The following is a 55,411-nucleotide window of genomic DNA, read 5'->3' on the forward strand; positions in this document are numbered from 1 at the left end:
CGACAGCCGACCCATCGGCAGTGCCTTCCCGACCCCTCTGATCCGTCGGCCCACGGCCGTCGTCGCCGATGGCCGACAGCCCGTAGGACAGGTTGGAACAGCTGCCGGAGCCGGGCGGCCGCCGCATCACAGGCGGGCAGCCTCCGGCGACAGCCGACCCATCGGCAGTGCCTTCCCGACCCCTCTGATCCGTCGGCCCACGGCCGTCGTCGCCGATGGCCGACAGCCCGTAGGACAGGTTGGAGCAGCTGCCGGAGCCGGGCGGCCGCCGCATCAGCAGTCGTGTGCGGAAGCCCGTGAGCCGCCGGGTATGGCATGCGGAGATCGCTGTCACAGATCGGAGCGCCATCCGGTCTAGTACCCAAAAGGCGCAAATAGCTCGGATTGATGCCTGCATCCATGTCTGGGCCCAGGGACCCGAGAAAGGCGCATGTCCCGTTCGGAGGGGCGCCCCCGGTGCGCACCGAACTGCCGGGGGATCGCCCTCGACAAGAAGCAGGGGGCCGGCCTCGAACATGTCCCGCGCCCGCAGGCCACCACCACCTACCCCGACGGGGCTGCGTTCGTCCTGTACACCTACGGGCTCGTCGAGCGCCGCGGAGAGGACATCGATCACGGCCTTCAGCGCCTCGCCGACCTCCTCGCACACCACAGCAAGGACGACGCCGAAGACCTGGCCGAAACACTGATCACCCTGAGCGACGCCACCGACGACACCGCCGTTGTCGTCGTGCGCCTGTGACCCCGGCGTCCCCGGCAGCGGTTCCCCATCCACCGACATCCGAATGAAGGGTTTCACCGTGTCGAATCCACTGACAGTCGACTTCACCGGCCGAGTGGTGATCGTGACCGGCGCGAGCTCGGGCATCGGCCGTTCGGTGGCCGTGTCCTTCGCCGATGCGGGTGCCGCCGTCCTCGGGACCGGTCGCAACGAACAGGCACTCGCCGAGCTCTCGGACGGCCGCCCCCTGATCGAGACCATCCGCTGCGACGTCAGCGAAGAGGACGCACCCGAGGAGATCGTCCGGGCCGCAGTGGACCGCTGGGGCCGGCTGGACGTCCTGGTCAACAACGCCGGGGTCTTCATGTCGATGCCGCTGCGCGAGGTGGCGGCCGACCGCGTCCGGCAGATCTTCGACACCAACGTCGTCGCCCCCAGCCTGCTGGCCGGCGCGGCGCTGCCGTACCTGGCGGAGTCCCGCGGGTCGATCGTCAACATCGCGAGCACCTTCGGGCACCGTCCCCTCGCTGTGGCGAGTCACTACGGTGCCTCCAAGGCGGCGATCGAGCATCTGACCCGGAGTTGGGCGCTCGAGCTGGCATCTGAGGGCGTCCGGGTGAATGCCGTCGCCCCGGGACCCGTCGAGACGGGCGCACTGTCCTCATCCGGCCTCTCCCCCGCCGAAGTCCAGCAGATCAAGGACGCCGAAGCCGCCCGTATCCCCCTCGGTCGCCGCGGCAGGCCGGAGGAGCTCGCCGTATGGGTCCTCCGGCTCGCCGACCCCACAGTGGAATGGGTCACCGGCCAAGTCCTCACCGTCGACGGCGGTCTGGAAAACACCTGAGGCGTTCGCACCCACGGACGCGAGCGGCGCCGGAATGAGATCGCGCGCATCGTCGAAGCCATGCCGACAGGCCGGCGCCGCCACCTCGTCCCAGCGCTGTAAGCCTTCACCGAGGCAGGGAGCGTGCCGCGCCGTCGTTCAAGGGAGGCCCTTGACGTCGGCCGGTGAGCGGCGCCTACGCGAATCCGTACGGACTCGCAGGTCGCGACCAGGCTGTGCCTCCGGCCTCCGTGGTGTGCACTCGATGCTCCGGTCGAGCGGGGATACGCCCGTACAGGTGTGGTCTGTGCGGTGTTCGTGGTACCTGACGCGATCCCCCGTGGTGGTGCGGTTTCCCAGCCACCGTCCTGGTCTATCTGTAGCGAAGCGTGATCGAGGCCGCCCGCTCCCCGCCCAGGGCGCGGCCGGAGGTGGAGGAGACGGTCGATGAGCGGTGACGGACAACCCCCGGCCCCCGGTCCGGCCAGGGAACCGGAGCCTTCGAAGCGCGGCAGAACGCACCCGTGGCGGAACGTGCAGCGGGTCGCCGCCGGCGCGAGCACCCGTGCCCGGACGGTCGTGCGACAGGCACGAGAGACACCCGCGCCGCCGGGGCCTTTCCGGCCCGGGTTCTGGCGCAGCCCGATCCGCGGGCCGTGGCTGACGTCGGTGTTCGGCCTGGTGCTGCTCTTCGGTATCCCGGTGCTGTTCGTGACCGGCGCGCTGTCCTACGCCGCGTACAACCCGGACCTCGGCCCGCTCAACGACCAGACCCCCGACAAGGGCCTGCTCGGCTTCTACCTGTTCGACTGGCCCACCCGCCCGTACTGGCTCTACCGGCTGACCCAGGGCGTCCACGTGACGCTCGGCGTGGTCCTGCTGCCCGTCCTGCTGGCCAAACTGTGGTCGGTCATCCCGAAACTGTTCTCGTGGCCGCCCCTGCGGTCGCTCGCCCACGGACTCGAGCGCCTGTCCCTGCTGCTGCTGGTGGGCGGAGCCGTCTTCGAGTTCGTCACCGGGATCCTCAACATCCAGCTCTTCTACATTTTTCCCGGCTCCTTCTACACCCTGCACTTCTACGGCGCGTGGGTGTTCATCGCCGCGTTCGTCGTCCATGTGTGCCTGAAGTTCGGCCGCATGAGACATGCGCTGCGCTCACGCGGGATCCTCGCCGAACTGCGCACCGATCGCTCCCGCACACGTCCCGAGCCGCCCGACCCGGACGGTCTGGTGCCGGTCGCGCCGGCGGCCCCCACGATGTCGCGGCGCGGGGCGGTGGGGATGGTGGGGGCCGGGTCGCTGGCTCTGCTGGTGGTCACCGCCGGGCAGAGCATCGGCGGTGCGCTGCGCGGCACCGCCCTGCTCGCCCCGCACAACCGCAACCCGGGGAGCGGGCCGAACGGCTTCCAGATCAACAAGACGGCCGCGTCTGTCGGCGTCACCGCGGCTCTTACCGGCCCCGCCTGGCGGCTGGAGGTCCACGGCCGTGGGACGGCCCTGGTCTTCACCCGTGAGCAGCTCCTCGCGATGCGCCAACGCGCGGCCGCACTGCCGATCGCCTGCGTCGAGGGCTGGTCCACCGAGGACCAGCACTGGAGCGGCCTGCGGCTGACCGACCTCGCCGCCATGGCGGGCCTTCCCGACGCCGGGAGTGTGCTGGTGGAGTCGGTGCAACCGCCGGGCCCCTACAGCTCGGTGATGCTGCGCGGCAACCAGATCCACGACACACGTGCCCTGCTCGCCCTGCGCGTCAACGGGGCGGACCTCTCGCTCGACCACGGCTACCCCGCGCGCATCATCGTCCCGGCCAACCCCGGTGTGAACAACACCAAATGGGTGCACCGGCTCACCTTCAGGACGTGACCATGGGACGGGCCCTGCGCTGGTACGGCGCCAATCCTCTGCACCTGCTGGTGCTGCTGTGCTCCTTCGCGCTCACCGCCTACGCCTGCGTGCGGCTGTTCGCGGTCCGGCCCGTCGAAGTGGCGATCTGGCTGGTGGGAGCGGCCATCCTCCACGACCTGATCCTGCTGCCCCTGTACTCCCTCGCCGACCTGTCCGCCCGCGCCGTACTGCGCCACCGCGAGAACACCGTGCCGAAGGCGCCGTGGATCAACTATCTACGTGTCCCGGCGTTTCTGTCCGGCGTCCTGCTGCTGGTGTGGTTCCCCCTCGTCTTCCGTCTGGCGAGCCCCTACCCGAAGGCCACCGGACTCTCCTACGACATCTATCTCGGCCGCTGGCTCATCATCACCGCTGCGCTCTTCGCCGTTTCGGCCTTAGCCTTCGCCCTCAGGTTGCGCCGCGCACACCGGGTGGCCCGGCCCGCCGAAGTCGACCCGGAACGGCCACCGCGCGAAAACGGCACCCCGTGACGGCCGACGTGCGGTGCCCTGAGCAGCAACAACGGCGGCGGCCTGCGCCGCCCACCCGCAGCGTGCTCGGGCCACGTCGGCCTGCGCCAGGCTCGGGAAGAGCTGGTGCGCCTTCTGGTGGAGGACTCCGCCTGGGGGCAGACGGAGCCCTCCACTACCGGCCGGCCACGGCAGCCGGTACGCCCAAGCCAGGGCCCTAGGGTTTGAAGACGGCTCTGACAGCGACCGTGGTGCGGCCCTTGATCATCCCCATCTGGTTCCAGTCCATCCCGAACCGAGCACGGTCGATATGCGTCTCGACGCTCACGGTCACCGCGTCACCCGCAAGTTGGTCGACCGTTCCAGTGAGGGGGATACTTCGCGTCACGCCCTTGATCGTGAACTCGGTCCGGAACTCGACGCCGGTCCCCCGGGGAGTACCCCCGACCACCCGGATCGTGAACTCGGGGTACCTCTCGACGTCGAAGAAGTCCGCGCCCCTCAGATGCTTGTCGCGCTTCGCGTGACCCGTGCTGATGGATGCGGCATCGATGGTGAGCATGCCGGAAATGGCGCCGCCAGGCCCGACACGACCTTGGCCGGAGACCCGCTCGAACGTGCCCTTGACGTTCACCAGGCCCCACATCGTCCTGGTTGCCAGTTCGACGCTGCTCGCCTTCGGATCCAGCGTCCAGACTCCCTTGCCGGCCGCCGTATCGAGAAACTGCTGGACTGATGACTGACTCATGATTTTCCTCGACGAGAACAAATCCGAAGGATTGCTTCGGACCGCTGAATTTTGATTGGTCGACAAATGGGCGGGAGCCGGCAGACGGAATGGGCACACCGCCGCATTCGCCGCGTGGTTGGCCGTCCAGGTTCGCCGGCAGACGTGCCGACGGCCGGATCCCGGGGGCATCGAGAGCGGTATGTGAGGTGGTCCATGCCCGAGCACGGCCTGCTCAGGCGGCCGGGCGCTGCGGTACCGGTCAGTCGTCCGCTGCTCCATGCCGTCGCCGACACGTGCTGTCCCGCCTGCTGCTGTACCGGGAACCTCGCTGACGTCCTCGGTGGGCCGGGACCCACGCCGCGGGACGTCGTCAGGGCTTGAGCACCAGCTTGCCGCGAGCGTGGCCACCCTCGCTCTTCTGCTGGGCCTTCGCGGCTTCGGCCAGCGGAAGGACCGAGTCGCTCCGTACTCGCAGGGAGCCGTCGGCGATTCCGGCGAGCTGCGAACTGATCACTGCGGCCATCTCCTCGGGCGTCGTCGTGGGTGCCGAGGACATGGCCACGCCGAGCTGCGGGGCCGACATGTCGGCGATGGTGACGATGCGGTCCGTGCCACCCCGCAACTCGATCGAGTCGGGCAGCGCCCCGAAGCCCGCAGCGTCGAACACCGCGTCCACGCCCTGGGAAGCGAAGGCCCGGACACGCTCGACCAGTCCATCGCCGTACGCCAGCGGGACGGCGCCGAGTTCGCGAAGGTAGTCGTGATTGGCGGAGGAGGCGGTACCGATCACAGCCGCGCCGCGTGCCACGGCGAGCTGCACGGCGAGTGAGCCCACGACGCCGGCGGCACCGTGCACCAACACGGTCTCCCCCTTCTTCACGTCCAGTTCGCGCAGCACGCGGTCGGCGGTCTCGCCTGCCACGGGCAGCGCGACGGCCTGGTCCCAGCTGACCCCCGCGGGCTTGCGCACGACGTTGGACGCAAGGGCGTACTCGGCGTAAGCGCCGCCCGTCACCCAGCCCACCACCTCGTCGCCACGGGCGAAGCCGGTGGCCCCCTCCCCGACCTCGTCGACGACCCCGGCCGCCTCGAGACCCGGCACGGCAGGCAGCGGCGTCGGCATGAACTCTTCGAACCAGCCGCGACGCACCTTGAAGTCCATGGGATTGACGCCGATCGCCCGCACGGCGATGCGTACCTCGCCCGGACCCGCGTGGGGCTCCTCGATGTCCTTGAGCCGGAGCACCTCGGGCCCACCGAATTCCTCGAACACTATTGCCTGCATGGCTCAGCCTCCAGCATGAGAACCAGAACAACCGGCGGGCCGGACACGTGGCCGGCCGGATGCATTCATGGTGGAACGGAGGCGGAGCGATCCTGCCGGCCTTTCGGACGGTTCCGCCCCGGCCGATCGGTGGGGTGCACGCAGTAAGCCAGGTCGTACGCTGCACATCATGGAGTACGCCGGATTCGCACAGCCGTCCTCAGCTCTCGTCACGGCCGCGCACATCATGTACGCCCCGGTATCCGAGATGGCCGCTCACCTTTCCGCGGCCCTGGCCAAGGACGTGCCGCACCGCGCGATCGCCCTTCTGGCGACCCAGTGCGCGTCCTCGCCCGTCGAGGCGGTGGGCGACCAGGAACTCACCCATGCGCTCAGCGGGGCGGTACTCGGCGCGCTTGTCGCCCAGGTGACACCGGGCCATCCGTGGCAGGGAACGGCGCAGCTCGCAGGGGCCCCATGGCCCGTGCTCGCCGTCGCGAGCGATCTGACTCCCCAGGGCGCCGGCATGGTCATCATCCTCGACGAGGACACTCCCCTCCCGGCAGACATCCTCTCGACGGTGCAGGCGCTGGTGGACCTGTTCACCACCCATCTGGAGCGACTCGTCACAGATGCCACCCCGAGCACGCTGGCCCAGTCCCGCGCGGTCGCGCAGGCCAGGTCCCACGCCGTCGCCGAACTGAGCGAAGCGCATGCCACGGCGCTCTCCGGGATCCTGGGGGTCCTGCGCAGTCACCGCCTGGACGACGCCGTCGCCCGGTCAAGCGCCGTCGACCTTGCTGTCAACGCGCTCATAGAACTGCGCAACGAATCACAGTGGGGCACGACACCGGTGTGGGAGGAGCCGGCCAGGCAGGCCTTCAGCCTCCTGTCCGACTCGCTCAAGACGCTGCTCAGCCACAGCGCAGTCCAGCTGGAACTGGATCCCCCCGGGAACGACAGGTCCCTGACGTCGGCCACCGCGCACGCCGCCAGAGCGTTCGTACGGGCCGCTGTCCTGGCAGCACTCAGGCAGAGCGAGGTCCGACGGATCAGGGTCAGCTGGCAGCTCGGGCTCACCGAGCTGGTCGCGACCGTACGCGACGACGGGCCCGGCGAGCCGCGTGACGATCTCGTGGCCGGCCAGATCGCCCAGCGGGTCGAAGCCCAGGGCGGAACCTTCGAACGGGACGCAGTACCCGGCTGGGGGACGACGACCAGACTGACGCTTCCCCTGGCGATGTCCGAGGCCGCCACCGCGAAGATCTCCCGGCCCGCGTCCGTCCACTCGCAGCACGTGACACCGGGCACAGACCTGCTGTCCGCCCTCGGAAGCCGAGAACTCGACGTCCTCGAGCGCCTGGCACTCGGTCACCGCAATAGGGCCATCGCGCAGGAGCTTCACATCAGTGAGTCCACCGTCAAATTCCACGTCGCCAACATCCTGTCGAAGCTTGCGGTCGCTTCGCGGGGTGAAGCGGCAGCGTTCTTCCATTCGGTTGCGGCGGTATAGCCTCGATCGTTCATGAGTCCCCGTCGGCGTCCTGCTTCTCGAAGTGGGCGAGCACCAGCACACCGTCAATGTCCACGATGACGCTGCCATCGGCGGCCGGACTGCTCTCACCGGCCAGGTCCCAGACCCGCCCGCGCACCTGGGAACGTGGATCCCGGATCGCGGCCAGGGCCTTCGGGCCGGACGAGGCAAGAGCATCGACGAGACGGGAGACCGTCGGATCGGAAGCCACCGGGCCGAACACACCCGGCTCGGCCCGCAGCATGCCGACGTCGGCCGGGCAGTCCCCGCCCAACGCGACCGCCGGCGCAAGGTCCAGGAGGATCTTCCCGGGATCGTGGACGGCCCGTGGCTTCCGCAAGGGCGCCAATGCCGCGGATATCGCCGCTGCCGGCCGTCACCATGGACACGGACACGTGGGTAGGACGCCATAGGCTCTCGCACCTGGAAAGTGCTCTTTCCCCCGCAGCCAACAGGATCCTCAGCAAGTCCTATCGTTGCAGGTCAAGAGCACTTTCTGCGTTTCTGGTCAACTCTTGGACAGCGCACCTCGGAAAGCGCGGGGTCAGGAAACGCCCTTGCGCAACGACGCGATGAGGCGGTCAAGGTCCCCGCGTGCCGTGTACGTACGGATCGGGTCGATGTAGTCGCGTGACTCGATGATCTGACCGTCCCGCACACGCATGACGAAGACGCAGGGCACCTTGGCCACGGAGTCGTCCGGCAACGTGAACTCGTAAGCGAACTCGGCGACGATCACTTCAGGATCGGCGGTCTCGTGGACGACGACATCGACGACACGCCTCTTCGGCAAGGACTCCCGAACTTCCGGCGGCACCGTGAAGTGCTCCCGGAGCGCACGCCGACTCGTCAACGGCTCGGACTCCGGCGTCGCCATCGGATGCCGGACATCGGTGACCTCGCCATACAGGTCAGGCAACTCGCTTGAGTTCCCATCGGCGACCCCATGAACAAGCCGGAGAAACACCTCGCGCGGACTCAGACTCACAAGACCCCCCAAGTAATACGCACAGGCAGCTAACGATCATTATCGCCTGATGCGGGCCCGTACTGCCGACTGTCTCGAGCAAGTTCTCTGGCGTGCCGGCGAGTCCAAGACCGCGAGCCGCAGCGTCAGCGGGTCCCCGGTCAGGTCCCAACGGCCCAAGACCCCCGCGCCACACCCCCGGAAGAGAAGTCCGACCAGGACATTCCCGAAAACCTTCCGGTGACCGGCACAAACGCAGACCGCTGCCGCCTCCGCCCGCGGGGGCGGCAGCGCCAGCGTCGATCAGCCCGTGGGCGATGCGGCAACTTCCATTACGGGTCGGCGGCACGCGGTGACGGTCATGGCTGTCGCGGCCGCACGCACGTCGGGTCGTCAACCGCACTGACGGTGTACGGGGGGCTGCCGGGCGGCTCGTCGTTCTGGCTGTTGACCACATAGAGCCGGCAGCCGTGACGGGCCAGCGTGGTGGGCAGGTCGAAACGCTGCCCGGTGATCCGGTGGGTCACCGAACCCGTGCGCAACTGAGCGTCGAGCTCGGCGACATACACCCCGTGCGGAGCACCGTAGTTGAGGACCGCGTACAGCGTCCGTCCGCTCAGTACCATCCCGTCGGCGCCGAATGAGGCACCGCCCAGATCCACTTGGGTGATCTCCTGGCCGGCGACATCCACCCGCCAGACCGCCTCGGTGCCGTTGGAAGCCACCAGCAAAGTCGTTCCCGAGGGGTCCGCGACGATGCCGTTGAGAAGCCAGTACTGCGCCGGGAACTGCGGAAAGCCCGGACGGATGTCAAGCCACGGCTCCAAGGGCCCAAGGCTGCCATGGCGGATCAGGGCCCGGTGGACGACGGGATTCGCCCAGTCCGTCACGTAGACGGCGTCGTCGGTGATCACCAGGTCGTTGAGGACGGGTGCCGCGAGCGGGCCGCTCTGCGCGGTGCGCGTGGCGAGCAGCCGCCCATGCCGGTCGTGGACGGTCAGCTCGGCTCCTCCTACGGAGAAGACCCGCCCGTTGCTGTCAGTGTGCACGCCCAGGGTGCTGGGGCGGCCCGCCAGGCCCGCCGCGTGGAAGGGGTGCAGTCGCGGTGAACGGACCGAACCCCGGTACAGCGCGCCCGTTCCGTCCGAGGACACGTACATCGTGCCGTCGGCATCGATCGTGATCCCCTCGGGCAGGACACCGGCGGCCCTCGAGACGACGTAGCTGCGCGGCAGTTCATGGGCGGCCGCCGGGGCGGGCGGAGCGGCCAGCCCCGTCAGCAGGGCCGAGGCGCCGAGGCAGAGAAGACGGACGGTACCGGGCATCGCAGCGACCTCCGGGTAGGGGACGGTTCCCCGCGTCGCAGGGACCGCTCCAGAGCCTGCACGGGGCGAGCAGCAAACACCCGGCCTTTCAGGCCTGGGCGAAAGGCTCCGCAAGGCCGATAATCAGTCGGCGTGATCCGCTTACACTTCGACGCCGCAGACCTGCGCCGCATCGTCCTCGCCCCGGCGCCCAACCCCCTGTGGGAGGCGGTCCTCAGCGTGCGCGGAGTACGGGCCGCCACAGCCGTGCCGGGCCGTTCACGACCCGGCGTCGCGCAATGGCGTCGCCGCATGAACGGCAGCCTCGCCGAACGGGCCGGGGTCCTCCTCGACCTGGTGCCCCGCGAGGGCTCCCTCCCGGACTTCCTGCTGCAGCCGAACGCTGTGGACCTCGCCACCGCCGTCGACCTCGCCGGCCGAACCCCTGCAGCTCAACTCGCCAGGGACCTGCAACCGGACCCCTCCGGGCGCGACGCGGCGGCGCGGCCGCCCAGCCGGTGGCCGCTGGAGCTCGCAGCCGGCACGGCCGCCGCCCGGCACACTCTCGTATCCGATGTACGCAGCTACTTCGACTCCTCGATCGCCCCGCTGTGGCCGCTCGTCCGGGCCGACGGCACGGCCGATCGCGCCTTGCGCGCCGAGATGCTGCTGCGCGGGGGCGTCGACGCACTGCTGACCACCCTCAGTCCCACCTGGCTCTGGAACCCGCCGGTGCTGTGTCTGCCGTCCCGCCGGACGTACGACATCCCGCTCTGCGGCCGAGGCCTGCTGCTGATGCCGTCCTGGTTCGGGACGGGCCCCATGGTCAAGTACCAGCCCGAGGAACCGACCGTGCTCGTCTACCCCATGCTCATCCCCGACGCCGTCGGCACGCCTCCCGCGGAGCATGCTTCCGCGCTGGGGCCGCTGCTGGGCCGGACCCGGGCCGCCGTCCTCAGCGCCCTCCGCGACCCGGCCACGACCACCGCCCTCGCCGAACGGGCAGAGGTCTCCCTGGCGGCCGCCAGTCAGCACGCCACCGTCCTACGCAACGCCGGACTCGTGCACACCACCAGAACCGGGACCTCGGTCCTGCACGGCCTGACTCCGCTCGGCATGGCGCTCCTGGCAGGAGAGCCACCCGGCTCCGTCCACACCCGACACCGCTGACCCGGCGCTCGATCCACGCGACAGGCACGTCCTCGCCGTCGCCTTACCCGCGGGACCAGAAGAACTGATCAAGTGCCCTACGCGTCCCTGACCCGTGAACCTGCAGCCCAAAGACGTGCACAGCGCGGATGACGCGCCCGGCTCAGGGGTAGAGGCCGGCCCGGAAGGCGAACGAGACGAGCTGCGCCCGATCACGTGCGCCGACCTTCGTCATGGCCCGTACCGCATGCGTCTTCACCGTGAACGGCGACACGGACATCTGGGCCGCGATCTCGTCGTTGCCGAGGCCGCTCGCAATGAGAACGACCACGTCCCGTTCCCTGGGTGTCAGAGCGCCGAAGCGATGCAGCAGCTCCCGGTCGATCATCGGTGGCGGACTGTCGGTCATGTGACCGATGAGCGCGGCCGTCGCGGCGGCCGACAGCGCGCCGCCACCGCCGACGACCTCGGTGATTCCTGCGACGAGTTCAGCGGGGCTCACGGTCTTGCTCAGGAAACCGTTGGCGCCTGCGCGCAGGGCGGCGAGAACGATGTCGTCCTGGTCGAAAGTGGTCAGCACGATCACCCGCGTCTTTTCGGGCGGATGCTCTGCGCGGATCCGGCGGGTGGCTTCGACACCGTCGATGCCGGGCATCCGGATGTCCATCAGGACCAGGTCGACGGGGTGCTCCCGGAGGAAGGGAACGACCTGGAGCCCGTCGGAGAGATCACCCGCGACAACGAGACTCGGATCGAGCCGGAGCATCACCCGGATCCCGGCCCTGATGTCGTCCTGGTCGTCGACGATCAGAATCCGCGTCATCGGACGACGGCTCCCAGGGGGCTGAACTCCGCGTGGACCCGGAATCGCCCGTCGTGACTGTCGACCGTCAGCCGCCCGCTGGAGGACTCGACACGTTCGCGCATCCCCACGAGTCCGAGTCCGCTGCCCGAGTCGGAGCCGCGGGGTGAGCGACCGACGCGGTTCTCCACGGTGACGCAGATCCTGCCGTCGTGCTCGCGCACATCCACTGTCGCCGTCCCCTCTCCATGCCGATAGGCATTCGTGAGTGCTTCCTGAACGACCCGGTAGACCGTCACGCCGACGCTGGGCTCCACGAAGCCGACGGGGATGTCGATGGAGGGCCGGATGTCGAGGCCGATGCTCTCGAACGAGGCGATGAGTCCTTCCAGGCCGCTGAGCGCCGGTGTCGGCCGCAGCGCCTCGTCGTCGGAGATGTCGTCCCCGAGGCGGAGCAGCGCGAGGATGCGTTGCGTTTCGACGATGACGGTGCGGGCGCTGGACCTGGCTGAGTCGAGGGCCTGCCGGGAGGACTCGGCGTCTTCGGGCAGTCCGATCTCCGCTGCACCGAGGTGCAGGCTCAGCATCGCGACCTGGTGGCCGATGACGTCGTGGAGGTCCCGGGCGATGCGGAGTCGTTCTTCGGTCACGCGGCGGGTGGCTTCGATCTCGCGGGTGGCGATGGCGCTTTCGGCCCGTTCCTCCAGGGTCCACCAGTGGTCTCGATGGATGCGGAGCGCGGCCCCTGTCGCACCTCCTGCCACAGCAGTGAAGACGGCGGCGACTCCCACGACCGCGCCGCCACGGAATCCTCCGACCGTCATGAACGCCCCCAGGAAGAACGCCGCCACGATGCCGGTTCCGGCCAGCGGCTGCTTTCCCCTGAGGGTGACCGAGAACAGCACGAGCACCGCCATCATCCACACCGACAGGGGGTCGTTGCCCACCGCTGTGACGGCGAAGGACGCCGCGCTCGTCACGACCAGTCCCGCCCACGGCTTCCACCACGAGAGGGCGACACCGCCGCCGGCGAGGAGCACGGACAGGGCCGTCGGCCAGTCCGCACCCCTCAGGATCACCGCCACGATCTGACCGGTGAACACCAGCGCGGCCAGCGCATAGGCGACCCGGTGCAGCACCTCGGGGCGGCGGACCCACAGCGGTGCCGCGAGCCCGTCCTGACTGTTCCGCGCCTTGACCATGAGCCGATTCTCGTTCACGTGTGCGGCGGTCGTGTACTTCGAATGAAGTAGACCGCGCAGCTGCGTCGGTCCATCGGGACGGCAGAGCGCATGCCGTCGAAGCGGATGGCAGAACTACTTCGTTCGAAGTACACGGCGCCTCCCGAGGCCCCTGAGACTCGTCATCGAGGCGACCGTCTCACACCGTCACGATCACCACGGGACACCCGATGACTCAGACCACCGTAACCTCGACCACTTCCACCACGGCCGCGACGACGCCTTCCGGGCTCCGATCGCTCCACCTGATCCGAGTCGTTTTCTCCCTGATCTGGGTGGCCCTCGTCCTCACGACCTCCGCCTCGCTCGTGTCGGCGGACAGGCCCACAGTGATCGCGGCCGCGCTACTCGTCGTCTACCCCCTGTGGGACGCCATCGCCACGCTCCTCGAGCGTCGCCTGGCCGGCACCGGCTCCGCGAACCGCGTCAGTACCGTCAACATGGGTCTCGGCCTCGCCACCACCGCCGGAATGATCATCGCCGTGTTCTCCACCGTCGGGACGGCCCTGCTCGTGTTCGGCGTCTGGGCCCTCCTTTCCGGAGCCATCCAGCTCGTCGTCGCGATCCGACGCCGGCGCACCGTCGGCGCCCAGTGGCCCATGGTGATCAGTGGTGGACAGTCCGTACTCGCCGGCGCCACCATCGCTGCCACGTCCGCCTCGGCGACGAGCAGCCTGTCCACCGTCGCCGGATACTCGGCCTTCGGTGCCTTCTGGTTCCTTGTCTCCGTCATCGCCCTCAGCATCCGCAGCCGACGCGAAAAGCGCTGACCACCGCCGTAGCAGCCACCGCGTCTCCCGATTCAGCTGGCCAACGGAATCGCGTGCCCAGACCGAAGGATCGGCACAGCTGGGCCGAGCGGGGCGAGTCACCAGTGGGCGTTCACTATGCGGACCTGTCGGGTTCTCGCAGCGTGCGCAGCGCGGGCGGTGTGACGGGCCGGGCCGAGTTCGCGTCCGTACGTGTAGCGGTCGCACGGCCGTGCACAGGGGCGGCCGGGGAATCCGGCCGGTCCGTCATAGATGTCTCTCGAAGTCGAGTTCGCTGGCCAGCAGGGCCGCGCCGGCCACTCCGGCGCGCGGGCCGAGTTCTGACAGCACGATCTGCAGGTTCCCGGTGGCGAGCGGTAGTGAGCCCTTGTAGACGACGCTGCGGATCTCGGCGAGCAGCAGGTGGCCGAGCCCGGAGACGCCGCCGCCGATCACGATCATCGACGGGTTGATGAAGCTGACCAGCGTGGCGAGGACTTGCCCCACCCGGTGGCCGCCGTCCCGGATCAGGTTGACGCACGTGACGTCCCCGCCGGCCGCGCACTCCGCCACGTCCACAGCGGTGAGGACGCCCTCCGCGGCGAGGCGTTCGGCCAGTGCCGGCGACTGCCCCGAACGGGCGGCGGCGGTGGCGTCCCGGGCCAGGGCCACACCGCCGAAGAACGCCTCGAGGCAGCCGGTTTTGCCGCACGAGCAGACCGGTCCCTCAGCCTCGACCTGGATGTGGCCGATGTCGCCCGCGGACCCCTCCGACCCGCGGTAGATCTGGCCGTGGACCTGCACACCACAGCCTATGCCGCTGCCGATCTTGACGAACAGCAGGTTGTCGACGGCCTTGGCGACCCCCCCGTACCGCTCACCGAGGGCCATGACGTTCACGTCGTTGTCCACCACGACCGGGCAGCCGTGCGCACGGGTGAGGGTGTCCCGGACCGGGAAGCGGTCCCAACCCGGCATGATCGGCGGGGAGACCGAGATCCCCTCCTTGAAGCTGACCGGCCCGGGCAGCCCGATTCCTATGGAGTTGAACCGCGCGCACCCGGCCTGGTCGGCCATTTTGTGCAGGAGTTCGGTGACCCGGTCCAGGACGGCACGCGGACCTTTGCGGATATCGGCGGCCTCGGCATAGGAGGCAATCGGTTCCAGCCCTCCGTCGGTGATCTCGATGTCTATCGAGCTGGCACCGAGGTCCACCGCCGCGAACCGGATTTCGGGATCGAGTTGGACAAGAGTGGATGGCCGGCCGCCTCGAGAGGTGGCCGGCCCCGCCTCGAGCACCCTCCCGGCGGCGATCAAACGGTCGAGTTCAGCCAGCAGCCTCGGCCTCGCCACTTCCAGCTGGTCGGACAGCTGTGCGCGCGACAGCGGTCCGAGGTCGCGCAACAGGCTCAGCACGCGGTACTGGATGCTCACTGGCTCACTTCCTGGGTATCAGCCGAATGTGTGACAAAACGTTAGGGGCCTTACGTCATAAGCGTCAACGGCTTTCACACAGATCATCGAAAGTTAAATTCGAAACGAAGAAAGCATCGGTGGGGCGAGAAGTTACCCGACCGGAGTCTCAGTCCGGGACTGCCGGGCACGTGGACAGACTCAAGGGCGGGGCGGCCGCCGTCCCGCGACGGCCGCTGCCGAGCCCTTGAGCCGTCGGCAGGGTGCTGCCCGCCGAGACGGCCGGGCAGCACCCTCCGCATCAGGCGGCCAAGCCTCCCTTCACGGCGAGGGCATCACGGGCAAGGGCCGTCCGCGCGGTCGCGTCGGTCACCAGCTTGGTGTCCGCGGCCAGTTGCGCGACCTGGTCCAGGACCGCGGCCGCCTGGTTGATGCGCCCTGCGTCAGCGTGCGCCCGGGCCTGGTCGAGGCGGACGGTCAGCCGCTGCCGACCCTGCTCGGTCAGCCGGTTCTCCGCACGCAGTTGGCTGATCAGGGTGTCCAGCTCGTCGAAGGAGGTGCCGGTGGTGAAGTGCACCGTACGAGTGGTGGTGTTGCCCGCCGCGTCACGACCTGTGACCACCAAGTCGTGGCCGCCCAGCGGCAACCGCCACAGCAGCAGTGGCTGCCCCGGGGTGACCGCCGTACCGTCCAGCAGCGCGGTCGCGGTCGGGTCTCCGGAGACGGCGTCCGTGACCGAGACCACCGGCGTCGGGCGCTGGGAGTCCCCGTAGTCGGCGTCAGCCGTCACACCGGTGACCGTCACCGCGGGTCCGGTCCGGTCGATCCGAACGGCGATGGTGCCCACCGTGGAGATGTTGTTGGCCGTGTCCGTCGCCCGGTACCGGATGGAACTCATCCCCTCCGCGGAGAGGGTGACCGCGCTGTTCGCGCTCAGCCAGGTCGTTCCGCCGTTGAGCGAGTACTCCCGGCTCCTGACGGCCCCGTTGTCGGTGGCGCTGACGGTCAGCGACACATTGCCGGTGTACCAGCCGTTGCTGCCGGTGGGCTGCGCCGGGTTGAGGGTGGCCGTCACCGTCGGCGGGGTCTTGTCGGCGACACCGGCCCCCTGGAAGGTGAAGGAGTCCACTTCGACGCCGCCCGAGGACGTGACGTAGAGCTGCCCGGTGCCGGCGGGAGCCGCACTCAGCGCCGTATTGATCGTCTGCCAGCCGTCACCCGCCGGGACCGTGATCGTGGCGAACGGGTCGGACCTGGGTGTGCCCCAGCGCAGCGACAGCGTTCCGGCGCCGGTGGCACGGGTCTGCACCCCGGTGATGCCGGCGAAGGACACCGGGTCGTAGCCGATCCAGTCGCCGTTGTCGAAGGCGGTCAGCTTGCGCTGTCCGGAGGCGGTGGCGTCATCGGTGATCACGACGCCCTGGGACGAGTCGTAGTGTTCGCCCTGCATGACGGCGGGGTTGAGGACGACCTGGGCATCGCTGGTGGCGGGCGGCACAGAGCCGGCGCCCCGGTCGGTGTAGGTGAGACCGAGGACGCCGAAGACGTTCTCGGTGTCACCGTGGCCCGCGTCGGCCGGGGTGGTGATCGCCCCCGAGCAGCCGGTCCCGCTGCTCACCGGGTGGCCGTGCTGGTTGTGGCCGAGGCCGAGGGTCCAGGCGGCCTTGGTGCAGTCGACGTTGGTGCCGTCCTCCGGATCGTCGATCCGGGTGGCGTACGGCACCACGTCGCCCCAGGTGAAGAAGCCACCGTTGGGCGGGGAGGTGAACGCCACCGTCGGAGCGGTGTTGCCCACGGTGATCTGCTTGCTGGTCAGGCCGGTCTTGCCCTCGGGGTCGGTGACCTTGAGTCGCGCCTGGAGCTGGCCGTTGTCGGGATAGGTGCGGGAGGCCGTGGAGCCGGTGGTCTCGAAAGTGCCGTTGCCGTCGAGGTCCCACTGGTAGGTGAGGGCGGAGCCTTCCGGGTCGCTGGAACCGGTTGCGCTGAAGGAGACGGTGAGCGGCGCCTGGCCCGAGGAGGGGCTGGCACTGATCACCGCGGTGGGGGCCTTGTTGCCCTCCGCGTAGTCGATCCGGTAGAGGCCCGCGTCGGGGTTCTGCCGGAAGAAGCCGTCGCCGTAGTCGAGGACGTAGAGCGCGCCGTCGGGGCCGAACTCCAGGTCCATCGGGTTGTCCCACGGCGGGATGCCGTTCTCGGAACGCTGGCTGTTGGGGAGTACGTTCTCCAGCTTGGTGACCGGACCGTCCGGGCCGGCCAGGGTCAGGGCGGCGACGTAGTCCTGGGAGAACTCCCCGAAGAAGGCCTTGCCGTCCCAGTAGGCGGGGAACTTGCCCGGGGCCGGATTGGACGCGTCGTAGTGGTAGACCGGGCCGCCCATCGGGGCCTGGCCGCCGGGGCCGCCAGGACCGCGGAAGGCGGTCAGTTCCGGCCAGGGCTGGTCGCTGTCGCGGTCGCCGTACCACAAGGTGGCCGCCCTGGACGGGGGCAGCTGGGTGAGGCCGGTGTTCCAGCGGGAGTCGTTGACCGGCGCGGCGCAGTCGAAGGCGGGGCCGGGGGTGAGGGTGGCGAAGTCGAAGTCCCGGTAGGGACGGGTGTTGTCACCGGTGCAGAACGGCCAGCCGCTGTTCATGGCGGTGGTGGTGGTGTCCCACTCGACGTAGCCCATCGGTCCGCGGTTGGGGTCGGCGTTTCCGGCGTCGGGGCCGTAGTCGCCCCACATCACCGCGCCCGTGGCCTTGTCCACCGTCATCCGGTAGGGGTTGCGCAGGCCCATCACGAAGATCTCGGGACGGGTCTTGTCCGTGCCGACGGGGAACAGGTTGCCCGGCGGGATGGTGTACGTCCCGTCGTCCTGGACGTGGATACGCAGGATCTTGCCGCGCAGGTCGTTGGTGTTCCCGGAGCCGCGGCGCTCGTCGAGGCCCGGGTTGTAGGTGGCCGCGTCGTTGATCGGGGTGTAACCGTTGACGTTGGGGCCGGACGCGGGCGTGTTGCCGCCGGTCGACAGGTAGAGGTTGCCCTGCGCGTCGAAGTCGACGTCGCCGGCGACGTGGCAGCACTGACCGCGGTTGGTGGTGACGCGGATGATCTCCTGAGCGGTGGACAGGTCGAGCTTGTCCCCCGTCCACTTGAAGCGGGTGAGGGCGTCGTAGCCCTCCCACTGCTTCCAGTACGCGTCGGTCTGACCGGCCGGCAGCCGCTCGGGGGCCGCGCCGGTGGGAGTGCTCAGCGGCGGCGAGTAGTAGAGGTAGACCCAGTGGTTGGTGGCGAAGTCCGGGTCGAGGGTGACGGTCTGCAGACCCATTTCCGAGTTCTGGTAGACGTCGAGGTGGTTCACGACCTTGGTGATTCCGGTCCCGGGGTCGGTCATCCGCAGATCGCCGTTGCGGGCGGTGTGCAGGACGCGCAGATCGGGCAGCACGGCGAGGTCGATCGGCTCGCCGGTGTCCTTGCTGAGCGTGGCCTTCTCGTAGTTCGACCAGTCCACGGCGGGGTCGGCGCTCGCCTGCGCCGCAAGTGCGTCGTCCGGGTGCGCCTGCGCGGCCGGTGCCAAGGCGAGGCCGCCCAGCATGGGCAGCGATGCCAGGAGCACCCCGGCCATCAGGCCTCTCAGGGTACGGTACACAGTGATGCGTCTCCTTGGTCTGTGCCGGTCAGGAGGTGCGCAGCCGGGCCGGCCCGCCGGTTGCGCCGTGGCAGCGGTACGCAAACGGCGGGCTGTGCCCGGTGGAGTGCCTGCGATCAGGCCAGCAGCCCCTTCAGGGCCGTGAAGCTGCGCTGCGCGGCGCCGAACGAACCCGGCGGGTTGGGCTGGGTGTTGGGCGCGGTGTCCTGCTCCCAGATGCCGACGTGGCTGCCGCGGGCGCCGATGTCCCGGATGAACTGCTGGTACGGCAGGACGCCTGCGCCGAACTCGACGATGGAGTAGCCGTCCGCACTCGAGTTGGCGGCGCCGTCCTTCATGTGGAACAGCGGGTACCGGTAGGGCTGGTTGCGTACGTAGGCCGCGGGGTCGAAGCCCGGCCAGCGGTGCTGCCCCACGTAGGCCCAGTACACGTCCAGCTCCAAGTAGACATAGCGCGGGTCGGTGTTGCGCAGGAAGACGTCGTACAGCCGGACCGACGGCTGGTCGGAGGCGAAGGCGAACTCGCCGGCGTGGTTGTGCTGGTACAACTTCAGACCGCGGGCGGCCGCAGCCTGCCCCCAGGCGTTGAACTCGTCCGCGGCGGCGAGGTAACCGGCGACCGTGTTGGAGTTCGACGGTGCGTTGGCGGTGCCGACGTGCGGCATACCCAGGATCTGCGCCGCGTCGAGCTGGGCCTGGAGGTTGGAGCGGAGGTCCCCGATGCCGACGTGGCTGCCGATCGCCTTCAGACCGTTGTCGTCGAGCAGCTGCCGGATCTCCTGGAGGGTGATCTGCCGGCCGAGGATCGAGGTGTTCTGGGTGTAGCCCGCGAACTCGACCTCCTTGTAGCCGATGCGCGCCATCTCCTGCAGGACGACTCTGAATCCGAGCGAGGAGACCTTGTCACGGACGCTGTAGAGCTGCAGGGAGATGCGGTCCTTCGGGATGGACAGGATGCTGGTCGCGGCGGAGGCGGACGGCGCCGTCGCGGCTCCGACGATCGAGGCGGCGGCGACCGCCACGGTGGTGCCGGCGGTGGCCCGCAGGAAGTCCCTGCGGTCGAAGGATTTGTCCAGGTGGCCCACGGTCACTCCTTGATGGATGGGGCGAAGAAGAGTGGGGTGTGAGGTGTGCGGTGCTGACGGTGCGGAGCGCTGTTCGCCCGTGGACGGGCTGGGATCACAGCCCGGTGCCCGCGGCAGCGGCTGCGGCCTCCGCCTGCTCGGTCCGCGCCGCCGCCTTCGCGGCGAGGTCGGCGCCGCGGTCCTGCGGGGCCGCCTTGGCGGTCCGGGCGAGCGACGCCGAGGGGGCGGTGGTGGTCGCGGCGATGCCGCCGCGGATCCGGGCCAGTTCGCCCACCTGGAGGGCGGGGCTGTTGTCGCTGGCGGTGAGCTTGCCGCGGACGATGGTGTTGTCCAGGACCGCGTTCGCGTTGTTGCCGGTGACCGCGAGGTCGCCACCGAGGTAGGTGGCCTGTGCGCAGGAACTGAGCGGGCCGTCGCCGCCGAGCTGGAGGGTGTCGGAATTGTTCTGGTACACCGTGTCGTCCTCGACTTCGCTGGCGCACAGGACACCGCCGAGCGTGTTGGCCTTCACGGTGAGCGTCTTGCCGACGGTGCTGTCGTACACGTCCGTGTAGAGGTTCGCGTCGCCGGAGACGGCGCCGGAGACGGTGGTGCCCGAGATGTACAGCTCGCCCGAGGAGGCTCTGACGTCTCCCTTGACGGTCGCGTCGACGCTGTACAGGAAGCCGCCCACGGCCGAGATCCCGCCGCCGGCCTCGGTGTTCTGCACATGCACGCCGAAGGCCCCCTGCTCGGTCACCGCGCCCTTGACGGTGCTGTCGGTGATGTCCAGGTAGGCGTTGTCCCCCACGGCGACGGTGCTGTTGAAGGTGACGCCCTTCGCGACGAGGTCGGCGCCGGCCTCGATCGTCACCGCGCCCTTGACCTTCGTACCGGTCAGCGTGCACGACGCGCCGGCCGGCACCACGAGGGTGCCGTTCACGGTGACCGCTCCGCCTTCTCCCACACAGGTGGTCGTGAGCGCCGCCTGCGCGGGCGCCGCGATCGTGACCAGCCCTCCCGAGGCCACCAACGAGGCTGCAACGAGGTATGAACGGATCTTCATGGGGCTTCCCTTCTGCTGCGGTTACGGCCACGGCGGCATGCCGCGGCCGGGAACCCCCGCCATGGCGGGGTGCTGCGGAGTACGGGACATCTGTCACGACGGAAGGCCGCTGCTCGCGGTGGGCGGGTGCTCGGCTTCTCGTCGGCGGTGAGGACGCGTCACATACGGCCCCGGCAGGCGGGGTGGGTTAACAAGGCCGCACTGGCGTTACATCGACGCAACATTTGCGTCGGTCGGCTGGAACGCTAACCGGGGTCCCCAGCGGTGTCCAGAGCTTTGGACGGAGTCACCCAAATCTTTTTGGCGAACCGTCAAAAGATCGTCATCAACCGCGAATTGAATCCGACGAAATGCTGGATAGCGTCTTGACAGCGATGACGCTCTGCCGCACGCTCGTGACGCTTCGCCACGCAGTCAGCGGTTCCACGCACCACCCGTCATCCCTGACAGGAGCGCTCATGCCGGCCGGACTGTGGACCATTGGCACTCACGGCTCGGTCACCACGGCGTATGTGTGCCGTACTGCCGACCAGCTCGCTCTACGCCTACGCGGCCCCGACAGCATGGGCAGAGCCGCGACCCGGCTTGTCGTGCCTGATCTCTTCGCACCGCTCCCGAAGTTCACGCGGCAGCGCAACCATCAACATGACCGAGCGTCCTGATCAGCTTCCGCTGAGCCGGAGGCCGGTATCCCTGAAGGGAGACCGGCCTCCACAGCTGGCCTTCGCGCTGGTCTTCCCCGCCACGCCGTCGCTCTCGCGGTCCTGCTCGCGATCACGGCTTCCGGGTGGCCCGGTGCACGAATGCGGGCGGAAGGTTCGGCCACACCACCGGCGAGCGCTCCAACCGGTCGAAACGGTGCGCCAGTTCAGCGGTGAAGTGACGGGCCGTCAGAGTCCAGGCCGCGTGCAGATACGCGAAGGTGGTGAACCGGCCGCCGGGCGCGAGGACTTCGGTCACGGCGTCCAGGATCTGCCCACGCCGCTCGCGCGGCATTACCGTCCACGGCAGCCCGGAGACCACCGCGTCGGCCGGTTCGCCGACCGCGGCAGCCAGTTCGGCCGCCGAATCCCGCACCACGGTCAGCCGCGTGTCGCTCCGCGTGGCCGACAGCCGTTCCGCCAGCACCGGGTTGAGCTCGACCGCGACGAGTCGTGCGCCGGGCGCGAGCCGGGCGAGGATCTCATCGGTGAACACCCCGGTTCCGGGGCCGAGTTCGACAACGAGCCCGGCCCTCTCCAGACCGATGTCTTCGGTCATCGCGTGCGCCAGCCGCCGAGAGCTGGCAGCTACCGCGCCAGTCATGAGGGGCCGTCTGAGGAACTCGGTGGTGATCGACATGCCGGCCATGCTGAAAGTGCCCCGGGGAGCCGCACATCGTATTCCCGGCCGGTGCGTGTACGACTGCGGGAGGACCCCGATGCGCCCCGCAGGACGATGTGAGGCGGCGGGCCCCGGCCGTAGCGTGAGGTGGTGCATTGGCTGATCGAGACCCTGCCCCGCCTGCGGCGCGGCCACCCGTGGCTGGCGGACCTCCTGCTGGTCGTGCTGGTGGCCATGCCCCCGGTGATCCACCCGCAGCCGGGCTGGCGGCCGGTCTGGGTGCAGACGGGCGTCTACACGGCCCTGGTGCTGCCCCTGCTGGCGCGCCGACGTAGGCCGGTGCTCGTCGCGGCCCTGGTGACGGCGGCGTTCTGGGCGCAGAACCTCGGACAGGTCTGGGGACAGGAATCGGGACGCGGCGCCGTCGCCCTGGCCGCGGCCCTGGCCACCCTCACGGTGCGTGGAATGCGGCGCCCCGCGGCGACGGTGGTCTGTGCCACCGTGTTGGTGCTGCTGTCGGTTCCCGCATGGCAGTACGTGGGCCCGGGCGCTCCTACTGCCTGGTTCCCCCCGCTCACGGTGGGGCTTCTGCTGGCCGGTGCCTGGGTGTTCGGCGAATACGTCCGTGCTCGGAGGGCCTATGTCGCCGAGTTCGAGCGGCGGGCCGCGCTGGCCGAGTCGGAGCGCCTCGCCCTGGCCCAGGTCGCCGTCGCCGAGGAGCGGGCGCGCATCGCCCGCGAGATCCACGATGTACTCGCGCACAGTATGAGCGTGATGGTGCTGAACGCCGAGGGCGGCAGGTTGATGCGGCATGTCGACCCCACTGTCGTGGACCGCACCCTCGGCGTCATCAGCACGACCGGCCGTGAGGCCCTGGGTGAACTGCGCCGACTGCTGGAGGTGCTGCGTACGCCCGAGGCCGACGCCTCGGTCGGCGGCCCCCACCCTGGCACCGGCACCGGTCCCGGTGGGGCCACCGAGTCCCTCTCGGCCGATCTGCGGCGGCTCGTCGGACGCCTCAACTCGAGCGGCAGGCATGCCCTACTGGAACTTCGCGGAGACAGAGGCGGCCTTCCGGCGGATCTCATCGTGCAGACGTACCGCATCGTGCAGGAGGCGCTCACCAACGTCGTCAAGCACGCGCCGCCGGACGCCGCGATTCACGTTGAGGTCGACACCGGCACCGAAGGGCCCGGGCGTCTGGTCCACGTCCGGGTGAAGAACTCGGCAGGAGCCGCCGCAGAGCGCCCCGCGCCACTGCTCTCCTCGGGGCGCGGACTCGCCGGCATGCGCGAACGCACCGCTCTGTACTGCGGAAGTGTCGACGCCGGGCCCACACCCGACGGCGGCTACAGGGTCTCCGCCACCCTGCGCCCCACCGAGGCCGAGCCCACTGCGGCGACCGCATGACCGGCCCGACCCCGAATCCGACCCCGCCTCCCACTCCGTCAGCCTCCCGTGTGCTGATCTGCGACGACCAGGAGCTGATCCGGATGGGGCTGCGGATGGTCGTCGACAGCCAGCCCGATCTCACCGTGGTGGGCGAAGCCGCCGACGGCGACGCGGCGATCGCCGGCGTGGCCGCCCTGGAGCCGGACCTCGTCCTGATGGACGTCCGCATGCCCGGTCTGGACGGGCTCGCCGCGACCGCACATCTCTGCGCGCAGCCCCAAGGGCCCCGCATCCTCGTCGTCACCACCTTCGACCTCGACGAGTACGCCTACGCGGCCCTGCGTGCCGGCGCGAACGGCTTCCTCGTCAAGGATGCCCCGGCCGAGGAGATCCTGGTGACCGTCCGTGCGGTGCTGCGGGGAGAGACCATGGTGGCGCCGTCGCTGACCCGGCGCCTGGTGGAACGCTTCGTCCTGCACGCCCCCGCGTCCGCGCCCGACCAGCGCAACCTCCTGGCGACTCTCACCGAGCGGGAACGAGAAGTCCTCGCCCTGGTCGCCCGTGGACTGGTCAACGGCGAGATCGCCGACAGCCTCTTCGTCGGGGAGACGACCGTCAAAACCCACCTCGGGCGCATTCTGACCAAACTCGGCCTCCGCGACCGAATCCACGCGGTGATCTTCGCTTACGAGAGTGGTCTGGTACGGGTCGGGGACGGGCCTGTCCAGTGAAGCGGGCGACTCGGGAGATACGGGGCATCAGTGGCTGAGGGAAGGTCGGCCGTCGCAGGCGATGCCGAAGGCCTGGAGTGCGGGCTTGTCTCGCGTGGTCCAGCGTTCACGGCCCTGGCCGCCGGGGGCACTCCTCCAGATGCAGGGGTCAGCGCCGTGCGCTCGCCGTCAAGGCCTCGATGCCGGCGGTGAGGAAGGCCATGGCCGCGCTGATGGCCTGGTCGCGGTCGTTTCCCTCGGGGTGCTGGTAGATCTCGGTGACCACAGCCGCGGCCGCGGCGGCGGCGAGGCGGGGGGCGATCCCGTCCGGAGCCTGGCCGGTGTCCTCGGCGATGATGCGGGCGCCCTCCTCGATGGCCGCCGCCATCCGCGCGGTGCGCACCGCCCGCAGTTCCGGGTTGGCCTCGAACATGCGCTGTTCGAGCTCGTCGGACTCGTCGTAGCAGGCCGACTCCTTGCGCAACCAGCCCTCCAGAGCGCCCATGACGCTCTCCCCGGCTGCTCGGCCGCGCAGCACCTCCGTCAGGTGCAGCACCGTGGCATCGAAGGACGCGAAGGCGATGTCCTGTTTGGAGCGGAAGTACAACGTCACCGTGCGTGGGGACACCTCGGCCGCCGCGGCGATCTCCGCGATCGTCGTGGCGTCGTACCCCTGCGCGGCGAAGAGCTCGAAGGCCGCGCGTGTGATCGCGGCCCGCCGCTTGGCTTTGCCGCGTTCGCGCAGACCGTCCCCCGTGGCAACCCTGTCCATGCCAACCAGCATAGCGGCGGGCCTGCATTTTTACATCACATCGTAAACATGCACTACGCTGTAAAAATCTTGCTGGACCGACAGCTGCCGAGCCTTGAGACGAAAGAGACTGCCGTGGCCAAACGCTTGTATGCGCTGGGACGTTGGGCGGCACACCGCCGGTACCGGGTGCTCACGATGTGGGTACTGCTCCTCGCGCTGGCCGCCGGCCTGGGCACCGCCCTCGGCGGCAAGGCGACGACGGAGTTCTCGGTGCCGGGCGTCGAGTCCCAGCAGGCCCAGGACCTGCTGAAGGAGAAGTTCCCGCAAGCCGCGGGCGGCACGGCCCGGGTCGTGTTCGCCGCGCCCGAGGGCGCGAAACTCTCCGGTGACAAGGAGCGACGCGCCATCCTCGCGACCCTGAGGGGGGTCGCCGCGGTGCCAGGCGTCATCAACGTCTCCGACCCCGCGCAGACCGGCGCCGTGTCCGAGGACGGCACCATCGGCTACGCCGACGCGCTGTTCGGCAAGCCGGCCAACAGCGTGCCCCAGTCCGCCAAGGACCGGCTCGACGACGCCCTGGAACCGGCGAAGAAGGCCGGCCTCGAGGTCGAGCTGGGCGGCACCGTGTCCACCCCGCCGGCCGAGGTCGGCGGCCCCGCCGAGGTCGTCGGCGTGGTCGTGGCCTTCGTGGTGCTCGCGCTCGCGCTCAGCTCGCTCGTGGCGGCCGGGCTGCCCCTGCTGACGGCCCTCGTCGGCGTCGGGGTCGGCGTGCTGACCGTCCAGTTCCTGTCCCGCTTCATCGACATGACGAACACCGCGACCGTCCTCGCGCTGATGATCGGCCTGGCGGTCGGCATCGACTACGCCCTGTTCATCGTCTCCCGCCACCGCGAACAGCTCGCCGATTCCAAGCAGGACGTGCACGACTCGATCGCCCGCGCCACGGCGACGGCGGGAAGCGCCGTGACCTTCGCGGGCGTGACGGTCATCATCGCGCTCGCCGCGCTCGCCACGACCGGCATCCCCTTCCTCACCGTGATGGGCCTGGCCGCCGCCGGAACCGTACTCCTCGCGGTCCTGGTGGCCCTCACCCTCGTACCGGCCCTGCTGGGCTTCCTCGGCGAGCGACTGCGCCCCAAGAGCGCACGGCCGGGGGCGAGTTCCCCGCGAACTCAAATGTCTGGCCGCGAGCGCAAGCCCGGGTCCTGGGGTCTGGCCTGGGGCCGCCTCATGACACGCTTCCCCATCCCGGTCCTGGTCGTGAGCGTCCTCGGGCTGCTCGCCCTCGCCCTGCCCGCCACCGGACTGCGCCTCGGACTGCCGAGCAACGAGACCCAGCCCGCCACGAGCACCCAGCACAAGAGCTACGAACTCCTCACCAAGGGCTTCGGTCCCGGCTTCAACGCGACCCTCGTGGTCGTCGTCGACGGCACCCACATACCCACCGCGCGGCGCGAGACGGTCGTCGAGCAGGTCGCCGACACCGTCGGCAAGGATCCGGACATCGCGACCGTGGCCCCGCCCAGGGCCACCGAGGACGGCGCGATCACCGTGCTCGGCGTCGTACCGAAGGCCGGCCCCGACGACCAGAAGACCACCGACCTGGTGCACCGGCTGCGCGACCATGCGGTGACCCCGGTGACCGACGCGGGCGGCACGGCCTACGTCGCCGGTGCGACCGCCGCCGGAATCGACGTGTCGGCGAAGCTGTCCTCGGCGCTGCCGCTGTTCGTCACGATCATCGTGGTGCTCGCGCTGCTCCTGCTGATGCTGGCCTTCCGCTCGATCCTGGTGCCCCTCAAGGCAGTTCTCGGCTTCCTGCTGTCCATCGCGGCCGGCATCGGCGCGGTCGTATGGGTCTTCCAGGACGGCCACCTCACGGGACTGTTCCAGGTCGCGGCGGCGGCCCCGATCGCGTGCTTCGTGCCGGTCCTGCTGATCGGCGTCCTGTTCGGTCTCGCGATGGACTACGAGGTGTTCCTGGTCAGCCGGATGCGGGAGCACTTCCACCACCACCGGGACGCGCGGGCCGCCGTCGAGCACGGCGTGGAGCGCAGCGGCCGGGTCGTCACGGCGGCGGCCCTCATCATGGCGGCCGTCTTCGGCGGATTCATCTTCAACCACGACCCGACCGTCAAGACGATCGGCTTCGCGCTGACCGTCGGCGTCCTCATCGACGCCTTCGTGGTCCGCCTCACCATCGTCCCCGCGGTACTGAGCCTGCTCGGCCGGCACGCCTGGGCCCTGCCCAGGTGGCTGGACCGCGCCGTGCCGAACGTGGACATCGAGGGCGACTCCCTGCCCCCGCGCATCACAGACGATCGAACGGCTCCCGTCGCCGCCGAACCCGTACGGGCCGGCAAGGACTGACCAACCACCGCGTGAAACCGGCTGCCCGGCAGCCGGAGCCGGGCACCCGCCTCCTGCACCGCCCCTGGGCCCTGTCGTCAAACGTCAGGCTCTAGGGGCGCATTCCGAACAGGAAGCGGGTCGCCCGCGTGCGGCGGACCAGCAGCTCGTACGCGGTGAGGGTGAGGACGAGGGCGATCACCACGAGCACGGCGTACTCGACCAGGATCGGCGCAGACCAGCCGGTCACGAAGTATGCGACGGCGACCACGATCGGCTGGTGCAGGACGTACAGCGGCAGCACGGCTGCGGCGAGATAGCCATAGAGGCGCCGACGCGTCGTCGGGGTCGGGTTCGGCGCCGCACGCTGTTGCGCCGGCCGCCGGCGGTCGAGGAGGCCTGGGATGGCGACCACCAGGCACCATCCGGCCGCACCGAACAGCGCCCGTGAGGCGGTGGCCAGGGCGGTCATCTCCGTGAAGGGCTCGTCGGCCAGGGCAAAACCGGGGCCGGCTGCCGCGAACAGCAGGGCGCCGAGCCAGGCTGCGGTCCCGGCGTCGCGCCGCATCACGGTGCGGAAGCGGTCGTCGGCGGCGAGCGCGAAGCCGGCAACGAAGAACAGCAGGTACGACCAGCGGTGCCAGCCCGCGTATTCCTCCTCCAGCCGTGCGAAGGCACAGATCGCCGCGAAGGCGAGAGCCGGCAGGAACACGACGCCCCGCCGGTGCAGGGTCGCCTCCGCCAGCCGGTCGCCGATGCGGCGGACGCGCTCGCGCGGCAACCACCGGTGGAACGGCACCAGCATGAGGGAGAACGCCAGGAGGAGCACGACGAACCAAAGATGGCCGGTCTCGAAGTGCTCGCCCTGGACGAGGAACGGGAACTCTTCGGGCTCCAAGTGCACGTCGTAGAAGCGGGGCAGGAAGCCGAGGTACGACTCGTGGTAGCCGGCGTCGGCCGAGCGCAGCCGCAGCCACTGCGGCAGCGGGTTCAGCGCGAGGGTCGCGAAGACCAGCGGAACGCCGAGCCGCAGCAGCCGCTCTCTGGCGAAGCCCCCCGCGCCGCGGCGCTGAAGCGAGTGCCAGGCACCGAGGCCGGAGATGAGGAACAGCAGCGGCATAGCCCAGACGACCCCGAACCCGGCGATGATCATGATGGCTTCGGTGGTCTCGGCGTTCTTGACATAGAAGTCGTCGTCGGCAGCGAATACCAGCGCCGAGTGGAAGAAGACCAGCCCGATCACGACCAGCATCCGGATCGCGTCCAGCTCCGGCCGCCGTTCCGGTAACGGTGCCTGCGCCGGTTCTGTGCGCGTCGCCATGTCTGTGCCCCCCGTCGCCTGTACGTCACCAGTGTCGGAAAGGCGGCCGCCGGGCGCCACCCCCCGCAACGGACTCCGCAAGCCGGGCTCAGCACTGAATCGACGACCTCGCGGAGCCCTAAACGGCGGCCTCCTGAACGGGATCCCGGGATTCCGAGTGTTCTGGATCATCGGCCGGGGCGGCGGCACGCAGCGCCGCCTCGACCTGGCGGTTGCTGGTCATGGTCGACGTGACGGCGGTCATGGTGAGGAGCAGGCCCGCGGCGGTGTAGAGCGGGGTGCGTACATCGTAGGTGGTGGCCAGCCAGCCGCCGAGAAAGGCGCCGAACGGGGCGGCGCACATGGCGAGCATGCGGGAGGTGGAGGCGACCCGGCCCATCAGGTGGGCGGGGACGATCGCCTGCCGGAGGGAGGGGCCTAGCACCATCGTGGCGCCCATGCCCGCTCCGCAGACGGCGAGCGCGAGGCCGGCGACATAGGGGTTCGGGGCGACGGCAAGGCCCAGGATGGCGAGTCCCTCGACAGCCGCCGTGCAACTGAGCGCGGCGCCGGTGCCGAGTCGCCGGCCGAGGAAGGAAGCGATGCCCGCGCCGACCAGACCGCCGGTGGCCTCCGCCGTGAGGAGCAGGCCGAAGCCGAATGTGTCGATGCCGAGACGATCGTGCGCGAAGAGGGCGAGCACGGTCTCCACGGCGAGGAAGGCGATGTTCCCGACCGCCGGACGCAGCGCGAGCCCGAGCAGCACCTGATCCCGGAATACGTACGAGGCGCCGGCCCGCGCCTGCCGCAGCAGCGACTCTCGGGCCTGCGGTGCGGGCCGGGGTGCGGCGGGCAGTGACCGTACGAGCAGTGCGGAGATCGCGAAGGAGACCGCGTCGGCGAGCAGCGGCACCGCCCGCCCGAGCGCGAGCAGGGCACTGCCCGCGGGTGGCCCCGCGAAGCCGGACGCGGCGGTCTGGGTGCCGCGCAGGCGGGAGTTGGCGCGCTCCAGGAACGCGGGGTCGCGGCCGAGCAGATCCGGCAGATAGGCCGTGGCGGCAGTGTCGAAGAAGAGTCCGCCGAGGCCGAGGAGGAAGGCCACGGCCGCGAGCAGGGGGATGCTCAGCACGTCGAGCGCGGCCGCTGTCGCCGGTATCGCGAGCAGCACCGCACGCGCCGCGTCCGTGACCCACATCGTGCGCCGGCGGTCCCAGCGGTCCACCAGCGCACCGCCGAGCACCCCGAACAGCAGCCACGGCAGGGTTCCGGCGGCCGTGACGACGGCGAGCGCCATCGGATCCCGGGTCAACGTCAGCGCGAGCAGCGGCAGCGCGGCATGCGTCACCCCGTCACCGAGCGAGGACACCGTCTGCGCAGTCCACAGCCGTCCGAACCCGGTCGGCAACTTCCCAAAAAGTGAGGTCACTTGGCGTCCCCTCCGGCCTGCTCGCGCGATGCCGGGTGCGGGTGGAACAGTGCGAAGACGAGTGACGCATCCGGCAGCGACGGGTCGGACAACTCCCGGTACTCGTCCGCCAGTGCCTGCAGCCGCGCCCCCAGCTCCGCGAACTGCTCCTCGGTGAGCCGCAGATGCGCCATCCGCACATGCCGCTCGGCATCCGCCGGCGCTCCCTCCAGGTCCGCCACCGCATGCCGCATCAGCACATCCGGCCCTCCCTCGCCCGGATCCGGCAGCACGATCGCCCGCGCGGCCATCGCGTAGTACCGCTCGGTGACCCCCCGGACCTTCCGCGTTCGCACCACCTTCACCAGGCCGGCCCGCTCCAGGAGCCGTACGTGGTAGCTGGAACTCCCCTTCGCAAGACCCACCCGCTCGGCGATCTGCGTAATCGTCGCGGGCTCGAAGCGGAGCACGGCCATGATCCGGTGACGGGTGAGATTGGAAACGGCGCGCAACTGCTCGTCAGTGGTGACGTGGAACGTCTCAGGAGGATCATCGGTCGGCATGCCACCAATGGTCAACACTTCTTGACCATTGGTCAAGGGGAGTTTCCGGACTTCCGGGATCGGCTGTCCAGCACGTGAGGACCAGCGGCTGCAGGTCACGTTGGAGGCTCACTGAGGCAGGTGGTCCCAGAACGAGCAGTGGTGTGCGGAATACGCATCGACGGAGCGGATTCCGCCTGGTCCGGGAGCCAACGACTGCACCGACTGCGCGCGAGGTGACAAGGGGCGGAGAACAGGCCAGCGCGGGGCGTCCGGGGTGTTCGGGTCGCCGGTGTGCGCGAAGTTCGTCCAGTAGTCGACCATCCGGTCCGACAGGGCGCGCTGGGCGTCGGTCAGCGGTTGCTCGGTGGGGAGGGAGGAGAACAGGAACGGCATCTCGAAGCCGTGCGCCGCACCGTAAGGGAAGCCCGGATTCGGCGGCAGGCCGGCCAGGACAGGAGCGTCCGGATCGCTGAACTCATAGCCGTAGAGCGGGAGACCGGGGGCATGAGCGGCGATGGCCCGGCCGGCGGCCAGTGTGGTGCAGGTGAGGGATCGATCCGTCAGCACCGAGGCCCAGGCCAGTGCGGGCGTGGAGTGGTGTGCGGCCGGATACTCCGCCTCGACGGCTGGGGCCGCAGGCCCGAAGGCGTCCACCAGACGGGCGCGATAGTCGTTCTCGGTGCGGATCGGGAACGCGGCGAGCGACAGGCCGACGAACATCCGCATCTCATCGTGGTTGGTGCCCTGGATGACCGGCACGCGGTGGAAGCGTCCCGACGCCAACGCCTTGTCCGGCGCCACCGGCAGCAGCGTGTCGCCGAAAGCGGGCCGGTTGAAGGACTGCATCAGCTGCGCGGTCGCGAGGCGATCCGTGCTCTGCCCGCGCAGGCACGCCAGCGCCTCGTCCTCGTCGCCCTCAGCGCAGCCCAGTTGCCGGGCGGCTTCCGCACCGGCCGTCCGGACCTCGCGCTGTGAGGCGAACGGCTCGTACGCCGGTGTCCCGGGTCCGAGAGCGCCGCGTGGGAAGGACATGAGGCAGGAACCGCTCTGGAGCACGGCCCGCTGGAAGAGTCCCACGGCCGTCGGCGAGGTGAGGTGTGCACAGATGCTCAGGGCGCCCGCGGACTCGCCGAACAGTGTGACGTTGCCCGGATCGCCGCCGAAGCGCTCCGCGTTCGCCCGCACCCAGCGCAGGGCGGCCTGCTGGTCCGCCAGACCGAAGGGTGGAGCGGAGCCCAACCCGGGGTGGCCGAAGTAACCGAAGATCCCCAGCCGGTAGTTGACCGTGACGACGACCGTGGCCCCCCGGACCGCGAGTTGTTCGGTGCTGTAGTCACTGCCGGCACCGCCCAGGAACGCGCCGCCGTGCATCCACACCAGCACGGGCCGCTTCCGCCCGGCCGGCTTTGCCGTCGGCGTCGTGACGTTGAGGTAGAGGCAGTCCTCGGAACCGAGGACCGCGGCCGCGCCCGGTGCCGGCATCTGCACACAGCGTTGAGCCGCCGTCGTCGCATCCCGGACACCATGCCACCTGGCGGCGGGCACCGGGGCGTGCCAGCGCAAGGGTCCGGTCGGCGGCGCAGCGTAGGGAATGCCGTCGAAGGTCGTGTACGAGCCGTGCGAGACGCCGCGTACCAGGCCGTGGTCGGTCCGTACGACGGGACCGCTCTGCCTCGCGGTGTCCGGGGAACCGGGTGGTGCGCCGGTCGCCGGCACGGCGGTGGCGGTGAGCAGTGCCACCGCGCAGAGCAAGGGGAAAAGCACCGCACGGAGCCTGTCTCTTCGGCATGGACGTGGTGCTGTCATGGTCGGGGACATACGTATCCACCGTTCTTCGTCGGACGACGGGATCGGACGAGGCCGCACGAGACCGCACGAGACCGGACAGGCTGGTGGAACGAGGCCTGAGCGGTGCAGAAGAGTGCGGACCTACGCGGTCGGTGCTCAGTACGCTAGAACCTCCCCTGCGCTGGAGGTTCAAGAGCCTGTGACGCAAGACACGTGGAGCATCGGCGAACTCGCGGCCGGAACGGGGGTCCCGGTCAAGACCCTCCGCTACTACTCCGACAGCGGTCTGCTGCCCGTGGCCGCCCGAAGCACCGGCGGTCATCGGCGCTACGGTCCTGAGGCGTGGGAGCGGATCCGTCTCATCAGACGCTTACGGGCGTTGGACACTCCGATCGCAACCATCACGCAAGTGGTCACCGGTGAGCGCTCCTTCGGCGAGCTGGTGGCGACCGAGCTCGAAGTGGTGCAGGAACGACTGACCGAACTGCGCTGGCGCCAGGCCACACTCCAGTCCCTTGACGACTGCCCGAGCGAGGAACGGCTCCGGCGTCTGGAGATCCTCTCCCGCGTGCAGAGGCTCCCGCAGGCGCATCGCACTCTCACCGATCACTGGCATCGCGAGCTGTTCGCGACCATGCCCAAGCGCCGGCTCGACATCATGATCGCCATGCTGTCACCCGACCCGCCGCGGGACCCCGATCCGACCACCGTCCTGGCCTACGCCGAGCTTCATCTGCTCATCTCCACACCCAGTTTCACCCGCTGGACCCAGGACCACGACGAGGAGATGAGGGACGGCCCGGCCTTCTACGGGGAGATCGACGAAGCCGCCGCCCTGACGGCCGCCGCCGTAACCCAGGGCCTGCCGCCCGGCCCCGGGGATGCGGTCAACGCTTTCGTCTCCGCCCACGCACGAGCCCGGCGGGAGTCGGACACCCCCGCCTTCCGCCGATACCTGCATGGGCTGGTGTCGAGGTCATCCGGCTTCGACTCCCGCCTGGAACGCTATTGGTCCCTGGTCGGCACCACCACCGGCGGACGCGTACTGAACATGACGGTGGCTCACAAGTGGCTGACCGACGGACTGTCGATCTCGATAGCCGACAACGCACCTTCGACTTCGAGGGGCCCGGCCTCCGAGAAGGCTGCAACCGGGCACGGCATTCGGGGGAAGCGGTACTGAACCGCACCCTTGTGAGGGCAGGCGATGGCCTGCTCGATGCGTCACGCTCCCGCGGCCTCACATCCGGGATCTCAGCACGTCGACCTCACAGCCCGGCGCGAACGGGTCGAAGCCGTGCTCGGTCAGCCAGCGGACCACCAGCAGGCTTCGCAGCGACCACCACGCGTGGATCACGTCGAGGTCGATGTCGGTGCCATAGCCGGCGGCGACGTCGTCGAGGTGCTCCTCGTGTCCGAGCGTGAAGGTGGCGAGGTCGTACAGGGCATCACCCTGGCCCGCCTCGGACCAGTCGATGATGCCGGTGACCTCGTCGCCGTCGACGAAGACGTGCGCGATCTGCAGGTCGCCGTGCGTGAACGCCGGAGTCCACGGCCGGAGCGCGGCCTCGGCGACCTGGCGGTTACGGGTGACCAGGTCAGCGGGCAGGAGGCCGCTCGTCACGAGCGACTCGCACTCGCCGTCGAGTTCCGCCGTCAGCGCGACGATGCTCCGGCCGGCCTGGCCGGGCCGGGGCGGCAGCGGCGCGTCGTGCAGCTTCCGGATGGCGGCGCCCGCCGCGGCCCACGCCGCCGGCGACCCGGTCGACGGCCCGCCGAGGCGCCCAAGCGTCGTCCCCGGGAGTGCGGCGATCGCGAGCACGGGCGGCTTGCGCCACAGGACCTCCGGGGTCGGGACCGGCGCGAGGGACATCGCCTCGATCTCGACGTCGATGCGCGCCTGATCGGCGTCCACCTTCAAGAACACGTCGCCGACGCGCAGGGTCGCACGCTCGGAATGGGCGACGACGACTTCGACCTCATCCATGGCCGACCAGTATCCCGGGGCTGACCGCCGACGTCGCCGGGTTTGTCGCGTGCGATGACGCGGCTGACTGCGTCCCGATCCCCGGCGGCCTCGTGCACGACACCGACCTCCGACCAGGTGCGCGTCGCACCCACGGGCGGGCATTCAGTCCTGGCGGTTGTAGGTGTAGAAGCCCTGTCCGGTCTTGACGCCCAGATGGCCTGCGTCCACGTACTTCTTCAGCAGCTCTCGCGGTCCGGTGGGCAGAGCCGGGTTCTCGGCGGCGTAGTGCGTCTCGATGTCCAGGACCACGTCCAGGCCGACCTGGTCCATCATCCGGAATGGTCCTGCCGGGGTGCCCATGTTGATCTTCCACATCTCGTCCACGTCCTGCGGCGTGGACACCCCCTGGGCGACGACTTCGAGGGCTTCGCGCTTGATGGCCGCCCAGATGCGGTTGAAGATGAAACCCGTCGATTTCCGGTGAGCCTCGAACGCGTGCACGCCGTACCTGGGCAGCTCCTTCTTGAGCAGTTCCATGATGCCCGGGGCGGTCTGGCCGTTGGACATGATGTCGATGGCGTTCTGCTCGGGCGGCATGTAGAAGTGCATGTTCAGCACCCGTTCCGGGTGCTCGACCTGGTCCATGAACTCGCTCGACGCGTAGGAGGAGGAGTTGCTGGCCAGGATCGCGTCGGGGGCCGCCGTGCGGTCGAGTTCGCCGAAGATCTCCTTCTTCAGGTCGAGGCGTTCGGGCACGGCCTCGACCACGAGCCAGGCATCCGCGAGGGCTTCGGCCATGTCGTTGGTGACGACCACCGAGCCCGGCTTGCCGCCTGGGATCTTCGCGGCGACCTGGGGCAGGTTCTCCTCGGCGTAGGCGCGCGCCGCCTCTCCAGCCTGCGCGGACTTGTCGTAGATCCGGACCAGCCCGCCGCGGTCGGCGAACATCAGCGCGATCCGGCGGCCGAGGGTGCCTGCGCCGATCACCGCGACCGGACGGCTTTCGATGTTCGTGGGGAGCGCGAAAGACATGTTCGTTCCTGCTCTCGTGGCGGCCGCTGCGATGTCCCATCGCCTTTCGCAGCCTCAGGCTCCGGCTCAGTCTCAACGCCACGCCATGCGGTCGGAAACCGGGAAGAGCCGTTCGAGGCAGAGCTCAGCTGGGGCCGGACTCGGTGGCATACAACCTCCCCCGTGTCATCCACCCGTTCCGCCGGTTGGCCCATCTGCGGTCGCACCGCCGGGCGGAGCGCACTGCCATGGAAGGCACGCCCGGCCGCCATGCCGAGAGACACGAGGAGAGCCAGATGTGGGACGAACTGCTGGCACTGACGGTCGTACCGGGGAGCGTGCTGCGGGTCGGCATCGCGGACGGCCGGGTGGAGCCCCTGGTCCAGGACGCGGGCCCGGCCCCGGACGGGATCGTCGTCGAGGCCGGTGTCGTCTACTGGACGACCATGGGCGCGCCGACGCACGATCCGTCCAAGGGCTCCGGGGAGGCGGCCCAGGACTTCTCCCGGCGCAACGGCGGCGTACACGCGGTGGGTCTGGACGGCAGCGGTCGCCGGGACGTGGTCGAGCCCGGAGCGATCACCACGGGCAAGCAACTGGCCTCTGACGGCGCCGGGTTCCTGTACTGGGGCGACCGTGAGGGTTACCGGGTGAGCCGAGTCCGGACGGACGGCAGCGGCCTGACCGACCTGGTGGTCAACCCGCCCGGCGACATCTTGCAGCAATGTGTGGGCGTGGCGGTGGACCCCGTACGCGGACACCTCTACTGGACGCAGAAGGGTCCGGCCAAGGGCGGCGAGGGCCGCATCTTCCGCTCCGGCCTCGCTCTCCCCGCCGGGGAGAGCCCCGAGCGGCGCAGCGACATCGAACTGCTCTGGACGGGTCTGCCCGAGCCGATCGACCTGCACCTCGACGGCGACTGGCTCTACTGGACCGACCGCGGCGCCCCGCCGACCGGTAACACCCTCAACCGGGCACCGGTCCCGGCAGCGGGGGACCCGGGCGCGACGCCGCAGATCCTGGCGAGCGGGTTCGCCGAGGCGATCGGCCTGGCCGTCGACGCCGACGCGGGCACCGCCTACGTGGCCGACCTCGGTGGACACATCCGCGCCGTACCGCTGCCCGGCGGACCGGCCGACGGACGTGGGGAACGCGACATCGTGTCCCTCCCCCACCCGCTGACCGGCATCGTCGGCATCAGCTGACCCGCACACCCACATCGCCGACCTGCCGCCCGCGGATCCCTGTGGCGGTGCTCAGGCCGTGAGGCCGTCGATCGCCACGGGAAGGTGGCGGGGGCCGCGCAGCACCGCGTTGGCACGGTACGGCGGCGGGTCCTCGAGCAGCCCGGAGAACGTGACCCTGCGGAAGAGCTCCGGCACGGCGAGCTGCAGTTCCATCCGGGCGAGCGGGGCGCCGAAGCAGTAGTGGATGCCGGTGTAGAAACCCAGGTGCTCGTTGTCCTTGCGGTCGGGGTCGAACCGGTCGGGATTCTCGAAGCGCTTGGGATCGCGGTTGGCCGCGGCCAGCATGAGCCACACCGGCGAGCCCTTGGGGATCGTGGTGCCGGCGACCTCGATGTCGGCCAGCGCGGTGGTCCACGGCACGAACTGGACGGGGGGCTCGTACCGCAGCACCTCCTCGATGATCGGGACGGCCAGGTCCGGCTCCTTCTGGAAGCGCTCGAGGACGTCGGGGTGGCGCAGCAACGTCAGGGTCGTATTGGTGATCGCGTTGACGGTGGTCTCGTGGCCGGCGACCAGGAGCAGCACCGCGGTGGCCTCCAGGTCGGCCGGTGTCATGTCGGGCGCGAGCGCGCTGAGCATCCCGGGGCCGGGGTGGCGGCGTTTGGTCTCGATCAGGTCGGCCAGGTAGGCGCCCAGCTCCTGGCGTGCCTGCGCTCCCTTCTCCTCGCCGGCGTCGCCGGCCCGCGGATCGAGTGACGACGCCAGGGCATCGGCCCACTCGTGGAAGCGCGATTCGTCGTCGCGCGGCACGCCCAGGACTTTGCAGATCGCGGTGACGGGAAGGGGGTAGGCGAAGTCCTCGACGATGTCGGCCTGGTCCTTGCCCTCGAAGGCGTCGAGCAGTTCGGTGACCACCTTGGCCAGGTCTCCGCGCAGGTCGTCGATGAACCTGGGGCTGTGCGGGGGGCCGAACGGCCGGTTGATGGTGTCGCGCAGCCGGTCGTGCACCGGAGGGTCGGTGAAGATGAAGCTCGGCGGCAGGTTGGTGTCGCCGGCCTCCGCATTGCGGGCATAGCCGGCGGACCTGTTGCGCGTGTCGTTGCTCAGCCGTGGGTCGTTGGCCAGGCTCCGCACCTCGTAGTACGTGCTGACCACGTAGGTGCCGTCGTCCAGCAGCCTCACCGGTGTCGTGCGCAGCTCCTCGTAGAGCGGATACGGATCGGCCCGATGGGCGTAGTCGGTGATCTGCTCGATGATGCTGCCGGACGTCATGGCGTCTCCTGAGGGCTCCGGGCGGCACAAGGCCGGTGATCAGGCATGCGAAGCAGTGAACGCGACACGTCGTTCGCTCGGCGAGTAACCCGTCAGCGTGACCGTGGCCCCGTGGGAGGGCAGATGGGGATCCGGGAAGTCCGGGTCGACCGGCTGCGAGGTCTCGTTGCGGCAATCGACCGGGCGGTACTCCGGCGGGAAGGGCGCGCCGGCCGCGATCTGCTGCTCGTAGAAGCCGAGCCACTTGGCACCGTCGAAGGACACCGCGGCGATGACGCGGCCGCGGTAGCCGTAGACCGCGACGAACCGGTCCTCGGCTAGGGCCCCTTGGGCGACGACCAGCTGGTCGCCCAGCGGGGGCACGCCCACGGACTTGATGTTGACGCCGAACTGGGAGGACCAGAACATCGGCAGCCACAGGTGCGGACGGCGCTCGGGACCCGCGCAGATCATGTTGTGGGCGGCGATCTCGGCCTGCTCGACCGCATTGCCCCAGTGCTCCAGTGACAGGAACTGGTAGTCGAACAGCGGGTGAGGGCTGCGTGCGACGTCGCCGGCGGCGTAGATGTCATCGGTGACGATGCCGTTGACGTCGAACACCCGGCATCCGGCGTCGCAGGCGATCCCCCGGGGACCCGCGGCCACCCCCGAACCGGCGAGCCAGTCCGTGTTCCGGACGGCGCCGAGCGAGACGACCGCCACCTCCACGTCGATCACCGAGCCGTCCGACAGATGGGCCTGCTTGAGCCGCCCGGAGAAATCACCCTCCAGGGCAGTGACGCTGATGCCGCAGCGCAGATCGACTCCCTTCCTGCGCTGCATGCGCTCCGCGACCGCGCCGATCACTCCACCGAGAGCGCCCACCAGCGGTGCCGGGCCGCGTTCGGCGACCGTGACCTCGATGCCGAGCTCCCGGCAGGCGGAGGCGACCTCGGAGCCCGTGAAACCGGCGCCTATCACCAGCACCCGGGACACGCCCCCGGTCAGCTTCCTGTGCAGGCGTACGGAGTCGTCGCGGGTACGCAGCACGAAGACCCCGTCCAGCGCCGCCTCTTCGGGATGGATCCACGGCCGCGCTCTCGTTCCGGTGGTGATCAGCAGGCGGTCGTAGGGAACGGTGTCCCCGTTTGCCAGACGCACCACCTTGTCGTCCCGGTCCAGGCCCTCGGCGGCGACGCCCAGACGCCATACGGCGTCGATGGCGCGCCGCCGCGGCAGCGCGGTGTCCTCGGGCCGCGCCCACCCGAGCAGTGCCTGCTTGGACAGCGGCGGCCGGTCGTAGGGTTCGTACGGCTCGTCGCCGATCATGGTCAGCGATCCGGTGAAACCCTGGTCGCGCAAGGTCTCCGCCGCACGCAGACCGGCCAGCGAGGCACCGACGACGACGATGCGGCCCCGGCGCCGCAGGACCTCGACGTCCGTGTCAGCCGACATGGGGCTCGACCCCCTTCGTCGGCTCGTCGGAGTAGTCGACAAGGATCGCCTGGACCGGGCAGGCGGCGGAGGCCTTCTCCACCCGGTCACGTTGTGCCTCGTCGAAGCGAGGGGAGAACAGCAGCGCTTCGCCCCCGTGCAGGGAGAAGACGTCCGGGGCGAGAAAGACGCACTGCGCGTATCCCTGGCACCGGTTGAGATCGACGACAAGCCTCATCTGGAACCCGCTCCCTGCGCGGGCCGCGGTCCCCGTAGGCTCCGCAACCATCTGCGCTCGGTCCATCGAGTGGCCGGCATGCCTCTACCTCAGGATGTGCCTCTGCGCAGGGCGCTCGCAAGGCGAGGGCTGCCGGGCATGCCGCCGCACACCCGGCCGGCGCTGCTGCGCAGGGGGCCTTGTCCCCCACGCAGCTCAGCGCGCGGAGACGACGCGGACCAGGGCGCAGTGTCTCGTCGGAGGCGCCGGCGACGCGACCTGGGGAGGGAATCAAACGTGGCCTGGGGACGCTGCGTACTGCGTGAAGAAGATCGGATTCCTCTCCTTCGGTCACTGGTCGGCCGGCGGGCATTCCCAGGCCAGGTCGGCCAAGGATGTCCTGCATCAGTCGATCGACCTCGCGGTCGCCGCCGAGGAGCTCGGCGTGGACGGTGCGTACTTCCGGGTGCACCACTTCGCCCGGCAGGCGGCCAGCCCGTTCCCGCTGCTCGCGGCGATCGGTGCGCGGACCTCGAAGATCGAGATCGGCACCGGCGTGATCGACATGCGCTACGAGAACCCGCTGTACATGGCCGAGGACGCGGGCGCCGCCGACCTCATTTCGTCCGGCCGGCTGCAACTGGGCATCAGCCGCGGCTCACCGGAGCAGGTGATCGAGGGTTGGCGCCTGTTCGGCTACAGCCCCGCGCCGGGCGAATCGGACGCCGACATGGCCCGCCGCCACACCGAGGCGTTCCTCACGGTCCTCGGCGGCGAGGGTTTCGCCGAGCCCAACCCGCGGCCGATGTTCGCCAACCCGCCCGGGCTGCTGCGGATCGAACCGCACTCCGAGGGACTGCGCGACAGGATCTGGTGGGGCTCCGCATCCAACGCGACCGCGGTCTGGGCCGCCGAGCTGGGGATGAATCTGCAGAGCTCGACGCTGAAGACCGACGAGTCGGGCGAGCCGCTGCACGTCCAGCAGCGCAAGCAGATCGAGACGTACCGCGAGGCGTACCGGAAGGCGGGCCACACGCGGGAGCCTCGGGTGTCGGTCAGCCGCAGCATCTTCGCCCTGACCAACGACCTCGACCGCGCCTACTTCGGCCGCGACCGCAACTCCCGGGACCAGGTCGGCATGATCGACGACACGACCCGGGCCGTCTTCGGGCGCTCCTACGCCGCGGAGCCGGATGAGCTGGTGAAGTTGCTGCGGGACGACGAGGCGATCCAGGCCGCGGACACCTTGCTGCTGACCATCCCGAACCAGCTCGGCGTCGACTACAACGCGCATGTACTGGAGAGCATCCTCACCCACGTGGCACCGGAACTCGGCTGGCGCTGAGCATCGGTCAACGGACGGGCGGCCCGGATCGACGGGCCGCCTGTCCGGGCGGTACAGCCGTCGGCAGGGCGGATGCCCGCATGGCGGCACTTCCGCCCTCTCAGCTCCCGGTGTGCGCAGCTGCTGGCTCATGGGCCCGCGGAAGGTCACGCTCGCGGCGCATTGGGCTCATGGCGAGGATGATCCAGCAGGGCGCGACGATTCCCGTCATGATCCACATGGCCGGCCGGTAGCCGACGGCGTCTCCGAGCACGCCGCCGAGCAGGGATCCGAGTGGGATGGTGCTGTGGTTGGTCATCATGGCCGTCGCCACGACCCGGCCGAGCATGTGCGGCGGGCAATAGGCCTGCCGGAAGCCGCCGATCACGATGTTGGCCACGGAGACTCCGATTCCGACGAGGAAGCCTCCCGTCGCGAACAGCAGCAGGCCCGGGCCCGCCGTGGTCATCGGCAACAGCAGTGCGAACGGCGCGGTGGCGGCCTGCAGAAGCAGCAGGCCGCGTGCGGTGCCGAACCGGCGGCCGACCCAGGCCGCCATCAGCGCGCCCGCGATACCGCCGGCGCTGCCGCTGCTCAACAGCACGCCGACCATGCCGGGTTCCAGTCCGACGGTACGGACCAGGAAGACGACCTGGACCGCTTGGTAGCCCATCAGCGCCATGTTGGTCACAGCGCCCCACATGACCATCGGACGCAGGTACCGGTCCCCGCCCACAAAGCGGAGACCGTCGAGGATCTGCCGTCGTAGGGAGGGACGTTCCTCATGGGGAACATGGCCCGGCTCGACGACGCTGATCCGTGTCAGGCAGACCGCGGAGACCAGGAATGTCACCGCATCGGCCACGAGAGCGCTGACGGCCCCGAATGCCTGGGCGAGCAGTCCCGCCACCCCTGGACCGGCAACCTGGGTGGCGGCCTCGCTGCCCTGCAGCCTGGCGTTGCCCTCCAGCAGGTCGCGTCCACCGAGCACGATCCGGATGTAGGAGTGGTAGGCGGTGTTGAAACACACTGCCGCGGTGCCGCAGAGCAACGCGACGACGAGCAGGTATGGAAAGGTGAGCGCGCCGAGCCAGGCAGCCAGCGGAATGCTCACCAGTGCCGCAGCGGCCACCAGGTCGCACGCCACCATCAGGGGACGTTTCCGTATCCGGTCCACCCAGGCACCCACCGGCAGACCCACCAGCAGCCAGGGCGTCCACACCGCCGCGGCGAGCAGACCGACGGCAGTGGAACCGGCGTCCAACTCCACCGCCGCGATCAGTGGGAGCGCCACCACGCTGACACTGTTGCCCAACCCGCTGACGGTCTCCCCCAGCCACAGCCGGCGGAAATCTCGTTGGGCGAACACTCCCCAACGAGTTCGGGGTTGGTCCAGCGCCTCATTGATGACGTCCATCCGAGGGATCATGCCGTAATTCATGGCCGATCCGCGGTCGAGGCCACTCAGCACCGATCCGTTCGGACCACATCTCAGGCCGCGGAGATTCGGGGATCCCGCCCGGTCTCCACGAAGTCTGTACGGCCTTGGGTGTGACTCCCGACCATGGAAGTGGCACCTGATGAGCGACGTGACTGCCTCGACCGATGCGGTTCAGCTGACGGTGTGCTGGTTCAGCAGCTCAAGGTGCTCCGGTTCCATGGTGATTGTCGCGGCGGCCGCCGAGTCGCGCACGGTCTTGGGCCGGGTGGCGCCGGAGACCGCGATGAGGGATGGGGACTGGGCGAGGAGCCAGGCCAGGGCGAGCTGTGCGGGGGTGGCGTCGTAGTGTGCCGCCAGCTTCTCGAGTGTGCGGACGAGCCCGGAGCCCGCGCCGGCCATGCCCCGCAGCGGGGAGTACGCGAGGAAGGCGATGCCCTGGCGCCGGCAGTACGCGAGCACGTCGCGGTCGCCGGGGTCGAAGAGCGAGTAGGGGTTCTGAACGGTCGCGATGCCCGCCTCGCCCTGGGCCTGGGTGAGTTGGCGCACATCGACGTTGGACAGGCCGATCAGGTCGATCTTTCCCTGCTGTCGCAGTTCGGCCAGGGCGCCGACGCTGTCGGTGATCGGGACGTGCGGGTCGGGCCAGTGCAGGTGGTACAGGTCGATCCGTTCGACGCCCAACGCGCGGAGGCTGGCCTCGCAGTGGCGGCGCAGCGTCTCGGGCCGGCCGTCGACGGGGAAAGTGCCGCCGCTGCGGTAGTGGCCGCCCTTGGTGGAGATCAGCGGGCGGTCGGCCGGGACAACACCGCGCAGTGAGCGGGCGACGAGGTGCTCGTTGTGGTTGTCCTCGTTCGCCGTGGTGTAGGCGTAGGCGGTGTCCAGGAGCCGTATGCCCGCGTCGAGGGCCGCATGGATGGCGTCGGCCGCCGCGGCGGGGTCGTCGGCCCGGTCGAAGGTCAGGGCCGCCAGACCGAGGCCCACGGGATGGACCTCGGTCCGGCCGATGCGGCGCGATGTCAGGCTCACGCCGCACATCCTTGCTTATCCGCGCCGGCGATGACGTGCTCTCCTGCGGTGACGGTGAAGGGCTCTCGTCCGGGCAGTTCGATCGTGCCGGTGCATCCCGGGGGCACGGTGACGGTGGCGACGAGTCGGCCCTCGGTGAGCTCCCAGGACAGGGCGGCGGTGCCGTACGGAGTCTCGTGCCGGGTGCGGGCCCAGGTGATGCCGCCTCCGGGGCGAGGGCGGTAGGTGATGGCGCGGTAGCCCGGTTCGGCCGGGGCGATGCCGCCGACGACGCGGTGCAGCCAGTCGGCGACGGCGCCCAGCGCGTAGTGGTTGAAGGAGGTCATGCCGCCGGGGTTGAGGGTGCCGTCCGGGCGCAGGCTGTCCCAGCGCTCCCAGATGGTGGTGGCGCCCATCTTGACGGTGTAGAGCCAGGACGGGCACTCGGTCTGGGTCAGCAGCCGGTACGCGACGTCGAGGTGGCCGGTGTCGCTGAGCGCGTCACAGATCAGCGGGGTGCCGACGAAGCCGGTGGCGATCCGGGCGTCGTCCTGGAGGACCAGCTCGGCCAGTCGGTCGCCGGCGAACTGGCGCAGGCCGGCGTCCTCGAGGAGGCCGAAGGCCAGGGCCACGGAGTAGGCGGTCGGACTGTCGCTGGTCATGCGGCCGTCGGCGTGCACGTAACGGCGGCGGAAGGCGGCGGCGACCTCGTCGGCCAGGGTTCCGTACTGCTGTGCCACCTCCTCGTAGCCCAGTGCGCGGGCCGACCAGGCCAGGTGGCGGGCCGACCAGGCGAAGTAGGCGGTGGCTATGAGGTAGCGGTCGGTGCGTGCGGCGGCGGGGTCCTCGGGCGGGGCGATGGGGTCCAGCCAGTCGCCGAGCTGGAAACCGGTGTCCCACAGCCGGCTCGGCCCGGCCAGCCGTGCCATGAGGTCCACCCACGCGCGTCCCATGGGAAAGTGCCGGCGGAGCAGTTCGAGGTCGCCGAAGCGCTGGTAGAGCACCCAGGGAGTGAGGGTGGCCACGTCGCCCCAGGCCGCGCCCGGCTGGACGGGGGTCCACATCGGCTCCCCGGGGATGACGGGCACGTACCAGGGGATGGTGCCGTCGGCGGACTGTTCGACCGCGACGTCGTCCAGCCAGGAGTCCAGCATGCCGGCGCAGTCGTACAGGAAGCTCGCCGTGGGGGCGAAGACCTGGAGGTCGCCGGTCCAGCCGAGGCGCTCGTCGCGCTGCGGGCAGTCGGTGGGGATGTCGACGAAGTTGCCCCGCATGCTCCACACGACGTTCTCGTGCAGCCGGTTGACCATCGGGTCGCTGCACTCGAACCAGCCGGTCCGGGCCATGTCCGTGTGGTAGACCCGCGCCACTACGGCGTCACCGGTCAACTCCCCCGGCCAGCCGCTGACTTCGGCGTAGCGGAAGCCGTGCAGGGTGAAGCGGGGCTCCCAGGACTGTTCTCCCGCGCCGTCCAGGATGTAGGTGTCCGTGGCGGCTGCCAGACGCAGCGGGCGGGTGGCGAGTTCGCCGTCCTGAAGGACCTCCGCGTGCCGGAGGGTGACGGTGGTGCCGGCGGGGCCGTCGACGGTGATGCGCAGGCGGCCGACGAGGTTCTGCCCGAAGTCGAGCACGTACCGGCCTTCGGCCTTGGTGGTCACGGTGGCAGGGCGGACCTCCTGGGTGCAGCGAACCGGTGCGCCCTTGGGGGCGATCAGGGTGTCCGGGTTCCGGCTGCCGGTGGCGACCGGCTCCCAGTGTCCGCCGCGACCGCCGTGCGGGGTGGACCAGCGGGCGTCGTGGAGGCGGGCGTCGAACGTCTCTCCGTCGTACAGGCCGCTGAAGAGGATCGGGCCGGCGGAGGCCTGCCAGGTGGGGTCGGTGGCGATGACGGTGGTGCTGCCGTCGTCGTGGGTCACTTCGAGCTGGGCGATGAGGGACTGGTCGCTGCCGTAGAGGTCGCGGTGGCCGCCGTCGAAGCCGAAGCGGCCGCGGTACCAGCCGTCGCCGAGCCAGGCCCCGATGGTGTTGGCACCTTCGGTGAGGAGCGAGGTGACGTCGTAGGTGTAGTACCGCAGGCGTTCGCCGTAGACCGTCCAGCCGGGAGAGACGGTGTCGTCGCCGACCCGGTGACCGTTGATCTCGGCCTCGTACAGGCCGTGTGCCGTGATGTAGAGGCGGGCCCGGGTTATGGGCCGGGACAGGGCGAAGTCCCGTCGTACGCGGGCCGGCCGGCGGTCGCTGTCCGGCTCTTCCGGCCAGGCGGCGCCGACGGGGACGGCGCGCCAGTCGCCGGGTTCGAGGAGACCTGCTTCGACGGCGGCCGGCGCGCTCCAGGGCGAGGGTTCGTCGGTGCCGGTCCAGAGGCGGACCCGGACCAGGGCGCGTTCCCGGGAGGTGAGAGGGGTGCCGGGCCAGGGCACGAGGACCTGGTCGGGGCCGGTGATGCGACCGGTCCGGTGGATGTCTCCGCCCCGGTCGATCTCGATCTCGTAGCCGTCCTGGGTTTCCGTTCCGGGCGGCGTCGACCAGGACAGGCGGGGTTCGGTGACTCCGATACCGAGGCCGTCGCGCAGGTGCTCGAACGTCAGCGGGGCAGGCTGAAGGGACATCGGTGGGGGACCTTCCGTGAGGGGGTGGTGCGAGCGGCGTCGCCGTGCCGGGCGGGTTGTCGTCAGCCCTTGACGGCGCCTCCGGTGAGGCCCTTCATGACCTTCTGGTTGAGGAACAGGTAGACCACCAGCGTGCCGAAGACGTTGATGCAGATGGCGGCGAACAGCGGGCCGTACTGGGTGGCGCCGAAGTCGCCGGTGAAGTTGAGCAGGCCGACCTGGACGGTCCGCAGATCCTGGTCGTTGGTGAAGGTGAGCGCGATCAGCAGGTCGTTCCAGATGAAGAAGAACTGGACCAGGCCGACGGTCAGGACGGCGTTGCGGACCACCGGCAGGCTGACGCTCCAGAACGCGCGCAGGATGGAGGCACCGTCGATGGTGGCCGCCTCGAACAGCTCCCGGGGCACGGACTTGTAGTAGGTGCTCATCATGAACACCGTCAGCGGCAGGCCGGTTCCGGTGTAGGTGAGGATCAGGGGCCACAGAGTGCCCGACAGGCCGGTCTGGAAGTACACGGTGAACAGGGGCAGCAGGATCATCTGGGAGGGCACCATGATGCCCGCGAGGAAGATCAGCAGGGTCAGGCTGCGTCCCTTCCACACCATGATCTGCAACGCGAAGCCGGCCGCGGTGCCGAGCAGCAGGATCAGGGCGAGGGAAGGGAGGGTGGCGAGAAGGCTGTTCCTGACGTACAGCCCGATGTGGCCGGTGGTCCACGCCTGGCTGTAATTGCCCCATTCCCAGGTGGTGGGCAGGCTCCAGGTGGAGTTGTTGAGGTAGTCGCTGTTGGACTTGAGCGAGGTCAGGAACATCCAGACCATCGGGTACACCTCGACGACGAGGAGCAGACCGATGATCACCTTCACCCACACGCGGGAGACACGGCGCCGGCGGCCAGGGGCGGCCCCGGCACGACGCAGGCGGTCGCCCAGGCCACGCGCCCGGGTTGTCTTCATCGGCGCATCGACGGACATTGCCTTTCAGCCCTTCGTGAGGTCGCGCCGGGAAACGCGGAAGACGACCAGGGTCACCAGGAGGCACAGCACCGTCAGCAGCAGTGCGATCGTGCTGCCGTAGCCGTAGTCGCCGTAGGTGAACGACGTCTGGAACATGTACAGGGTCAGCGGGGTGGTGGCGTTGCCGGGGCCGCCGTTGGTGAGGGCGACGATGGAGTCGAAGACCTTCAGCGTGCCGTTGATGCTGAAGATCATTGATGACATCAGCACCGGGAAGGACAGCGGCAGCACGATGTGCCGGATGAGCCGCAGGCCCGAGGCGCCGTCCAGCCGAGCGGACTCCAGGACCTCGTCGGGGATGTCGACCAGGCCGGCGAACAGCAGGACGGCGTAGAAGCCCATCGAGCGCCAGATGTCCATGAGGATCAGGACCCAGAAGGCGCTTCCGGCGCTGCCGAACCAGTCGACGGATCCGATGCCGACCATGTTGAGCAGCGAGTTCACCGGGCCGGTCTGCGGGGCGACCTGGAAGAACTTCTGGAAGAGCAGGCCGACGGCCACCGTGGGCAGCACGACGGGGAAGAACACCAGGGTGCGGATCAGGCCGGAGGCGCGCTTGAGGAAGAAGATGTACAGCAGGGAGAGCAGGTAGCCGGCCGCGACCTGGCCGACGGTCACCACGGCCGCGTACTTCAGGGTGAACCACAGGGCGTCACGCACGGCGGGGTCGGTGAACAGCCGGTGGAAGTTCTCCAGGCCGTTGCCGGTGAACCCGTCGATGGTGTTGCCCTTGGTGAACGAGTAGCCCAGCGACCACACCATGGGGACGAGCATGATGAGGGAGTACACGAGCAGCGCTGGTCCCACCAGGATCAGGATCGCTCTGCGGTCACCGAGTACGCGGTGCATGGTGTCCACTTCCTTGCGTGTCGAGCTGTCGGGGCCGGGCAGTCGGTGTGGGGCGGCCCGGGCGCGGTGGGTTGCCGGGACCGGGCGTGCCCCACACGCCGTCTGTCACTGGCTGTTCAAGGCGTCCTGGACGGTCTGCATGAACTTCTCGGGGCTGAGACTGCCCGTGGCCAGTCCGGCCGCGTTGGTCTGGCTCACCGTGGTGGCCTTGGTGCTGAACAGGGCCTCGAACCACAGCACGTTCTGCTTGGAGGAGCTGATGGTGTCGCGGACCTGACCGGTGACCGCGTTGGGGGCGGGGACGTCGGTGTTGAGCTTGAAGCCGGAGATGACGCCCTGGTCCTTCAGGACGGTGCTGCCGTAGTTCCTGGCGATGCACGAGACCCAGTCGCCGGTCTTCTTGTCGAAGGTCTTGGAGCCGAGGGTGATGGCCAGGCCGACGTTGGACGGGTACTGGTCGATGGAACCCTTGCCGCCGGCGACCGCGGGGAACGGCATGAAGCCGATGTTCTCCGCGCCGACCTGGTCCTGCTTGGGGTCGGCGATGTTGGCGAGCGCCCAGCTGCCCATGTAGAACATGGCGGCCTTGCCGGACAGGAACTGGTTCATCGCGGTGTCGTAGTCGATCGAGCCGACGCCCTTGCCGAAGTAGCCCTTCTTGCCGAGGTCGGCGATCTCCTGGGCGGCCTTCACGTACTGCGGGTCCGTCAGCTTGGCCTTGCCGTCCGCGACGTCCTTCAGCGCGTCCGGGCCGAGGCTGCGGTAGAGGTAACCGGAGACCAGCCGAGTGATCGGCCAGCCCTGCTGGCCCGACGCGGAGAGCGGCTGGATGCCCTTGGCCTGCAGCTTGGCCGACGCGGCGACGAGCGCGTCCCAGGACTGCGGTTCACTCAGGCCGTTTTCGGCGAAGAGCTTCTTGTTGTAGAAGATCCCCTCGACGTTGTACTCGTACGGCAGCGCCGCCAGCTTGCCCCCGTACAGGGCCTTGATCGTCGAGACGGCGCCGGGCTCGAGCTGGTCGAGCACGCCCAGGTCGGTGAGCTTCTTCTCCAGATCCGCGACCTTGCCGGCCTTGTACAGCTGGTTGGTCAGCGCCGGCGCGTTGCCCGCGGCGAACTGGACCGGCAGTGCGTTCTGGCCCGCCAGCAGCTGCAGCTTCTGGTCCAGGCTGGTCTGGGGAACGGTCTCCACCTTCAGCGGCTGGGCGGTGTCGGCCGTCTTGCAGGCACCCTTCGACAGCGTCGTCAGAGCCGTCTTGACCGTGGAGTTCTCCGTGACGCTCAGGTAGCTGAACTCCTTGGCCGCCGCGGTGGAACCGCCGCCGCCGGTGCCTCCGCAGGCGGAGGCGAGAACGACCACCGCGGCGGCGCTCGCGGTGAGGCCGAGGATCCGTGCTCTTCCGGCACGGGACGAATCGATGATCACAGCTTGGCTCCCTGTCAGCGTTGATGCGGAGGCACGCGATGCCGGCCTGCGGGAACGCCGCGAGCACCATGAGTGTGTATAACGTTCTTCACGACCGAGCGGGCACAACAGTGCACCCAGCGCCCGGCACCGTCAAGACATTCCGCGGAAACGACACAGAAACGCGGCTCAGGTCTAGCCGAGAGAGGCGGAGATGGTGTAGACCGTTGCACTAGCTACGAAGGACACAGGGGGCAGCAGGCATGGAGTCCGCACCGCAGCGGAAGAAGCGCGTGACCATCACCGACGTCGCACACCACGCGGGAGTCTCGACTGCCGCGGTCTCCAAGGTGCTGCGCAACGCCTACGGGGTGAGCGCGGCCATGCAGGAGCGGGTCAGGGCGGCCATGGCCGAGCTCGACTACCGGCCGCACGCGGCGGCGCGCGGCATGCGCGGACGCACGTACACGATCGGTGTTCTGCTGGACAACATCCGCAACACCTTCTTCGCCGACATCCTGGACGGGATCCAGGACCAGCTGCATGACAGCGAATACACCGTCATGGTCGGCGCGGCCGGCTTCGGCGCGGACGCGCAGGCCAAGACCATCCGGTCCATGGTGGACCGGCAGATGGACGGGCTGATCCTGATCGCACCGGGAACACAGCGCACCGAAGTGATGGCCATGGCCCAGTCCACCCCCACGGTCGTGATCGGCCATCACGATCCGTCCGACATCCACGACTCCGTCCTTGACGCGGACGGCCTCGGGGCCGGCCTGGTGATCGACCACCTGGTGTCGGCCGGCCACCGCGACATCGCCCTGGTGTCGGCCCCCGGAACCAAGTCGAGCCAGTGGACGCGTACGCCCGAGATCGTGCTGACCAGCGGCTACCTCGAGGCGATGGAACGCCACGGGCTTCAGGAGTACTCCCGTGTGTGCCGGGCCGCGTACTCCGACGACGGGGGCTACAAGGCCGGCATGAGCCTGCTGACCGCGGAGAAACCGCCCACGGCGATCATGACCGGTGCCGACGTGGCCGCTCTGGGGGTGTGGCGCGCCGCGCACGAACTCGGCCTGCGCGTCCCTGAGGACGTCTCCCTGGTGGGCTACAACAACACCGCGATCGCGGACCTCGCCACCGTGCAGCTGACCAGCGTCGACCAGGCCGGGCACACCATGGGCTCCACCGCGGCCAAGATGCTCATCGAACGCGTCGAGGGCCACCGCGACCGGGCCACCCAGACCACCATGACGCCCCGCCTCGTCGTCCGCCACAGCACCTCGGCACCGGCCGCCCGTCCCTGATGCCCCACCACGGGCCGCTCGAAGTGGCTCGCAGCCTCGTCTGTCGACGACGGCTTCACCAGACGCGCCGACCGCTGGGTCAGTAGCGGAGGCGAGCCTCAGGCCCGTTGATACTCAGCAGCACTTATTGAAGACTTGCAGCGGAGGCTGCAGGCCGTCGATCGGAGCCAGCCTGAGCTCCAAGTCCTGCAGCGGCTTGAGCAGGGAATTGAGGCGAATCCTGTCGGGTGGCGATTTGTCAGGCGCTTGGGTCCGAGCCGGTCCAGCGCTGCTCCCCCGCGGGCACGGGGGCCGGCCTGCGTGCGGTGTCACTGATGCGGATCAGGATGCCGATGAGCACCCAGTTGGCGATGACGGAGGAACCGCCGTACGCGAGGAACGGCATGGTCATACCGGTCAGCGGGATGAGGCCCATGACCCCGCCGGCGACCACGAAGACCTGAAACGCGAAGGCGCCGGAGAGGCCGACCGTGAGGAGCTTGCCGAACGGGTCGCGGGCGGCGAGGGCCGTGCGGACACCGCGCTCGACGATCAGGCCGTAGAGCATCAGTATCGCCATGGTGCCGGCAAGGCCCATCTCCTCTCCGAAGGTGGCGAGGATGAAGTCCGAGTTGGCGGCGAACCGGATCTGTTCGGAGTGGCCCTGGCCGAGGCCCGTGCCGAGGGTGCCGCCGGAGCCGAACGCCCAGAGGGCCTGCATCGCCTGCTCCGAGTGGCCCGGAACGCCCGACTGGCTGAGCTTGTACTCGCGCATCGGATCGAGCCAGGACTGAACACGCTGCTGTACGTGGGGTTCGAAGGTGGCCACGCTCACGGCACCCGCCGCCGACATCAGCAGACTGAGGACGATCCAGCTCGTCCGTTCGGTCGCGACGTACAGCATGATGACGAACATTCCGAAGAACAGCAGCGACGTTCCGAGATCGGTCTCGAACACCAGGATGAGGATCGAGATGAACCAGACGGCCAGGATCGGGCCCAGGTCGCGGCCGCGTGGCAGGTGAAGGCCCATGAACCGGCGGCTGGCCAGGGCGAGCGCGTCCCGCTTCACCATCAGATAGCCGGCGAAGAAGATCGCCAGGATGATCTTCGCGAACTCACCGGGCTGGATGGAGAAGCTGCCGACGTGGATCCAGATCCTGGCGCCGTAGATGTTGGCTCCGAGGCCGGGAACCAGCGGCAGGAGCAGCAGCACCAGCGCGCCGACCATGCATATATAGGTGTAGCGCTGCAGGACGCGGTGATCCTTCAGGAAGACCAGCACGACAGCGAAGAGAACGATGCCGAGCGCGGTGTACATCAACTGGCGGGGCGCCGCGGTTCCCGCCTGCTTGATCGACTGGAGCAGCTTGGACTGGTCGAGGCGCCAGATGACGACCAGACCGAGCCCGTTCAGCAGCGTGGCCAGCGGCAGCAGCAGCGGGTCCGCGTACGGAGCGAACTTTCGTACGACGAGATGGGCGACGGCGGCCAGCAGGCCGAGGCCCAGGCCGTAGCCCAGCAGCCCCGCGGGGACCTGGCCGTCGATGGCGAGGCCCACGTTGGCGTAGGCGAACACAGGAACGGCGACGGCGAAGACCAGCAAGGCCAGTTCGGTGTTGCGTCGGTTCGGCGCGCCGATCGATCCGATCGTCGACGTGTGGTGCGTCGGAGTGCTCGTACGACTGCTCATCGTCTGACAGGGCCTCTCACGGCGTCTGGATGCTCACCGCATGGCGAAACGTCGGCAAGGCAAGGGCAGGGTGCGATGCGGTCGTGGATCGGGAGGACGAGGTGCCGGCCGCGCTGTCAGCTGACGTGATCATGGACGTCAGCGGAGGTCTGCGTGGTTCCCGTACTCCTACCGGCCTCGCCCGCTGAGGACCTCGCGTTGTTCTCGCTCTCGCGTGAGCACCCTCCCGGGCCGTTCTGCGGCCGCGGAAGGGCGCTCAGCGACGAACACGTCCAACTGCCGTCGGCCGGCGAACGGGTGGGATCAGCTCGTGTTGCCGCGCGGGCACGTCGGCACGGTCGGAGGCGAGGAGCCGGGGTGCGCCGGGTGCAACGGCCGGAAGTAGTGGGTGAGTGTCCAGACGCCGATGCGAGCGCCGGCGCGGCACCCCTCGGTGTCCGCCGTGCGGGTGTGGATACCGGCCCAGACCCGGGCATCGATCATGTCCTGGTTGAGCTGTGTGGCGTCGTCGTAGCGCCTTGTCGTGCCCGTGACCTCTGACGGGATGTTCAGGTCGAGGCGCGTGGTGCCGAAGATCCCGGTCAGGGTCTGCACGACGGCGCCGGTGACCGCGGTGTGCCCGCTGATGTAGTCGGGGTGCGGGGGTGTGACCAGCAGCGGCTGCCACTGCGGATCGGGGTCGGTCGCGGAGTTGCCGTCGGTGTCGGCCAGTTGGATGGCGGTGATCGGCCGCCAGACCCCGTAGTGGAACTTGGCATCCCACGCGGTGATGACGGCGTCGGTCGCCGAGGCGTTCGCGGCGGCGAACAGGCGCGCCGTGTCGGCGATGTCCAGGTGGTGCCGTGCGCTGTAGTCGCGGAACGCCGTCTGGAACTGCACCGCCAGGTTGCCCCCGAAGAACAGGGCGGTCTCGGTCTGTTGCGCGGTGCGGGGCGAGCCGGTCCGCGCGCCCATGGTCTTCACCTCGTTGAGGTCCTGGGCGTAGCGGGCCGAGGTGAGAGCGGGCGGCGGGCCGGGCCGGAACTGGGCCGGTGAGGTGCGCAGCAGTGGGCGCAGCCGGGCGAGCCACGTGTCGATGAAGGGAAGTCCGGCCGGCGGGGTGGGCCGCCATACGCCCGGTGCGGGCGGTGTGGTGAACTCCAGCGTCGCGAACCGGCCGTCGCCTTCCCGTAGTTCGAGGACGTGGTCGGCGGCGCGCGCTCCGAAGGACACGCCCTGTCGCTTGGCGTTGCCGTCGGGGATCTCGGCGAGGGAGTCGGCGTACGCGGCGTCGAGCAGCGCACGGGACGCGGGGAAGTCGGCGAGCAGTACGTGGTGTGCGGCGGTCACGGCCGCCGCCTCGGGGGACGCGCCGGCGGGCCCGTGCGCCCGCCACTTGTAGGGGGCGTAGCGGCCCTGGATGCCGACCACCGCGTTGTAGACGGCGATCGAGACGAACCCGTTCCAGATGACCGCCTGCCCGGAAGGCCGGGTGGCGGTGAGGTTCGCGTTGATGACGTCGGTGGCGATGACGCTCCAGTCGCGGATCGCCGAAGGGTCCGCAGCGGGCGGCCGGTTCATGTCGGCGACGACTGTGGCGGCCGTGCCGGCGGTCCGCGCCGCGGCGGGTCCGGGCGCCGCTGTCGCGGCGGCGACAAGGACCGCCGGCACCGCTATGCCGGCGAGCCGCCTGAACCGCCTGAACCACCGGAGGCGCGGCCTGGACGGTGGCGGGGTACTGTCCGCAGGACTCATGTCTCAGACTCCTCGTCGGTCTCGGGCCCGCGCCGAACCAGAGGACCTCCGGACCGGCGCGGGTCACGTCGGCGTGATTCCTACCCGTGACCAGGGTGGCTGCCGCCCGACTCATCCCAGTGACGCAGCCTGTTCCCGCCTTCCGTCGCCGAGGGACGCCCACGCGAGGATGACGAACCCTCACCCAACGCGCCATCGCGCGCCTCGTCGTTCAGCGGGCGACCACCGCGACCGCCGTCGACCGCCGTCTGTCCGTCGTGAGTCAGTACGACCGCCGGCAGCAGCCGGCTCCTGCCTGTGGCTTCGACGTTTTCCCAGTTCGAACTGTGCGAGCGAGGCGAGCATCGTGCAGGACGCGGTTCAGGGCCGGTCACGCGCGATGCCGAGAGCGAAGCGCTTGACCCTCACGTGGCGTCATGCCGCATTGTCGGTGGCGTGGAAGAGCACCTGACAGTGGGACGGGTGGCCGAACTGGCCGGCGTGAGCGTCCGCACGCTGCACCACTATGACGAGATCGGCCTCGTGCGGCCGTCCGCGCGGACCTCGGCCGGGTACCGGGCCTACTCGGCGGGTGACGTAGAGCGGCTGCGGGAGGTACTCGCCTACCGGCGGCTGGGCTTCGGATTGCGCGAGATCGCGGATCTGGTCGACGACCCGGCCACCGACGCGGTCGCGCGCCTGCGCCGGCTGCGCGGCCTGCTGCTGGAACAGCGCGACCGCGCCGCTGCGACGGCGACGGCCATAGACAGGGAACTGGAGGCGCGGGCATTGGGAATCAGGACGACACCGGAGGAACAACTGGGTGTGTTCGGCGCGCAGTTGTACGACGCCATCGGGTCTGCTTACCCTGCGACACGACGCACCGAGCCGCGGATCGCCGCGAGGATCTGGGATGCGCTCGGGGACGCACGAACCGTTCTCAACGTCGGGGCCGGCACCGGCTCCTATGAGCCCCCGGACCGCGACGTCACGGCGGTGGAACCGTCGGCGGTCATGCGGGCGCTGCGTCCCGCGGGCGCGGCCCCGTGCGTGGCAGCCGCCGCGGAGAGCCTGCCCTTCGAGGATCAGTCCTTCGACGCCGCGATGGCCTTCAGCACCGTTCACCACTGGCAGGACCCGATCGCCGGACTGCGTGAGATGCGCCGCGTGGCCCGCCGCGTGGTGGTGTTCACCTATGACGCCGGCGACACCGGCGACCCCGGCCGGCGTCAGCGGTTCTGGCTCACCCGCGACTACCTGCCCGAATTCGCCGGCCTGCTTGTCGACTGGCCTTCACTGGCCGACCTGACCGGCGCGATCGGGGGCCGCGCGGAACCGGTGCTCATCCCGTGGGACTGTGCTGACGGCTTCTTCGAGGCCTACTGGCGCCGGCCCGAGGCATACCTGGATGACCATGTGCGCCGCGCGGTTTCGGTATGGACCAAAGTCGGGCCGGAGGCCGAGCAGCGGGCAGTGAGCAGACTCCGCGACGACCTTTCCTCCGGCCGGTGGGCCGAACGGAACCGCGACCTCGTCGCCCTTGACGCGGCAGAGCTCGGCCTCCGCCTTCTCGTGGCCTGAACCCGCGGAAACCGCCGTCGAGGCGCGGGGCCCGGCAACGTTGTGC

The 55,411-nt window shown here is 69.7% G+C and carries 44 protein-coding genes and 1 pseudogene; 15 read left to right on the top strand and 30 right to left on the bottom strand.

All coding sequences use genetic code 11. The annotated features are described in order from the left end of the window. The first annotated feature begins 430 nt into the window (after positions 1–430). The 4 genes from ACFWVC_RS21965 (at position 431) to ACFWVC_RS21980 (ending at position 3,919) form a co-directional block, all read left to right on the top strand. A complete protein-coding gene (locus tag ACFWVC_RS21965; protein WP_384288402.1) occupies positions 431–742 on the top strand; it encodes a SpoIIE family protein phosphatase in 312 nt (103 codons plus the stop codon). A 58-nt stretch (positions 743–800) separates the two neighbouring features. Then, the gene (locus ACFWVC_RS21970) at positions 801–1,565 is read left to right on the top strand and encodes an SDR family NAD(P)-dependent oxidoreductase (RefSeq protein ID WP_384288405.1); all 765 of its coding nucleotides are present in this window, start codon (positions 801–803) and stop codon (positions 1,563–1,565) included. A gap of 558 nt (positions 1,566–2,123) precedes the next feature. Next, a complete protein-coding gene (locus ACFWVC_RS21975; RefSeq protein ID WP_384288408.1) occupies positions 2,124–3,407 on the top strand; it encodes a molybdopterin-dependent oxidoreductase in 1,284 nt (427 codons plus the stop codon). 2 nt (positions 3,408–3,409) lie between these two features. Continuing rightward, the gene (locus tag ACFWVC_RS21980; RefSeq protein ID WP_384288542.1) at positions 3,410–3,919 is read left to right on the top strand and encodes a hypothetical protein; all 510 of its coding nucleotides are present in this window, start codon (positions 3,410–3,412) and stop codon (positions 3,917–3,919) included. A gap of 196 nt (positions 3,920–4,115) precedes the next feature. Here the strand turns inward: ACFWVC_RS21980 and ACFWVC_RS21985 are convergent, their stop codons facing one another. Both ACFWVC_RS21985 and ACFWVC_RS21990 read right to left on the bottom strand, forming a co-directional pair. Continuing rightward, positions 4,116–4,646 (bottom strand): YceI family protein, encoded by a 531-nt coding sequence (locus ACFWVC_RS21985; protein ID WP_384288410.1) that lies wholly within the window; start codon positions 4,644–4,646, stop codon positions 4,116–4,118. A gap of 352 nt (positions 4,647–4,998) precedes the next feature. Further along, positions 4,999–5,913, bottom strand: coding sequence for an NADP-dependent oxidoreductase (locus ACFWVC_RS21990; protein ID WP_384288414.1), 915 nt, complete (start codon positions 5,911–5,913; stop codon positions 4,999–5,001). 169 nt (positions 5,914–6,082) lie between these two features. Here ACFWVC_RS21990 and ACFWVC_RS21995 point away from each other — a divergent pair, with 169 nt between their 5' ends. Then, complete coding sequence (locus tag ACFWVC_RS21995; protein ID WP_384288418.1) at positions 6,083–7,405, top strand: LuxR C-terminal-related transcriptional regulator; 1,323 nt, start codon at positions 6,083–6,085, stop codon at positions 7,403–7,405. Positions 7,406–7,430: 25 nt separating this feature from the next. Here ACFWVC_RS21995 and ACFWVC_RS22000 read toward each other — a convergent pair. The 3 genes and pseudogenes from ACFWVC_RS22000 to ACFWVC_RS22010 all read right to left on the bottom strand — a co-directional run. Continuing rightward, a pseudogene (locus ACFWVC_RS22000) lies at positions 7,431–7,849 on the bottom strand (transposase); the annotation flags it as partial. Between the two features lie 121 nt (positions 7,850–7,970). Further along, positions 7,971–8,414: a nuclear transport factor 2 family protein gene (locus ACFWVC_RS22005; RefSeq protein WP_384288420.1), complete on the bottom strand. Its 444-nt coding sequence runs from the start codon at positions 8,412–8,414 to the stop codon at positions 7,971–7,973. 338 nt (positions 8,415–8,752) lie between these two features. Beyond that, positions 8,753–9,718: an SMP-30/gluconolactonase/LRE family protein gene (locus tag ACFWVC_RS22010; RefSeq protein WP_384288424.1), complete on the bottom strand. Its 966-nt coding sequence runs from the start codon at positions 9,716–9,718 to the stop codon at positions 8,753–8,755. Between the two features lie 132 nt (positions 9,719–9,850). Here ACFWVC_RS22010 and ACFWVC_RS22015 point away from each other — a divergent pair, with 132 nt between their 5' ends. Next, positions 9,851–10,867 (top strand): ArsR/SmtB family transcription factor, encoded by a 1,017-nt coding sequence (locus tag ACFWVC_RS22015; RefSeq protein WP_384288426.1) that lies wholly within the window; start codon positions 9,851–9,853, stop codon positions 10,865–10,867. 142 nt (positions 10,868–11,009) lie between these two features. Here ACFWVC_RS22015 and ACFWVC_RS22020 read toward each other — a convergent pair whose 3' ends face one another. Both ACFWVC_RS22020 and ACFWVC_RS22025 read right to left on the bottom strand, forming a co-directional pair. Then, on the bottom strand, positions 11,010–11,669 hold the full coding sequence (locus ACFWVC_RS22020) for a response regulator (protein ID WP_384288429.1): 660 nt from the start codon (positions 11,667–11,669) through the stop codon (positions 11,010–11,012). Continuing rightward, positions 11,666–12,850, bottom strand: a complete 1,185-nt coding sequence (locus ACFWVC_RS22025; protein WP_384288433.1) for a sensor histidine kinase — start codon at positions 12,848–12,850, stop codon at positions 11,666–11,668. The genes ACFWVC_RS22020 and ACFWVC_RS22025 overlap by 4 nt, the downstream gene beginning before the upstream one ends. Before the next feature lie 209 nt (positions 12,851–13,059). On the opposite strand from ACFWVC_RS22025, the gene ACFWVC_RS22030 reads away from it, so the two are divergent. Then, positions 13,060–13,659, top strand: coding sequence for a DUF308 domain-containing protein (locus ACFWVC_RS22030; protein ID WP_384288438.1), 600 nt, complete (start codon positions 13,060–13,062; stop codon positions 13,657–13,659). Positions 13,660–13,905: 246 nt separating this feature from the next. Here the strand turns inward: ACFWVC_RS22030 and ACFWVC_RS22035 are convergent, their stop codons facing one another. The 5 genes from ACFWVC_RS22035 to ACFWVC_RS22055 form a co-directional block, all read right to left on the bottom strand. After that, positions 13,906–15,072 carry an ROK family protein gene (locus ACFWVC_RS22035; RefSeq protein WP_384288442.1) on the bottom strand — a complete coding sequence of 389 codons (1,167 nt, stop codon included), beginning with the start codon at positions 15,070–15,072 and terminating at the stop codon, positions 13,906–13,908. 280 nt (positions 15,073–15,352) lie between these two features. Continuing rightward, positions 15,353–18,676, bottom strand: a complete 3,324-nt coding sequence (locus ACFWVC_RS22040; RefSeq protein ID WP_384288444.1) for a PQQ-dependent sugar dehydrogenase — start codon at positions 18,674–18,676, stop codon at positions 15,353–15,355. A 116-nt stretch (positions 18,677–18,792) separates the two neighbouring features. Then, positions 18,793–19,761 carry a sugar phosphate isomerase/epimerase family protein gene (locus tag ACFWVC_RS22045; RefSeq protein ID WP_384288448.1) on the bottom strand — a complete coding sequence of 323 codons (969 nt, stop codon included), beginning with the start codon at positions 19,759–19,761 and terminating at the stop codon, positions 18,793–18,795. 94 nt (positions 19,762–19,855) lie between these two features. Next, positions 19,856–20,806, bottom strand: a complete 951-nt coding sequence (locus tag ACFWVC_RS22050; RefSeq protein WP_384288451.1) for a hypothetical protein — start codon at positions 20,804–20,806, stop codon at positions 19,856–19,858. Between the two features lie 774 nt (positions 20,807–21,580). After that, on the bottom strand, positions 21,581–22,147 hold the full coding sequence (locus tag ACFWVC_RS22055; RefSeq protein ID WP_384288455.1) for a class I SAM-dependent methyltransferase: 567 nt from the start codon (positions 22,145–22,147) through the stop codon (positions 21,581–21,583). Positions 22,148–22,279: 132 nt separating this feature from the next. Between ACFWVC_RS22055 and ACFWVC_RS22060 the strand changes: the two genes are divergently transcribed. Together ACFWVC_RS22060 and ACFWVC_RS22065 are read left to right on the top strand one after the other, a co-directional pair. Beyond that, the gene (locus tag ACFWVC_RS22060) at positions 22,280–23,539 is read left to right on the top strand and encodes a sensor histidine kinase (protein WP_384288458.1); all 1,260 of its coding nucleotides are present in this window, start codon (positions 22,280–22,282) and stop codon (positions 23,537–23,539) included. Continuing rightward, positions 23,536–24,252, top strand: coding sequence for a response regulator (locus ACFWVC_RS22065; protein ID WP_384288463.1), 717 nt, complete (start codon positions 23,536–23,538; stop codon positions 24,250–24,252). The genes ACFWVC_RS22060 and ACFWVC_RS22065 overlap by 4 nt, the downstream gene beginning before the upstream one ends. A 148-nt stretch (positions 24,253–24,400) precedes the next feature. Here ACFWVC_RS22065 and ACFWVC_RS22070 read toward each other — a convergent pair whose 3' ends face one another. Then, complete coding sequence (locus tag ACFWVC_RS22070) at positions 24,401–25,003, bottom strand: TetR/AcrR family transcriptional regulator (protein WP_384288465.1); 603 nt, start codon at positions 25,001–25,003, stop codon at positions 24,401–24,403. A 114-nt stretch (positions 25,004–25,117) separates the two neighbouring features. On the opposite strand from ACFWVC_RS22070, the gene ACFWVC_RS22075 reads away from it, so the two are divergent. Then, positions 25,118–27,355 (top strand): MMPL family transporter, encoded by a 2,238-nt coding sequence (locus ACFWVC_RS22075; RefSeq protein ID WP_384288468.1) that lies wholly within the window; start codon positions 25,118–25,120, stop codon positions 27,353–27,355. A gap of 91 nt (positions 27,356–27,446) precedes the next feature. On the opposite strand, the gene ACFWVC_RS22080 is transcribed toward ACFWVC_RS22075, so the two are convergent. The 4 genes from ACFWVC_RS22080 to ACFWVC_RS22095 form a co-directional block, all read right to left on the bottom strand. After that, positions 27,447–28,655 carry an acyltransferase gene (locus ACFWVC_RS22080; protein WP_384288475.1) on the bottom strand — a complete coding sequence of 403 codons (1,209 nt, stop codon included), beginning with the start codon at positions 28,653–28,655 and terminating at the stop codon, positions 27,447–27,449. A 118-nt stretch (positions 28,656–28,773) separates the two neighbouring features. Further along, positions 28,774–30,060: an MFS transporter gene (locus tag ACFWVC_RS22085; protein ID WP_384288479.1), complete on the bottom strand. Its 1,287-nt coding sequence runs from the start codon at positions 30,058–30,060 to the stop codon at positions 28,774–28,776. Then, positions 30,057–30,602, bottom strand: coding sequence for an ArsR/SmtB family transcription factor (locus ACFWVC_RS22090; RefSeq protein ID WP_384288482.1), 546 nt, complete (start codon positions 30,600–30,602; stop codon positions 30,057–30,059). Before ACFWVC_RS22090 ends, ACFWVC_RS22085 begins: the two co-directional genes overlap by 4 nt. Positions 30,603–30,710: 108 nt before the next feature. Further along, positions 30,711–32,348, bottom strand: a complete 1,638-nt coding sequence (locus tag ACFWVC_RS22095; protein WP_384288484.1) for a carboxylesterase/lipase family protein — start codon at positions 32,346–32,348, stop codon at positions 30,711–30,713. Positions 32,349–32,571: 223 nt separating this feature from the next. Between ACFWVC_RS22095 and ACFWVC_RS22100 the strand changes: the two genes are divergently transcribed. Continuing rightward, positions 32,572–33,555 carry a MerR family transcriptional regulator gene (locus tag ACFWVC_RS22100; protein WP_384288486.1) on the top strand — a complete coding sequence of 328 codons (984 nt, stop codon included), beginning with the start codon at positions 32,572–32,574 and terminating at the stop codon, positions 33,553–33,555. Between the two features lie 57 nt (positions 33,556–33,612). Here the strand turns inward: ACFWVC_RS22100 and ACFWVC_RS22105 are convergent, their stop codons facing one another. Both ACFWVC_RS22105 and ACFWVC_RS22110 read right to left on the bottom strand, forming a co-directional pair. Beyond that, positions 33,613–34,359, bottom strand: coding sequence for a phosphotransferase family protein (locus ACFWVC_RS22105; protein ID WP_384288489.1), 747 nt, complete (start codon positions 34,357–34,359; stop codon positions 33,613–33,615). A 144-nt stretch (positions 34,360–34,503) separates the two neighbouring features. Further along, on the bottom strand, positions 34,504–35,373 hold the full coding sequence (locus tag ACFWVC_RS22110) for a 3-hydroxyacyl-CoA dehydrogenase family protein (protein ID WP_384288492.1): 870 nt from the start codon (positions 35,371–35,373) through the stop codon (positions 34,504–34,506). A 227-nt stretch (positions 35,374–35,600) separates the two neighbouring features. Between ACFWVC_RS22110 and ACFWVC_RS22115 the strand changes: the two genes are divergently transcribed. After that, positions 35,601–36,557: a hypothetical protein gene (locus tag ACFWVC_RS22115; RefSeq protein WP_384288495.1), complete on the top strand. Its 957-nt coding sequence runs from the start codon at positions 35,601–35,603 to the stop codon at positions 36,555–36,557. Positions 36,558–36,608: 51 nt separating this feature from the next. Here ACFWVC_RS22115 and ACFWVC_RS22120 read toward each other — a convergent pair whose 3' ends face one another. The 3 genes from ACFWVC_RS22120 to ACFWVC_RS22130 are packed head-to-tail and all read right to left on the bottom strand — an operon-like array spanning position 36,609 to position 39,462. Next, positions 36,609–37,811, bottom strand: a complete 1,203-nt coding sequence (locus tag ACFWVC_RS22120) for a cytochrome P450 (protein WP_384288498.1) — start codon at positions 37,809–37,811, stop codon at positions 36,609–36,611. A 39-nt stretch (positions 37,812–37,850) separates the two neighbouring features. Then, complete coding sequence (locus tag ACFWVC_RS22125) at positions 37,851–39,245, bottom strand: NAD(P)/FAD-dependent oxidoreductase (protein ID WP_384288500.1); 1,395 nt, start codon at positions 39,243–39,245, stop codon at positions 37,851–37,853. Beyond that, entirely contained in the window at positions 39,235–39,462 is a 228-nt protein-coding gene (locus ACFWVC_RS22130; protein WP_384288503.1) for a ferredoxin, read from the bottom strand. The genes ACFWVC_RS22125 and ACFWVC_RS22130 overlap by 11 nt, the downstream gene beginning before the upstream one ends. Positions 39,463–39,763: 301 nt before the next feature. Between ACFWVC_RS22130 and ACFWVC_RS22135 the strand changes: the two genes are divergently transcribed. Continuing rightward, a complete protein-coding gene (locus ACFWVC_RS22135; protein WP_384288505.1) occupies positions 39,764–40,786 on the top strand; it encodes an LLM class flavin-dependent oxidoreductase in 1,023 nt (340 codons plus the stop codon). A 100-nt stretch (positions 40,787–40,886) separates the two neighbouring features. Here the strand turns inward: ACFWVC_RS22135 and ACFWVC_RS22140 are convergent, their stop codons facing one another. From ACFWVC_RS22140 to ACFWVC_RS22165, 6 genes are all read right to left on the bottom strand, one after another. Then, positions 40,887–42,182: an MFS transporter gene (locus ACFWVC_RS22140; protein ID WP_384288508.1), complete on the bottom strand. Its 1,296-nt coding sequence runs from the start codon at positions 42,180–42,182 to the stop codon at positions 40,887–40,889. Positions 42,183–42,377: 195 nt separating this feature from the next. After that, the gene (locus ACFWVC_RS22145) at positions 42,378–43,232 is read right to left on the bottom strand and encodes an aldo/keto reductase (RefSeq protein WP_384288511.1); all 855 of its coding nucleotides are present in this window, start codon (positions 43,230–43,232) and stop codon (positions 42,378–42,380) included. Then, complete coding sequence (locus ACFWVC_RS22150; RefSeq protein WP_384288514.1) at positions 43,229–45,820, bottom strand: family 78 glycoside hydrolase catalytic domain; 2,592 nt, start codon at positions 45,818–45,820, stop codon at positions 43,229–43,231. Before ACFWVC_RS22150 ends, ACFWVC_RS22145 begins: the two co-directional genes overlap by 4 nt. Before the next feature lie 62 nt (positions 45,821–45,882). After that, positions 45,883–46,776, bottom strand: coding sequence for a carbohydrate ABC transporter permease (locus ACFWVC_RS22155; protein WP_384288517.1), 894 nt, complete (start codon positions 46,774–46,776; stop codon positions 45,883–45,885). A 24-nt stretch (positions 46,777–46,800) separates the two neighbouring features. Then, positions 46,801–47,685, bottom strand: a complete 885-nt coding sequence (locus tag ACFWVC_RS22160; RefSeq protein WP_384288520.1) for a carbohydrate ABC transporter permease — start codon at positions 47,683–47,685, stop codon at positions 46,801–46,803. Positions 47,686–47,790: 105 nt separating this feature from the next. Continuing rightward, positions 47,791–49,110 carry an ABC transporter substrate-binding protein gene (locus tag ACFWVC_RS22165; RefSeq protein WP_384288523.1) on the bottom strand — a complete coding sequence of 440 codons (1,320 nt, stop codon included), beginning with the start codon at positions 49,108–49,110 and terminating at the stop codon, positions 47,791–47,793. Positions 49,111–49,352: 242 nt separating this feature from the next. Between ACFWVC_RS22165 and ACFWVC_RS22170 the strand changes: the two genes are divergently transcribed. Continuing rightward, positions 49,353–50,399: a LacI family DNA-binding transcriptional regulator gene (locus ACFWVC_RS22170; protein ID WP_384288525.1), complete on the top strand. Its 1,047-nt coding sequence runs from the start codon at positions 49,353–49,355 to the stop codon at positions 50,397–50,399. A gap of 238 nt (positions 50,400–50,637) precedes the next feature. Here the strand turns inward: ACFWVC_RS22170 and ACFWVC_RS22175 are convergent, their stop codons facing one another. Continuing rightward, complete coding sequence (locus ACFWVC_RS22175; protein ID WP_384288528.1) at positions 50,638–52,071, bottom strand: FtsW/RodA/SpoVE family cell cycle protein; 1,434 nt, start codon at positions 52,069–52,071, stop codon at positions 50,638–50,640. A 303-nt stretch (positions 52,072–52,374) separates the two neighbouring features. Further along, a complete protein-coding gene (locus tag ACFWVC_RS22180) occupies positions 52,375–53,631 on the bottom strand; it encodes a vanadium-dependent haloperoxidase (RefSeq protein WP_384288531.1) in 1,257 nt (418 codons plus the stop codon). Between the two features lie 636 nt (positions 53,632–54,267). On the opposite strand from ACFWVC_RS22180, the gene ACFWVC_RS22185 reads away from it, so the two are divergent. Further along, the gene (locus tag ACFWVC_RS22185; RefSeq protein WP_384288534.1) at positions 54,268–55,365 is read left to right on the top strand and encodes a methyltransferase domain-containing protein; all 1,098 of its coding nucleotides are present in this window, start codon (positions 54,268–54,270) and stop codon (positions 55,363–55,365) included. Positions 55,366–55,411 lie beyond the last annotated feature (46 nt).

The sequence above is a fragment of the Streptomyces sp. NPDC058691 genome, assembly GCF_042714775.1.
Taxonomy (GTDB): Bacteria; Actinomycetota; Actinomycetes; order Streptomycetales; family Streptomycetaceae; genus Actinacidiphila.

Bases quoted from the DNA above. Each gene is read 5' to 3' on its own strand.
- ACFWVC_RS21965 (WP_384288402.1), top strand. From the start codon at position 431: ATGTCCCGTTCGGAGGGGCGCCCCCGGTGCGCACCGAACTGCCGGGGG.
- ACFWVC_RS21980 (WP_384288542.1), top strand. From the start codon at position 3,410: ATGGGACGGGCCCTGCGCTGGTACGGCGCCAATCCTCTGCACCTGCTG.
- ACFWVC_RS21985 (WP_384288410.1), bottom strand. From the start codon at position 4,646: ATGAGTCAGTCATCAGTCCAGCAGTTTCTCGATACGGCGGCCGGCAAG.
- ACFWVC_RS21990 (WP_384288414.1), bottom strand. From the start codon at position 5,913: ATGCAGGCAATAGTGTTCGAGGAATTCGGTGGGCCCGAGGTGCTCCGG.
- ACFWVC_RS21995 (WP_384288418.1), top strand. From the start codon at position 6,083: ATGGAGTACGCCGGATTCGCACAGCCGTCCTCAGCTCTCGTCACGGCC.
- ACFWVC_RS22010 (WP_384288424.1), bottom strand. From the start codon at position 9,718: ATGCCCGGTACCGTCCGTCTTCTCTGCCTCGGCGCCTCGGCCCTGCTG.
- ACFWVC_RS22020 (WP_384288429.1), bottom strand. From the start codon at position 11,669: ATGACGCGGATTCTGATCGTCGACGACCAGGACGACATCAGGGCCGGG.
- ACFWVC_RS22025 (WP_384288433.1), bottom strand. From the start codon at position 12,850: ATGGTCAAGGCGCGGAACAGTCAGGACGGGCTCGCGGCACCGCTGTGG.
- ACFWVC_RS22030 (WP_384288438.1), top strand. From the start codon at position 13,060: ATGACTCAGACCACCGTAACCTCGACCACTTCCACCACGGCCGCGACG.
- ACFWVC_RS22050 (WP_384288451.1), bottom strand. From the start codon at position 20,806: ATGAAGATCCGTTCATACCTCGTTGCAGCCTCGTTGGTGGCCTCGGGA.
- ACFWVC_RS22055 (WP_384288455.1), bottom strand. From the start codon at position 22,147: ATGTCGATCACCACCGAGTTCCTCAGACGGCCCCTCATGACTGGCGCG.
- ACFWVC_RS22065 (WP_384288463.1), top strand. From the start codon at position 23,536: ATGACCGGCCCGACCCCGAATCCGACCCCGCCTCCCACTCCGTCAGCC.
- ACFWVC_RS22070 (WP_384288465.1), bottom strand. From the start codon at position 25,003: ATGGACAGGGTTGCCACGGGGGACGGTCTGCGCGAACGCGGCAAAGCC.
- ACFWVC_RS22080 (WP_384288475.1), bottom strand. From the start codon at position 28,655: ATGGCGACGCGCACAGAACCGGCGCAGGCACCGTTACCGGAACGGCGG.
- ACFWVC_RS22090 (WP_384288482.1), bottom strand. From the start codon at position 30,602: ATGCCGACCGATGATCCTCCTGAGACGTTCCACGTCACCACTGACGAG.
- ACFWVC_RS22105 (WP_384288489.1), bottom strand. From the start codon at position 34,359: ATGGATGAGGTCGAAGTCGTCGTCGCCCATTCCGAGCGTGCGACCCTG.
- ACFWVC_RS22110 (WP_384288492.1), bottom strand. From the start codon at position 35,373: ATGTCTTTCGCGCTCCCCACGAACATCGAAAGCCGTCCGGTCGCGGTG.
- ACFWVC_RS22115 (WP_384288495.1), top strand. From the start codon at position 35,601: ATGGAAGGCACGCCCGGCCGCCATGCCGAGAGACACGAGGAGAGCCAG.
- ACFWVC_RS22120 (WP_384288498.1), bottom strand. From the start codon at position 37,811: ATGACGTCCGGCAGCATCATCGAGCAGATCACCGACTACGCCCATCGG.
- ACFWVC_RS22125 (WP_384288500.1), bottom strand. From the start codon at position 39,245: ATGTCGGCTGACACGGACGTCGAGGTCCTGCGGCGCCGGGGCCGCATC.
- ACFWVC_RS22130 (WP_384288503.1), bottom strand. From the start codon at position 39,462: ATGAGGCTTGTCGTCGATCTCAACCGGTGCCAGGGATACGCGCAGTGC.
- ACFWVC_RS22140 (WP_384288508.1), bottom strand. From the start codon at position 42,182: ATGGACGTCATCAATGAGGCGCTGGACCAACCCCGAACTCGTTGGGGA.
- ACFWVC_RS22150 (WP_384288514.1), bottom strand. From the start codon at position 45,820: ATGTCCCTTCAGCCTGCCCCGCTGACGTTCGAGCACCTGCGCGACGGC.
- ACFWVC_RS22155 (WP_384288517.1), bottom strand. From the start codon at position 46,776: ATGAAGACAACCCGGGCGCGTGGCCTGGGCGACCGCCTGCGTCGTGCC.
- ACFWVC_RS22160 (WP_384288520.1), bottom strand. From the start codon at position 47,685: ATGCACCGCGTACTCGGTGACCGCAGAGCGATCCTGATCCTGGTGGGA.
- ACFWVC_RS22170 (WP_384288525.1), top strand. From the start codon at position 49,353: ATGGAGTCCGCACCGCAGCGGAAGAAGCGCGTGACCATCACCGACGTC.
- ACFWVC_RS22175 (WP_384288528.1), bottom strand. From the start codon at position 52,071: ATGAGCAGTCGTACGAGCACTCCGACGCACCACACGTCGACGATCGGA.
- ACFWVC_RS22180 (WP_384288531.1), bottom strand. From the start codon at position 53,631: ATGAACCGGCCGCCCGCTGCGGACCCTTCGGCGATCCGCGACTGGAGC.